At 70.9% G+C, this 42,502-nt stretch carries 47 protein-coding genes, 1 tRNA gene and 1 pseudogene; 13 read left to right on the top strand and 36 right to left on the bottom strand.

Translation table 11 applies throughout. The features are described from left to right. Positions 1-86 precede the first annotated feature (86 nt). The 3 genes from FFT21_RS24175 to FFT21_RS24165 all read right to left on the bottom strand — a co-directional run bounded on the left by FFT21_RS24175 (position 87) and on the right by FFT21_RS24165 (position 2,127). Positions 87-422, bottom strand: coding sequence for an amidase domain-containing protein (locus FFT21_RS24175; RefSeq protein ID WP_192909724.1), 336 nt, complete (start codon positions 420-422; stop codon positions 87-89). A 20-nt stretch (positions 423-442) separates the two neighbouring features. After that, positions 443-1,060, bottom strand: coding sequence for a hypothetical protein (locus FFT21_RS24170; RefSeq protein ID WP_137816225.1), 618 nt, complete (start codon positions 1,058-1,060; stop codon positions 443-445). Between the two features lie 146 nt (positions 1,061-1,206). Further along, on the bottom strand, positions 1,207-2,127 hold the full coding sequence (locus FFT21_RS24165; protein ID WP_137816224.1) for a carbon-nitrogen hydrolase family protein: 921 nt from the start codon (positions 2,125-2,127) through the stop codon (positions 1,207-1,209). Positions 2,128-2,411: 284 nt separating this feature from the next. Between FFT21_RS24165 and FFT21_RS24160 the strand changes: the two genes are divergently transcribed. Next, the gene (locus tag FFT21_RS24160; protein WP_137816223.1) at positions 2,412-4,397 is read left to right on the top strand and encodes an N-acetylmuramoyl-L-alanine amidase; all 1,986 of its coding nucleotides are present in this window, start codon (positions 2,412-2,414) and stop codon (positions 4,395-4,397) included. A gap of 91 nt (positions 4,398-4,488) precedes the next feature. Here the strand turns inward: FFT21_RS24160 and FFT21_RS24155 are convergent, their stop codons facing one another. Continuing rightward, positions 4,489-4,773 (bottom strand): DUF397 domain-containing protein, encoded by a 285-nt coding sequence (locus FFT21_RS24155; protein ID WP_137816222.1) that lies wholly within the window; start codon positions 4,771-4,773, stop codon positions 4,489-4,491. A gap of 21 nt (positions 4,774-4,794) precedes the next feature. Next, positions 4,795-5,640 (bottom strand): DUF5753 domain-containing protein, encoded by an 846-nt coding sequence (locus tag FFT21_RS24150; RefSeq protein WP_225978709.1) that lies wholly within the window; start codon positions 5,638-5,640, stop codon positions 4,795-4,797. An 18-nt stretch (positions 5,641-5,658) separates the two neighbouring features. Between FFT21_RS24150 and FFT21_RS24145 the strand changes: the two genes are divergently transcribed. Together FFT21_RS24145 and FFT21_RS24140 are read left to right on the top strand one after the other, a co-directional pair. Beyond that, positions 5,659-6,072, top strand: coding sequence for a hypothetical protein (locus tag FFT21_RS24145; protein WP_137816220.1), 414 nt, complete (start codon positions 5,659-5,661; stop codon positions 6,070-6,072). A gap of 135 nt (positions 6,073-6,207) precedes the next feature. Next, positions 6,208-6,825: a DedA family protein gene (locus FFT21_RS24140; RefSeq protein WP_137816234.1), complete on the top strand. Its 618-nt coding sequence runs from the start codon at positions 6,208-6,210 to the stop codon at positions 6,823-6,825. A 4-nt stretch (positions 6,826-6,829) separates the two neighbouring features. Here the strand turns inward: FFT21_RS24140 and FFT21_RS24135 are convergent, their stop codons facing one another. The 8 genes from FFT21_RS24135 to FFT21_RS24100 all read right to left on the bottom strand — a co-directional run bounded on the left by FFT21_RS24135 (position 6,830) and on the right by FFT21_RS24100 (position 12,888). Then, complete coding sequence (locus FFT21_RS24135) at positions 6,830-7,408, bottom strand: methyltransferase family protein (RefSeq protein ID WP_137816219.1); 579 nt, start codon at positions 7,406-7,408, stop codon at positions 6,830-6,832. Between the two features lie 112 nt (positions 7,409-7,520). Beyond that, the gene (locus FFT21_RS24130) at positions 7,521-7,916 is read right to left on the bottom strand and encodes a type II toxin-antitoxin system VapC family toxin (RefSeq protein WP_137816218.1); all 396 of its coding nucleotides are present in this window, start codon (positions 7,914-7,916) and stop codon (positions 7,521-7,523) included. After that, positions 7,913-8,149 (bottom strand): FitA-like ribbon-helix-helix domain-containing protein, encoded by a 237-nt coding sequence (locus FFT21_RS24125; protein ID WP_137816217.1) that lies wholly within the window; start codon positions 8,147-8,149, stop codon positions 7,913-7,915. Before FFT21_RS24125 ends, FFT21_RS24130 begins: the two co-directional genes overlap by 4 nt. Positions 8,150-8,426: 277 nt before the next feature. Next, a complete protein-coding gene (locus tag FFT21_RS24120; RefSeq protein ID WP_137816233.1) occupies positions 8,427-9,056 on the bottom strand; it encodes a nucleoside/nucleotide kinase family protein in 630 nt (209 codons plus the stop codon). A 29-nt stretch (positions 9,057-9,085) separates the two neighbouring features. Continuing rightward, positions 9,086-10,003: a PfkB family carbohydrate kinase gene (locus tag FFT21_RS24115; RefSeq protein ID WP_137816216.1), complete on the bottom strand. Its 918-nt coding sequence runs from the start codon at positions 10,001-10,003 to the stop codon at positions 9,086-9,088. After that, on the bottom strand, positions 10,000-10,815 hold the full coding sequence (locus FFT21_RS24110; protein WP_137816215.1) for an ATP-binding cassette domain-containing protein: 816 nt from the start codon (positions 10,813-10,815) through the stop codon (positions 10,000-10,002). The genes FFT21_RS24115 and FFT21_RS24110 overlap by 4 nt, the downstream gene beginning before the upstream one ends. Continuing rightward, positions 10,812-11,792, bottom strand: a complete 981-nt coding sequence (locus tag FFT21_RS24105; RefSeq protein ID WP_137816214.1) for an ABC transporter permease — start codon at positions 11,790-11,792, stop codon at positions 10,812-10,814. The genes FFT21_RS24110 and FFT21_RS24105 overlap by 4 nt, the downstream gene beginning before the upstream one ends. 64 nt (positions 11,793-11,856) lie before the next feature. Next, complete coding sequence (locus FFT21_RS24100) at positions 11,857-12,888, bottom strand: substrate-binding domain-containing protein (protein ID WP_137816213.1); 1,032 nt, start codon at positions 12,886-12,888, stop codon at positions 11,857-11,859. Between the two features lie 188 nt (positions 12,889-13,076). On the opposite strand from FFT21_RS24100, the gene FFT21_RS24095 reads away from it, so the two are divergent. Continuing rightward, on the top strand, positions 13,077-14,078 hold the full coding sequence (locus tag FFT21_RS24095; protein ID WP_137816232.1) for a LacI family DNA-binding transcriptional regulator: 1,002 nt from the start codon (positions 13,077-13,079) through the stop codon (positions 14,076-14,078). A 62-nt stretch (positions 14,079-14,140) separates the two neighbouring features. Here the strand turns inward: FFT21_RS24095 and FFT21_RS24090 are convergent, their stop codons facing one another. The 8 genes from FFT21_RS24090 to FFT21_RS24055 all read right to left on the bottom strand — a co-directional run bounded on the left by FFT21_RS24090 (position 14,141) and on the right by FFT21_RS24055 (position 22,241). Next, complete coding sequence (locus FFT21_RS24090) at positions 14,141-15,271, bottom strand: glycoside hydrolase family 76 protein (protein ID WP_137816212.1); 1,131 nt, start codon at positions 15,269-15,271, stop codon at positions 14,141-14,143. 61 nt (positions 15,272-15,332) lie between these two features. After that, positions 15,333-15,983 (bottom strand): TrmH family RNA methyltransferase, encoded by a 651-nt coding sequence (locus tag FFT21_RS24085; RefSeq protein ID WP_137816211.1) that lies wholly within the window; start codon positions 15,981-15,983, stop codon positions 15,333-15,335. Further along, the gene (locus FFT21_RS24080) at positions 15,940-16,413 is read right to left on the bottom strand and encodes a DUF2784 domain-containing protein (RefSeq protein WP_225978708.1); all 474 of its coding nucleotides are present in this window, start codon (positions 16,411-16,413) and stop codon (positions 15,940-15,942) included. Before FFT21_RS24080 ends, FFT21_RS24085 begins: the two co-directional genes overlap by 44 nt. Positions 16,414-16,485: 72 nt before the next feature. Then, the gene (gene pyrE, locus FFT21_RS24075; RefSeq protein WP_371856854.1) at positions 16,486-17,049 is read right to left on the bottom strand and encodes an orotate phosphoribosyltransferase; all 564 of its coding nucleotides are present in this window, start codon (positions 17,047-17,049) and stop codon (positions 16,486-16,488) included. 56 nt (positions 17,050-17,105) lie between these two features. Next, positions 17,106-17,855, bottom strand: coding sequence for a TtfA family protein (locus FFT21_RS24070; RefSeq protein ID WP_137816209.1), 750 nt, complete (start codon positions 17,853-17,855; stop codon positions 17,106-17,108). Between the two features lie 130 nt (positions 17,856-17,985). Next, on the bottom strand, positions 17,986-20,601 hold the full coding sequence (clpB, locus tag FFT21_RS24065) for an ATP-dependent chaperone ClpB (RefSeq protein ID WP_137816208.1): 2,616 nt from the start codon (positions 20,599-20,601) through the stop codon (positions 17,986-17,988). Between the two features lie 481 nt (positions 20,602-21,082). Beyond that, a complete protein-coding gene (locus tag FFT21_RS24060; RefSeq protein ID WP_192909723.1) occupies positions 21,083-21,607 on the bottom strand; it encodes a MarR family winged helix-turn-helix transcriptional regulator in 525 nt (174 codons plus the stop codon). Between the two features lie 148 nt (positions 21,608-21,755). After that, positions 21,756-22,241 carry a MarR family winged helix-turn-helix transcriptional regulator gene (locus FFT21_RS24055; protein ID WP_225978707.1) on the bottom strand — a complete coding sequence of 162 codons (486 nt, stop codon included), beginning with the start codon at positions 22,239-22,241 and terminating at the stop codon, positions 21,756-21,758. A 428-nt stretch (positions 22,242-22,669) separates the two neighbouring features. Between FFT21_RS24055 and FFT21_RS24050 the strand changes: the two genes are divergently transcribed. Further along, positions 22,670-23,773 (top strand): FAD-binding oxidoreductase, encoded by a 1,104-nt coding sequence (locus FFT21_RS24050; protein ID WP_137816206.1) that lies wholly within the window; start codon positions 22,670-22,672, stop codon positions 23,771-23,773. Between the two features lie 140 nt (positions 23,774-23,913). On the opposite strand, the gene FFT21_RS24045 is transcribed toward FFT21_RS24050, so the two are convergent. Genes FFT21_RS24045 through dnaK form a run of 4 tightly spaced genes read right to left on the bottom strand, consistent with a single transcriptional unit; the run spans position 23,914 to position 28,258 of the window. Then, positions 23,914-24,366: a heat shock protein transcriptional repressor HspR gene (locus tag FFT21_RS24045; RefSeq protein ID WP_137816229.1), complete on the bottom strand. Its 453-nt coding sequence runs from the start codon at positions 24,364-24,366 to the stop codon at positions 23,914-23,916. Between the two features lie 32 nt (positions 24,367-24,398). Then, complete coding sequence (dnaJ, locus tag FFT21_RS24040) at positions 24,399-25,592, bottom strand: molecular chaperone DnaJ (protein ID WP_137816205.1); 1,194 nt, start codon at positions 25,590-25,592, stop codon at positions 24,399-24,401. Between the two features lie 33 nt (positions 25,593-25,625). Further along, the gene (grpE, locus tag FFT21_RS24035) at positions 25,626-26,378 is read right to left on the bottom strand and encodes a nucleotide exchange factor GrpE (protein ID WP_225978706.1); all 753 of its coding nucleotides are present in this window, start codon (positions 26,376-26,378) and stop codon (positions 25,626-25,628) included. Between the two features lie 35 nt (positions 26,379-26,413). Then, positions 26,414-28,258: a molecular chaperone DnaK gene (gene dnaK / locus FFT21_RS24030; RefSeq protein WP_137816203.1), complete on the bottom strand. Its 1,845-nt coding sequence runs from the start codon at positions 28,256-28,258 to the stop codon at positions 26,414-26,416. 276 nt (positions 28,259-28,534) lie between these two features. Between dnaK and FFT21_RS24025 the strand changes: the two genes are divergently transcribed. After that, complete coding sequence (locus FFT21_RS24025; protein WP_137816228.1) at positions 28,535-30,787, top strand: (Fe-S)-binding protein; 2,253 nt, start codon at positions 28,535-28,537, stop codon at positions 30,785-30,787. Between the two features lie 89 nt (positions 30,788-30,876). Here FFT21_RS24025 and FFT21_RS24020 read toward each other — a convergent pair whose 3' ends face one another. Continuing rightward, on the bottom strand, positions 30,877-31,164 hold the full coding sequence (locus FFT21_RS24020; RefSeq protein WP_137816202.1) for a hypothetical protein: 288 nt from the start codon (positions 31,162-31,164) through the stop codon (positions 30,877-30,879). A 263-nt stretch (positions 31,165-31,427) separates the two neighbouring features. Between FFT21_RS24020 and FFT21_RS30405 the strand changes: the two genes are divergently transcribed. Together FFT21_RS30405 and FFT21_RS30780 are read left to right on the top strand one after the other, a co-directional pair. Beyond that, a complete protein-coding gene (locus tag FFT21_RS30405) occupies positions 31,428-31,562 on the top strand; it encodes a hypothetical protein (protein WP_264081674.1) in 135 nt (44 codons plus the stop codon). Continuing rightward, complete coding sequence (locus FFT21_RS30780; protein ID WP_137816201.1) at positions 31,525-31,920, top strand: recombinase family protein; 396 nt, start codon at positions 31,525-31,527, stop codon at positions 31,918-31,920. Before FFT21_RS30405 ends, FFT21_RS30780 begins: the two co-directional genes overlap by 38 nt. A 33-nt stretch (positions 31,921-31,953) precedes the next feature. On the opposite strand, the gene FFT21_RS24010 is transcribed toward FFT21_RS30780, so the two are convergent. From FFT21_RS24010 to FFT21_RS23990, 5 genes are all read right to left on the bottom strand, one after another. Then, entirely contained in the window at positions 31,954-32,568 is a 615-nt protein-coding gene (locus tag FFT21_RS24010) for a hypothetical protein (protein ID WP_137816200.1), read from the bottom strand. 27 nt (positions 32,569-32,595) lie between these two features. Further along, the gene (gene hisS, locus FFT21_RS24005; protein WP_137816199.1) at positions 32,596-33,897 is read right to left on the bottom strand and encodes a histidine--tRNA ligase; all 1,302 of its coding nucleotides are present in this window, start codon (positions 33,895-33,897) and stop codon (positions 32,596-32,598) included. Between the two features lie 198 nt (positions 33,898-34,095). Next, a complete protein-coding gene (locus FFT21_RS24000) occupies positions 34,096-34,341 on the bottom strand; it encodes a response regulator transcription factor (protein ID WP_192909721.1) in 246 nt (81 codons plus the stop codon). A gap of 82 nt (positions 34,342-34,423) precedes the next feature. After that, positions 34,424-34,603 carry a hypothetical protein gene (locus FFT21_RS23995; protein WP_137816197.1) on the bottom strand — a complete coding sequence of 60 codons (180 nt, stop codon included), beginning with the start codon at positions 34,601-34,603 and terminating at the stop codon, positions 34,424-34,426. Continuing rightward, a complete protein-coding gene (locus FFT21_RS23990) occupies positions 34,600-34,971 on the bottom strand; it encodes a hypothetical protein (RefSeq protein ID WP_225978705.1) in 372 nt (123 codons plus the stop codon). Before FFT21_RS23990 ends, FFT21_RS23995 begins: the two co-directional genes overlap by 4 nt. Positions 34,972-35,842: 871 nt before the next feature. Here FFT21_RS23990 and FFT21_RS29985 point away from each other — a divergent pair. The 3 genes and pseudogenes from FFT21_RS29985 to FFT21_RS23980 all read left to right on the top strand — a co-directional run bounded on the left by FFT21_RS29985 (position 35,843) and on the right by FFT21_RS23980 (position 36,921). After that, positions 35,843-36,214, top strand: a complete 372-nt coding sequence (locus tag FFT21_RS29985) for a helix-turn-helix domain-containing protein (RefSeq protein ID WP_225978704.1) — start codon at positions 35,843-35,845, stop codon at positions 36,212-36,214. Positions 36,215-36,226: 12 nt separating this feature from the next. Then, positions 36,227-36,685, top strand: a pseudogene (locus FFT21_RS29980) (DUF5753 domain-containing protein); the annotation flags it as partial. A gap of 23 nt (positions 36,686-36,708) precedes the next feature. Beyond that, a complete protein-coding gene (locus FFT21_RS23980) occupies positions 36,709-36,921 on the top strand; it encodes a DUF397 domain-containing protein (protein WP_137816196.1) in 213 nt (70 codons plus the stop codon). Positions 36,922-36,977: 56 nt separating this feature from the next. Here FFT21_RS23980 and FFT21_RS23975 read toward each other — a convergent pair whose 3' ends face one another. Beyond that, a complete protein-coding gene (locus FFT21_RS23975; RefSeq protein WP_137816195.1) occupies positions 36,978-37,721 on the bottom strand; it encodes a DUF2637 domain-containing protein in 744 nt (247 codons plus the stop codon). 28 nt (positions 37,722-37,749) lie between these two features. Next, the gene (locus FFT21_RS23970) at positions 37,750-38,277 is read right to left on the bottom strand and encodes a hypothetical protein (protein ID WP_137816194.1); all 528 of its coding nucleotides are present in this window, start codon (positions 38,275-38,277) and stop codon (positions 37,750-37,752) included. Positions 38,278-38,628: 351 nt separating this feature from the next. Between FFT21_RS23970 and FFT21_RS23965 the strand changes: the two genes are divergently transcribed. Next, entirely contained in the window at positions 38,629-39,591 is a 963-nt protein-coding gene (locus tag FFT21_RS23965; RefSeq protein ID WP_137816193.1) for a cation diffusion facilitator family transporter, read from the top strand. On the opposite strand, the gene FFT21_RS28965 is transcribed toward FFT21_RS23965, so the two are convergent. Both FFT21_RS28965 and dcd read right to left on the bottom strand, forming a co-directional pair. Further along, positions 39,588-40,379: a DUF7507 domain-containing protein gene (locus FFT21_RS28965; protein WP_153816580.1), complete on the bottom strand. Its 792-nt coding sequence runs from the start codon at positions 40,377-40,379 to the stop codon at positions 39,588-39,590. The genes FFT21_RS23965 and FFT21_RS28965 overlap by 4 nt on opposite strands. A gap of 597 nt (positions 40,380-40,976) precedes the next feature. After that, on the bottom strand, positions 40,977-41,561 hold the full coding sequence (dcd, locus tag FFT21_RS23955; RefSeq protein WP_192909720.1) for a dCTP deaminase: 585 nt from the start codon (positions 41,559-41,561) through the stop codon (positions 40,977-40,979). A gap of 60 nt (positions 41,562-41,621) precedes the next feature. On the opposite strand from dcd, the gene FFT21_RS23950 reads away from it, so the two are divergent. Continuing rightward, positions 41,622-41,695, top strand: a tRNA-Gly gene (locus FFT21_RS23950). A 16-nt stretch (positions 41,696-41,711) separates the two neighbouring features. Here FFT21_RS23950 and FFT21_RS23945 read toward each other — a convergent pair. Further along, positions 41,712-42,014: a hypothetical protein gene (locus tag FFT21_RS23945; RefSeq protein WP_137816190.1), complete on the bottom strand. Its 303-nt coding sequence runs from the start codon at positions 42,012-42,014 to the stop codon at positions 41,712-41,714. Between the last annotated feature and the right edge of the window lie 488 nt (positions 42,015-42,502).

Below are 42,502 nucleotides of genomic sequence, written 5' to 3'. Positions count from 1 at the left end.
TGGACGCCGTCGCCGACGAACTCAACGACCGGCCCCGGCAGACTCTCGGCTGGCTCAAACCCACCGAAGTCCTCAACAAACTGCTGCTAGAAGCTGGTGGTGCACCCACTACTTGACACCGCCGAGTGATCGTTGGCGTCAAGCAGGTCCCAGCCCGTCTGCAAACCGTGCCCCCAACCGTCGCTGTCGAACGTGCCGGTCCACATGCTCATCTTCTCTTGCAGGCCGGCATGTTCCAGAGCCGTGGAAACGAAGTTGGCGCAGTTGTTGCCGAAGATGTCGATGTCTTTGTTGTTCCAGTTCTGCTGCGCCCACCGCAGCAACTCGACCCGGTCATACCCGTAGTGACCCTTGAGTCGTTCTCGGACGTCTTCCGGGATGCCTTGGAGGTCATACAGATCGACAGGAACTGCTCTCTCCAAGCTGTCTCGCTGCTGCGGGGTCAGTGAATTCCACCAGGCAGAACCTCAGCAGCGCTCTTGCCCACTGGAAGGCTGTCGCGGATCAGCTTCACCTGATCCTCGGCAGCTTCCGCCTGAGTTGTGTTGAGCGCCTTGTTGACGTCGGTGTTGGTGAGCGCACCTACCAGTTTCGCCAGTTCCTCCGCGGCATCGTTGTCGACGCGAGCAGCCCGGGCAAGTGCATCATTGATCAGTTGCTGCGCCTGTTGACTGTTGTGGGTTGCCGTAGGGTCCGTGTTGGCTGCTGGCACATGGACCAAGCCCTGATCATCAACCTGCAGACCGCTTCGTTTGGCGAAATCCAAGGCTCCCAATAATGACTGCTGAGCAAGGTCGACTCCCTCACTCAGGCCGTCGAGCACAGAGACCCCCGCACGGACCGTGATCGCGGCTGCCTCGTAGTCGTCGACAAGCGCCTTGAGCTTCTCGGTGGCATGCTGTCCGACCTCGTCGGTCCAATGCTCGTCCACGGCGCCCTTGCCCTGGTGGTAGATGTCCGAAGCGGCTTGCTCCGCCTCCTTGGCCAGCCGCAGCAGATCGTCGGCTGCGCGCTGCCACAGGCGCGGCTTTGCGTCGCGCAGGTCGGTGAAACTCACCATGACCGGACCATCCCCCGAGTATCGACGTGAGCCCGTGAGGCACGCTACCAAGATTCATTGCCGCCGTGGTCTGGCCTTACGTAGGCGCTTAGGACGGCGAGGGGTGTGTCACGCTGTCGCGTCGACCGCCGTGTGCTCGACGGGCGTCAGAGCCGGGTGCGTTGGTCGGAGCGGGGGTCGCGGACCAGGGTGCCGCTGTGCAGGACGCCGGCCATGGCGCGGTCACGCCAGTGCACGGTCGAGTCGTAGAGGTCGGCGTCGGTGTCCACGGTGGAGATCAGCACGCCGGTGCGGTTGCGCGGCAGTCGTCCGGTGGTGACGCCGTCCGCGCGGACGAAGAACGCGCCCCAGCAACTCTCCCGCGCGGACGAGTTCGGGCAACTGATCCACACGTGGTTGGCAGCCGCCGCGGCGGTCATCGTCGCCGGCATGGTGATCCCCGGATAGGTGCCGCCGGGGCCTCGGGGGACCAGGTCTTCGCCGATCGCCGCGTGGATCTCGGCCAGCTTCGCGGCGGTCATGTGCGCCGCGTGGTACGAGTGGAAGACCAGTTGGACGCCGTGCCGCTTGTAGTCCCGGTACAGCTCCGGGTACCGGTAGTCGTGGCAGATCAGCGCGCCGCACCGGATGCCGTTGACGGTGAACACGCTGGCATGGTCGCCGGGCGTGTAGTGCGCCAGGTCGCCGGTGCGTTCCTCCGGGTCACCAGCGCAGAACCGCTTGTCATAGCGGTCCACGATGGCGCCGGTCGCATCGATGATGTAGAGGCTGTTGTGCGGCTTGTGGTCGCCGGTCAGCCGGTGCGTCGAGCCGAGCACCACCCATAGCCCGAAGTGACCGGCAAGCTCCAGGACGCGGCGGGTGTGCCGTTCCAGCGACTCCCAGTCGAAGCCGTCGTAGCTGGGAAAGTCGGCGCCGGCATAGCCGGACAGGGCGGCCTCCGGGAAGTGCGCGACGTCCGCGCCCCGCTCCCGGGCGTAACGCATCTGGCGCCGCACGTAACGGCTGTTGCGCGCGATGTCGGCGTCCACCGGAAACTGGCAGGTCGCCACCGTCAGCCTGGCCACGGCATCCCTCCGTGCCCGAAGTCGATCACTTGACACCTCAGCTTTCCACGGCCGGACTCCCTGGTCGACCGCGTTTTTTGGCGCGGCGGCGCGGACGAATGTTCTTGATCGGCTCGCCGTGCGCTCTTCGGCCGCGAGCTGCCCGGAAATGGCATTTACCGGCGGGCGAAGGCGCCATCAGTAGCCGTTGTGTCACGTTTCGGGAAACGCCAGCCGGTTTCTCCCGGGGATCTCGTTAAGATCCGCCGCGCGCGCTTTGCGTACTCGATCCCCGAGAGGTTCCCATGACACGTGGTGGTCTGCGCAGACCTCCCTTCTTCACCGCTGGCCTGGTCGCCGTGGCCGGCGCGCTGCTGGCCACCTCGGTGGCCGCCAACGTCACCAAGGATGCCCCGCGCACGGTCGAGGCGGGCCCGATCCGGGCGGCGGCGCTGCCGAACAGCGCACCGGTGAAGCCCCGGGCCGAAACGATCCCCCTGGCCACAGCCCAGCGGCCGGACGGAGCGGGCCCCGAGGTCCGTGAGGCGGTGCCGCGCAACGAGTTCTCCATGGTGGGCTTCACCTGGCCGGGCAAGCAGCCCGACTCCCTCGAGGTGCGGACCCGTTCCGCGCAGGGGGCCTGGTCGCCGTGGCGATCCGTGGGCGCGATCGACAGCGGACCGGACGGCCGGGCGGCACCGAAGCTCAGCGAGCCGGTGTGGGTCGGCCCGGCGACCCGACTGCAGGCCCGTGCGCTGCGCGGCGGCCGCCCCGCCGTGACGGAGTTGTCCGCGGTGACAATCGACCCGGGCAGGTCGGCGAATGACGCCAGGATCGGCCTCAAGGCGTTCAGCGGTGTGCCCACGATGCCGACCGTGATCACCAGGGCGCAGTGGGGCGCCGACGAGTCACTGATGACCTGGGACCCGGAATACGCCACGACGGTAAAGGCCGTCCCGATCCACCACACCGCGAACAGCAACGACTACACCTGCGACCAGTCCGCCAGCATCGTCCGCGGCATCTACTACTACCACGCGGTGACCAACGGCTGGGGCGACATCGGTTACAACGCCCTCGTCGACAAGTGCGGCAACATTTTCGAGGGCCGCTTCGGCGGCCTCAACCTGCCCATCATCGGCGCGCACACCGCCGGGTTCAACCGGTACACGTTCGGCATTTCCATGATCGGCGACTACAACGTGGTGGCGCCGAGCCCACAGACGCTCGACGCGGTGACGCAGATGGCCGCGTGGAAGCTGTCCAACAGCTACGACGACGCGGCCGGCACGGTCACCCTGACCAGCGCCGGAGGCAACACCTCCAAGTACGCGGTGGGCACCGCGGTCACGCTGCCCACCATTTTCGGTCACCGCGACACCAACAACACCGAATGCCCCGGCTCGTACGGCTACGCCGCGCTCGACCAGATCAGGAACCAGGCCGTGCAACTGGCCGGTGACTGGCGCACCGGTGACATCTACCAGAAATGGCAGTCCCTGGGCGGAGAAGCGGCGATGGGCCCGGCGTACTCGGTGGAGACCGACTGGCCGGGCGGCGGCCGAGCCACCGATTTCGGCAGCGGAGCGTCCACCATCGCGTGGCGCGGCGACCTGGGCGCCCACGCGATCGGCGGCGCCATTCATGCCGACTTCGTGCAGAACGGTGGGCAGCCCGCGCTGGGTTACCCGACCACCGACGAGCTTGGCACCCCGGACGGCGTCGGCCGGTACAACCACTTCACCAAGCCGGCGTCGATCTACTGGACACCCGACACCGGGGCACACGCCATCTACGGCGCCATCCGCGACCGATGGGCCGCCCTCGGCTGGGAAACCGGCCGCCTCGGCTACCCGACCACCGACGAATCCGGCACACCCGACGGCATCGGCCGCTACAACCACTTCACCAAGAACGCCTCCATCTACTGGACACCCGACACCGGAGCACACGCCATCTACGGCGCCATCCGCGACCGATGGGCCGCCCTCGGCTGGGAAACCGGCCCCCTGGGCTACCCGACCACCGACGAATCCGGCACACCCGACGGCATCGGCCGCTACAACCACTTCACCAAGAACGCCTCCATCTACTGGACACCCGACACCGGAGCGCACGGCGTCTACGGGGCGATCCGGGCGCGGTGGGCCTCGCTGGGCTGGGAGACCTCCTGGCTGGGCTACCCGACCAGTGACGAGTACGACGTGACCGGCGGCCGGCGCAGCGATTTCCAGGGCGGCTACATCACCTGGGACGCGTCCACCGGCGTCGCCACCGCCTACGGCTACTGACCCCGGCGCAACGGAGGGGGCGACCGGACCCGGTCGCCCCTTCCCTTCGGCTGAGATCGCCGCCGTGTCCCTGACCACGGGGCGATAGCGGTCAACGGAGGTTCAGGTCGCCCCGTTTCGTGCTGGTGAGGAAAGCGTGCCAGGCGGGGAGGGGCAGGACGAGCGGCGGGTTCGCCGGGGCCTTGGAGTCGCGGATCGCCGCCGCCGGACCGGAGAACGCCACCTCGACGTAGGCGGACTGGTTGGCGTCGCCGCTGCGAGTGCTCTTCCGCCACTCGACGGCGACGAGGGCGACCTCCACGCAGTTGGTGCTGCTGGCCTCGCCGCTGCGAGTGCTCTTCCGCCAGCGCGCACCGGAGACGTCCACAGTGGACACGTGGCCACCCCTTCCGCCGGCTCACCACTCCTCGGCCAGCCGCAGGGCGAACGCCGCGGAGTCGGCCGGGCTCAGCGCCTTGGCTCGCAGATCATCGAAGACGACCCTACAGGCGTTGACCGCCGGCTCCTTGTCCAGATACCGCGCGCCGGTCACGTCATCGAGGTAGGCAAGCTCGGGCTCGGCCGGGTCGGCGAAGCGCAGCAGGGTGAAGGCGCCGTTCATGCCGGTGTGCGCGCCGAGGGCGCTGGGCAGGACGTGCAGCGTGACGGTCGGTATCTCGGCCGCCGCCGCGATATGCCGGAGTTGCTCACGCATCACCTGGGGGCCGCCGACCGGCCGGCGCAGCACGGCCTCGTCCACCACGGCGACCAGCCGTAGCGGGTCCTCCTCGCTGGTCAGCCGGCGCTGGCGGATCATTCGCACGGCCACGTCGGCGGCCAGCCGCTCCTGGCTGCGCGGGAACGTGGAACCGCGAAAGATCGCCCAGGCGTACTGCTCGGTTTGCAGCAGTCCGGGGACATGCGCGAGGGCGAACTCGCGGACCTCACAGGCGCCTTCCTCCAGCGGCACGTACGCCCGGTCGGAGATGCCGTAGGCACGCCACCAGCCCTGCTTGCGGGCCTGGCGGGTGAGTTCGAGCAGCGGGTCCCAGCGGTCGGCGGTGACGCCGTAGAGGTCGAGCATCGACTTGACGGCGTGCACGTCGACGCGGACAGCGCCGGTCTCCACCCTGCTGAGGGTGGGCGTGGACCACTCCAGCGCCCTGGCCGCCTCGGAAAGATCAATTCGCGCGCGCTCGCGGAGACGGCGTAACTGCCGGCCGAGTTGGCGTCGCAGCAGCGGTGGACTGGCGTCGGCGCTCACCCGGTTACCCCCTTGCTGATGCTCCGCCATGATCGACCTGAAACGCGCCGCCTGAAATTGCGGTTCGGCGTCCGTTCGGCCCAGCGTTGCGCGCGGACCGTTCGCCGCGTGATCGTTTGGAACTACCGTCACCGGATCGAGTACCACCGGGTCGGCCAGGGCGGGAAACGCACGCTGGAGCACACCGAGGTGGTGGACGACCACGGCTGGTACTTCGCCCGCGCCGGGCTGACCAGCGAGGAGTGGCGCGTCCGGTACACCCACGTCTGCGCGGACGACTTCCTGGAGCGGGTCGGCGCGAAGCCCGGCCAGTGGGTGGTGATCGTCTGGCGGCAGCCGGAAGGCGCGGATCAGAAACTGTTGTGTTCAGTAAGAATATGGTGGCGATGTGTGGCGCCCCGTGGACGAACTGACCACAGTGCGCAACGGTAGAGGCACTTCACGGAGGAGTTCCCGCCATATCACCACGTCCGGGTGACACCACCACGTAGGCTGCCACACGTGCATCCCCTGCCCACCCCGTCCGACCTGCTGTCGATCGTCTCGCTGCACGACGCGGGTCCGCTGATGGTGTGGGTGATCGTGCTGACATTCGTGTTCGCCGAGTGCGCGTTCATCATCGGCCTGTTCCTGCCCGGTGACTCCCTGCTGTTCACCGCCGGCCTGGTGCTCGCCCAGCAGCACGAGCCGGAGCACGCGTGGAGCCTGTGTGTGGTCGCCACCGTGGTCGCCACCGTCGGCAACCAACTCGGCTACTACATCGGCCGGCACACCGGCGACCGGATGCTCGCCGCCCGCCGGGGCGGCCGCGTGCTCAACCGGCGCAACCTGGAGCGGGCCCGGCGGTTCCTGAACCGCAAGGGGTTCCTGGCCGTGGTGCTGGCCCGGTGGATTCCCTGGGTGCGCACGCTCGCCCCGATGATCGCCGGGGCGGCCGGCATGCACCCGCGCCGCTACCTGGCGGCCACCTCGGTCGGCGCTGTCGTGTGGGTGCCCTCGCTGGTGCTGATCGGCTACTACGGGGCCGGGCTGCTCAGCCGGCTGCCCTGGCTGGAGACCGCGACGCTGGTCATCAGCGTCACGTTCTTCGTGGTGGGTACGACGGTCGGCGTGCTGCGGTACCGGCAGGAGATGCGCCGGCCGGTGGAGCAGGACGAACCCCAGCCGGCCGGCGTCCCCGACTGACGGTTCACCAGATCCCGGGCACCAGCCGCCTGGTGTGCGCGGCGTAGTCCGCGTACTCGGCGCCGAGGCCGTCGTGCAGCACGCGCTCCTCGACCCGGATCCGGTACAGCACTCCGGCCAGCGCGCAGCCGACGAACAGCGCCCAGGACGCCACGTTCGCCCAGATCAGCCCGATGCCGACCACGGCGAGCAGCGCCCCCGCGTAGGACGGGTGCCGCAGGTGCCGGTACGGGCCGGAGCGGACCACCTCATGGCCCTCCTGCACGTGTACCACGCCGCGGAAGAACCGGCCCAGGGTGTGGATCGCCCACAGCCGGTAGCCGGCCCCGAGCCACAGCAGCAGGATCGCGGGCACGAGCAGCGCCGCGTACGGCACGGCGATGTGCAGCGCATGGACGCGCCGCACGGCCTGCCCGGCCAGCAGGTTACCGACCACAATGGACAGTACGATCACCCCGAAGCTGCGCCACTCCGTGGTCTTCGCTTTCCCGCCCTGGCGCCACTGCCGTACCTGCAGTATCACCTCGGCGGCGATCCAGGCCAGCACCGAAGCCTGGAACACCCAGAACAGAATCCGCAGCACCCCGACCCCCTCGCGTCGTCCGGCGTCACCGAAACGCTAGGCGCGGTGGACGGAGGCGCACATCGGCGCACGGATGGAACAGCGAGGTCAACCCCAGGGTGGAGCGGTCTGGTCAGTCCCGTAGGTTCCGGACGGCGCAGAAGAGGCCCGGGATCCGAGTCAGCTTGCCGTCGATGGTTATCAGGTCAACGCCGAGGGATTCGGCGAGTGCGACGTATGCCGCGTCGTAGGGCCACATGTTGTGCCGCAACTGCCAGATGCGCGACATGAGCGGCACGTGGTCATACCGCTGCAGCTTCATGACGCCCAGCAACTGCAGTGCACGTCGCGCCTCGTCAGCAGGAAGTTTGCCGCCGCGAACCAAGCCCCACAGTGTCGAAGCACATTCGAGATCCACCGCATATGGCGCGGCGAGCCGCTCACCGGCTGACGCTGCGCGTACCTTCTCGCCCAGTGCGTCCGCACCGACAAGGAACGCAACCAGAGCGGACGTGTCCAGGACGATCAACGACGAGCCTCGCGCATCTCCGCGACCGCGTCCACGACATCGTCAGCCGTGACCGTCGAACGGCTCGCGATGTCACGCGCCCGTTCTGCCGCCTCTTCCGGGGTCAGCGTCTCGGCTTCGAGTTCGAGCAACTCGCGGAGATACGACTGCAGGGACTGCCCGGACCTGGCCGCCCGCACCTTGAGCGTGGTCAGCGTGTGATCCGAGACGTCGCGAACATGAACCGTAGCCATGTGGCCATTATGTTCCCATCGCAAGCGTTTTGCTAGCGCGAGCTGCGGATTGGTTCAGCGGGTGCGTAGCCGTTCCGCCGTGCCACGAAGCTGGTTCAGGCTCTCAGTAGGGCGCTGGCGGGCCGCGTTGGACATGCCATCGGTAAGCCGGCCCACGGTTTCGGGGTGCGTACCGAAGTCGACCTGTGACGCCGTCACCGCGGCGACCATCCGAAGGATCGTCGCCGGTCGGCGGGACCGCCGGCTCGGCGGCGGTCGGCTGGGTCGCGGTCGCGGCTCAGCGGAGCACGAGGTCGGCGCGGTCGGCGGTGGCGGCGATCAGGTCGGCGTTGGCCTGGTCGAAGCGCAGGGCGCGGAGGCGGGCCTCCTCCAGGGTGCGGCCGTAGCGGCGGTGCCGGTCCACCAGCCGGCGCACCCGTTGGTCCTCGTCCGGGGCGAGGAACCACACCTCGTCCAACGCGGCGCGGGCCTTCGGCCACGGAGGGTCCGGCAGCAGCAGGTAGTTGCCCTCGGTGACGACCAGCGGCACCTCCGGCGGCACCGGCACCGCGCAGGCCACCGGTTCCTCGATCTCCCGGCGGAACTCCGGCGCGTACACCGTTTCCGCGTCCGGCGCGCCCGGGCCGTTGCGGCGCAACCGGTGCAGCAGGTCGACGTAGCCGGCGGCGTCGAAGGTGTCCGGCGCGCCCTTGCGCTCCGCCCGGCCCAGCCGCACCAGCTCCCGCTGGGCCAGGTGAAAGCCGTCCATGGCGACCAGTACGGCGCGGTCGCCGAGGGCCGCGACCAGCCGCTCGGCCAGGGTGGACTTGCCCGCGCCCGGCGGGCCGCAGATGCCCAGCAGCCGCCGGGTTCCCGGCACGGCCAGCGCGGCCGCCCGCTCGACCAGCGCCTCGAACGGCACCGTCAGCCCGGCCACACCGTCCGCCCGCTCGACGCTCACTCCGCCCTCCCTCGCATCGGCCCGATCCACGCCCGCGGGCCGGCATGCCGCACCCGCAGCGCGGCCACGTCGTTGGCGGACCGGATCAGCGAGGGCAACTCGGCGGCCGCGGGCACCCGACCGAGGCAGGCCACCCCGTAGGCCAGCACCCCGTGCCAGACGTCCCCCGCGCCCAGTGTGTCCCGCGCCGCCACCGCGGGCACGGCGACCTCCCCGCACTCCGCGCGCAGCGCGTGCGACCAGCGCACCGGGCGGGGGCCGCCGGTCCTGGTCACCACGGGGACGCCGAGGTCATGCAGGGCACGCTCGGTGGCCTCGGCGCCCGGATGGCCGGGCAGCCGGAACGACGCCGCGCATGCGCACACGTCGACCAGCGGCAACAGGTTCTCCAGCACCGGTTTCCAGCTCCCGGCGTCCAGCACCACCGGGACGCCGGTGCCGCGGGCGGCCCTGACCACGGCCAGCGCGAGCGCCGGGTGGTGGCCGTCCACCAGGACCGCGCCCACCGAGGCGACGGCCTGCGCCCAGTAGGCGTCGCCGAAGGTCACGTCCACCGGCATGCCGGCGGCGTTGTGCGACACGACGGTGCGCTCGCCATCCCGCTCCCGCACCACGGCGGCGCTCACCGTGGGCGGTTCCGCCCGCTCCGGCAGCACGTCGACCACGACCACCCCGAACGCCTCCAACTCGGCGCGGGCGAGCGCGGCCAGCGGGTGCCCCCCGAGCGCGGTGACCAGGGTGGGCCGGCCGCCGACCGCGGCCACCGCGACCGCGGCGTTGGCGGCGGGCCCACCGGCGACCAGCGAGACGGCGCGGGACTGCACCTTCTCGCCGGCCGCCGGCAGTTCATCCACCCGCTGGATCAGGTCGACGGTGCACAGCCCGGCCAGCAGGACGGCGGGCGCGGCGGTCATTCCGGGGTCCCCGCGGGCACCGTGGGCCGCGCCTCCTCGACCGTGCCGTCCTCGGCCATCCGCAGCGCGCCGGTGAGCAGCCCGACCACCTCGTTCATGGTGTGCGTGCGCGGCGACGCCACGGCCACCCGCCGGCCCAGCCGGTGCACGTGGATGCGGTCCGCGATGTCGAACACCTGCGGCATGTTGTGACTGATCAGCACGACCGGCAGGCCGCGGTCTCGGATCCGCCGGATCAGGTCCAGCACCTTGGCCGACTCGGCGACACCGAGCGCGGCGGTCGGCTCATCCATGATCACCACACGGGTACCGAAGGCCGCCGCCCTGGCCACCGCCACCGCCTGCCGCTGCCCGCCGGAGAGCGTCTCCACCGGCTGCTGCATCGACCTGATGCCGATGCCCAGCTCGTCGAGCACCCGCTCGGCCTCGGCCCGCATACCCCTGCTGTCCAGCAGCCGGAACACCCGGCCGAGCAGCCCGCCGCGCCGGCGTTCCCGGCCCAGGAACAGGTTCGCGGCGATGTCCTGCGCGTCGGCCAGGGCGAGGGTCTGGTAGACGGTCTCGATGCCGTGCCGCCGGGCGTCCAGCGGGCCGTGGAACCGCACCGGCTCGCCGTCCACGAGGATCTGGCCCCCGTCCGGGATCACCGCGCCGGACAGCGCCTTGATCAGCGTGGACTTGCCGGCCCCGTTGTCGCCGACCACGGCGAGGATCTCGCCGGGCAGCAACTCGAAGTCCGCCCCGTCCATCGCCGTCACCCGGCCGTACCGCTTGACCAACCCCCTGGCCGCCAGCACCGGCGTCTCGGTCATGCCTGCCTCCCGCGGGCGAAGCGGTCCACCGCGACCGCAACGATCACCAGAATGCCGGTGGCCACGTCCTGGTAGAGGCTGTCGATACCGGCCTGGGTGAGCCCGGACCGGAGCACCGCGACGATCAGCGCGCCGACCAGGGTGCCCAGCACGCTGCCCCGGCCGCCGAACAGGCTGGTACCGCCGAGTACCACCGCGGTGATCGAGTCCAGGTTGCCGAGCTGGTAAGCGTTCGGGTCGGCGTTGGGTACCCGGCCGAGCGCCTGCCACGCCGCCACCCCGTACACCAGGCCGGCCACCACGTAGACGCTGAGCACGGTGCGCCGCACGTGGATGCCGGACAGCCGGGCCGCCTCCGGGTCGTTGCCGACCGCGTAGACGTGCCGGCCCCACGCCGTCTTGGTCAGCGCGTACCAGGCCACCAGGAACATGGCCAGCGCCAGGCCCATGCCGTAGGTGACCTCGATCCGGCCGAACAGGTACTGCCGGTTGCCCAGCCAGCCCAGCAGCGGATCGCTCACCGGGTAGCTCTGCCCGGAGGCGTAGATCCGGGCCGCCGCGGTGACGATGGTGAACATGCCCAGCGTGACGATGAACGGCGGCAGCCGCAGCCCGGTCACCACGCCGCCGCTGATCGCCCCGATGGCGACCGCCACGACGATGCCGAACACCAGGGCGACCGGCGCGGAGCCGCCCCCGAGCGCCATCTTCGCCATGATCAGCGTGGCCAGCACGGCGATCGACGCGTTCGCCAGGTCGATGCCGTTGGTGAGGATCACCAGCGTCTGACCGAGCGCCAGCGTGCCGACCACCAGCGACTGCTGCACCACCAGGGACAGGTTGTCCGCGTTGAGGAACGTTCTGGTGGTCAGCGAGAACAGCGCCACCGCGACGACCAGCGCCAGCGCCGGGCCCACCGCGCGGGTGCGCAGGATGAACTCGCCGACGCTCGGCTTGCGCTCCGCGGCCGTGGTCATCGCCACCTCCGATCACCCCGTCCGGGCGCCGGCCGGCGGTTCTCCCGGCGCCCGAGCGGTGTGGTCAGCCCCAGCAGTTCTGCAGTCCCCATGCCGTGTCCTTGCTGTCGATACCCGGCATCGGCCGGTCCGTGATCACCATGGCGCCGGTGTTGGTGAACCCGCTGGGCTTCTTGCCCGTCTTGGCGAACTCGACCGCGTCGTCGACGCCGGTGGCGGCCATCTTCTTGGGGAACTGCATGACGGTGACCGCCGTCTTGCCATCCTTGACGTCCTGCACACCCTGGCAGCCGCCGTCGATCGCGCCGATCACCACCTGACCGGCGAGCCCCTTGCCCTGCAACGCGGCGTAGGCGCCCCGGGCCGCCGGCTCGTTGAGGTTGTAGACGGCGTTGACCTCGCTGTTGCGCTGCAACAGGTTCTCGGTGGCCTGCTGCGCCTTGTTCTGCTCGCCGTTGGTGGGCTCGGCGCCGAGAATGCGCGGGTCGCCCGCGGGCAGGCCGATGCCCTGCAGGAAGCCGTTGTGCCGCTGCTCGGACACGGTGGAGCCGGGTGTGCCGTCCAGCATGATCAGGTGCGGATCCTTGCCGGCGAGCGCGGCCCTGACGTACTGGCCCTGCAGCCGGCCGGCCTCCACGTTGTCGGTGGCGATGGTCGCGTCGACGGCGTTCTCCGGGTCCGTCGCGGTGTCCAGCGCGATGACCAGGATGCCCCGGTCCCTGGCCTGCTTGATGGCGTTGATCACGCCGGTGGAGTTGCTCGGCGTCACCATGATCGCCTTCGCGCCCTGCTGGATCAGGTTCTCCAGCGCGGTCACCTGACCGTCGTTGTCGCCGTCGAACTTGCCGGCCAGCGCGATCAGTTCGGCGCCCTGCTTGTCCGCCTCGGCCTTGGCGGACTCGCGCAGCGCGACGAAGTACGGGTTGCTGTCGGTCTTGGTCACCAGCCCGATCTTGATCTTCCCGCCACCGCCTCCGGCGGTGTCCGACCCGCCAACCTTCTGGCTGGTGCATCCGGCCGCGGCAAGCGCCAGCGCTCCCGCCGCGGCGACGGCGAGCCCGCGAGCGGCCAGCCCGACATGACCGCGTCGTCCCATTGCTCCTCCTTGTTTCCCGACTTCCGCCCGACGGCCCCCGGCCGGGTCGTGAACGGTGCGGGGACGTTAGATCGGTGTATGGTGGCGCCGCAAGCGTTTGCGCAAACGATTGCGGCTTGTTCGATCAAGGTGGCGGTCATGCGGCACACTGTCGGTCCGGACGCGTCGAGGAGGTCGCCGTGGTCACGATGCGGGACGTCGCCAGGCTGGCGGGCGTCTCCATCACCACGGTCTCGCACGTCATCAACGGCACGCGGCCGGTCGCGCCGGAGACCAAGGCACGGGTGCTCGCCGCGATCGAGCAGACCGGCTACACCGGGGACGCGATCGCCCGCTCGCTGGTCACCGGCGGCACCCGATCCCTGGGGGTGGCCATCTCGCTGGTCGCCAACCCGTACTTCGCCGAACTGATCCAGGCCATCGAGCGGGAGGCCACCCACGCCGGGTACACGCTGCTGCTGGTGGACACCCGCGACGAGGCGGACAGCGAGCAGGCCGCGGTGCGCGCGCTCCGCTCCCGGCGGGTGGACGGGCTGCTGCTCACCCCGTCTTCCGGCGCGGCCGGGGCGGTGCTGCCCGAACTGCGCCAGCTCGGCATGCCCACGGTGCTGGTGGACCGGATGGTCGAGGCGGGCGGGATCGACCAGGTCGGCCCGGAGAACGTGCAGGCCACCGCGACCCTGGTGGGCCACCTCGCGCAGCTCGGGCACCGCAGGATCGGGCTGGTCAGCGGCGCCTCCGGGCTGTCCACCTCGGCCGAGCGGGTGCAGGGCTACCGGCTGGCGCTGCGCCAGGCCGGGTTGCCGTGGGACCCCGCGCTGGTTGTCCCCGGCGAGTCGGCGGTGCAGCCGGCGGTGCGCGCCCTGCACCGGCTGCTGGACCTGCCGGAGGCGCCGACCGCCGTGGTCGCCGCGAACAACAACATGATGGTCGGCGTGCTGCACGGGGCACGGGAGCGCGGCCTGCGGGTGGGCCGCGACCTGGCGGTGGTCGGCTACGACGAGGTGGAGTGGGCCGAGCTGACCGAGCCGCCGCTGACCACCGCCGCGCAGCCGATCGGCGACATCGGCCGCACGGCGGTGCGGATGCTGCTCACCCGGATCGCCAACCCGGCCCACCCGCCGCGCACCGTCCGGCTGCCGGCCACGTTCGTGCACCGCAGCTCGTGCGGCTGCGCCGCGGATTCCTGAGTGTTCGCCCCAAACGCATTCAGCGGGCTGAACGGAGGTTTGAGCGTCCCAGAAACCCCCGTTCAGCCCGCTGAATGCCGAATAGGGGACAGCGTGGCCGCGGCTTCCAGGGTCATCCAGGCGCCGAGCTGCACGGAGAGGTCGCGTTCCGGGGTGCGCCGGCGGGGTTCCGTGGCCGGCCGGGACCAGTCCGAACCGAACAGCGGCCCGCCGGGCGCGACGGTGCGGTTGCGCCACGCGGCGGTGGCCGATGCGCGCACCAGGTCGGCGGCCAGTTCCGCGGTGGCCGCGGTGTCCCGGTCCCGGCGCAGCCGGGGCAGCAGCACCGCGGCGCGGGCCAGATACCTGGCCAGGATGCCGGTGAACAGCCCGCCGTCCCCGCCGCCGTGGCCGCGGAGCACGCCGTTGGTGGCCAGGTGCGTGGCGACCGCGCGGATGGTCCGCTCCGCGCGGCCCAGCCACCGGTCGGCGTCCCCGGCGTGCGCGAGTTCCAGGCAGGCGCCGACGTGCACGCCCTGGCAGTAGGTGTAGTGCGCCCGCTCCAGCGCGCGCACGCTGCCGTCCGGGTTGGCGTGCACGCCGTCCCAGAGCAGCCCGGTGTCCGGGTCGACCAGCCGCTGCTCGATCCAGTCCACTGTGGACGCGGCGCGACGGAGGTCGCCGGGGTCGCCCGAGTCCAGGGCCAACCTGGCGAGCAGGATCGCGGCCGGGCCGTTGGCCGGGACGTTCTTGAAGTCGTCACCGCGGCGCCACCAGATGCCGCCGCCGGTGTGCTCGGTCCAGCCCGAGCGCAGCCGCGCGGCGATCGCGTCGATGGCCTCTGGACGGCGCACGCCGACCTCCTTGGCGGCGCGCAGCAGTGCCAGGCCCAGCCATGCCACGTCGTCGTAGTAGTCGTTGAGCCAGCCGGCGACGTTGCGCAGCCGGATGCCCCGGATCAGCGCGGCGATCGCCCGCCGCCGCGCCGCGGTCGGCTCGCGTACCTGCGCGTCGACCAGGCAGTCCAGCAGGTGCGCCTGCCACCAGTAGTTCCACGGCAGGTGCAGCCGGTGCACGGGCGTCGCGGGCCACGCGGACACGCCGAGCAGCGTGGCCGGGATGCCCCACAGCCGCCGCAGGTGCCGGGCCTCCACGGCCCGCTCGGCCACCCCGGCCATGGACGCGAAGGACGCGGCGTCGCGATGCGCCTCCATGTCCCCAGCATGGACCCCTCGCGGTACGTCGTTTCCGCGAGTTCGCGCCGTTCGGCGGCGCTCACCAGGCCCTGGACAGGTCGGCGTGCTGCCGGATCCAGGCGTGCATGGCGATCCCGGCGGCCACCCCGGCGTTGATCGACCGGGTGGAGCCGAACTGCGCGATCGAGACGACCAGCGTGGCGGCCTCCCGGGCGGCCTCGGTCAGCCCCGGACCCTCCTGGCCGAACAGGAACAGGCACTGCCGGGGCAGTGCGGCGGTCTCCAGCCGCACCGACCCGGGGGTGTTGTCCACGGCGACCACGGTCAGCCCCTCGGCCGCCGCGAACGCGGCCAGCGACGCGACGTCCGGATGGTGGCAGACGTGCTGGTAGCGGTCGGTAACCATGGCGCCCCGCCGGTTCCACCGCCGGCGGCCGACGATGTGCACGGCGCGCGCGGCGAACGCGTTCGCGGTGCGCACCACGGTGCCGATGTTGTGGTCGTGCTGGAGGTTCTCGATCGCGACGTGGAACGGGTGCCGCCGAGTGTCCAGATCGGCGACCACCGCCTCGCGGCGCCAGTACCGGTAGCGGTCGACCACGTTGCGCCGGTCGCCGTGGGCCAGCAGTTCCGGGTCGTAGCGCGGGTCGTCGGGCCAGTCACCGGGCCACGGCCCGACGCCGACCTCACCCGCCAAAGCCCACTCGGTGGGACCCAGTTCCGCGGTCATGGTGCCTTACCTTGAGCGAGTAGGCGCACGGTAGCCACCTCGGGTGCCGCACCTCGCCCGAGGCGTGTAGCCACCTGACGAACGCGCCGACCCACGAGATGATCACCACCAGCGCGACCAGCCAGCGGACCAGCGCCACGTCCTGGGTCGGATACAGCACCCCGGTGACGTAGGTGTCGATGAACCCGCCCTCCAGCGGCGACTCCCCGGCCCTGGCGCGGAGGAAGTTCTCCAGCGCGGTCAGCGGGCAGGTGACGGGCGCGGTCACGATCAGCGCGGCCCAGCCAGCCATCAGCACGTGCGGAATGATGACCCATCCCCACCGCCAGGCGAGGAAACCACCGAGCAGCAGGAACACGAGCACCGCGAAGTGCACGAGAACCGTGGCCCCGATGAGCACCTGGATCGCCATGGCGACCTCCCCGCTCAAGGGTAGAACGGTCCACTGACAGTTGGCCGGCCAATTTCCCGCACCCCGGAGGAAGGGCCGCCGCCGCGGCGCTCACAGACCCAGGTCGGCCTTGCCCAGCAGGTACCGGTAGGGCAGGCCACGCTCCTGGATGGCCTCCCGCGCACCGGTGTCGCGGTCGACGACGGTGGCCACCCCGACGACGCTGGCACCCGCCTCGGTGAGCGCGTCCACCGCGGTGAGCACGCTCCCTCCGGTGGTGGAGGTGTCCTCCACCACGAGTACCCGCTGCCCGCCGACCTCGATGCCCTCGATACGGCGCTGCAGGCCGTGCTCCTTGGCCGCCTTGCGCACCACGAACGCGTCGAGCACCTCGCCGTTCGCCGCGGCGGCGTGCATCATCGCGCAGGCGACCGGGTCGGCGCCGAGGGTGAGCCCGCCGACCGCGGCGTAGTCCCAGTCGGCGGTGAGCTGCCGCAGCAGCCGGCCGATCAGCGGCGCCGCGGCGTGGTGCAGCGTGGCCCTGCGCAGGTCGACGTAGTAGTCGGCCTCGCGGCCGGAGGACAGCACCACGCGGCCGCGCACCACGCACAGCTCGGTGACCAGCCGGGCGAGTTCGGCCTTGGCGGCCTGGTCGGAGACGAGTCCACTTCGCACGAGCATCCAGCCTCTCACATGCGGGCGCGGCCGCTCGCGGAAGCCGATGCCGGCGGTCAGGTGTTGTTCCGGCTCACCGACGAGCTGGACTCCTGCTCCTCGCCGGAACCCGATCCGGACGGCTCGGCACCGGGCGCGCCGGACCCGGACTCCGCGTTCGGGTCCGGCTCGGGATCGAACGGGTCGACCACGTCGGCCACCTCGCCGAGGTCACGCAGCAGCCGCTCCAGCCGGGACGGGGTGGCGTTCGGCGGCGCGGTGGCCAGCACCCAGTCGCCCTCCAGCCACACCACGTTGACGTCCCCGCCGATCTCCTCCACCGCCTCGACCAGGTCGGGAGTGATCAGGCTGCGGGCGGCGGTCATGTCCGAGACGAACGCGTACCGCTGACCCACCGGGCCGAGCAGGTCGGGCATCTGGTCGCGCTGGAACGGCACGCTGGGCAGCCACAGCTCGACCACCACCGGGATCGTCTTCCGGCAGCGCACCGCGACCAGCACCGAGGTGACCTTGCCGCCGTTCTCGTGGTCGAGCACGTAGACCTGGCGGCGGCCGTCCGCGGTGAAGGTGGAGCCGGCGACCACGTCCTTGGCCACGCCGGTGCCGTAGTAGGCGATCGCGCCGCTCTGCCATCGGGTGGGCAGCACCTGGTCGGTCTCGGCGAACTGCCAGCCACGCAACGATGCCCACCGCCGCCGCTCGCGGTTGCGGGCGGTGCGCTGCGCCCGGTCGGTGGCCAGCAACGCCAACCCGCCGACCGCGGCGACCACGCCCACGGTGAACCAGACCCACGCCGGTATACCCACCCTGACGAGGGTAGCGGTGTGCGGCTCCGCAGCGAAGATCACTGGTGATCCACGTCGCACGAATGGCCCAACGACGCCGACCGATCGCACGTTCGGTAACGCCGAAGATCACGCTCGGCGTTCACCGCGGTCAGCCGTGGCTGACCGCGGGTTGCTCGGCGCGGCCGACGATCAGCCCGGAGTTGTCGTCGCTGACGTCCACCCGGACGGTGTCGCCGTCCCGGATCTCCCCGGCCAGCAGTTCCTTGGCCAGCGGGTCGCCGATCGCGGTCTGCACCAGGCGGCGCAGCGGCCGCGCCCCGTACACCGGGTCGAAGCCGTTGATCGCCAGCCAGTCGCGCGCGGCCGGGGTGACGTCCAGGGACAGCCGGCGCTGCGCCAGCCGCGTGCCCAGCTCGTGGACCTGGATGTCCACGATCGCGGTCAGCTCCTCGGTGGCCAGCGCGTGGAACACCACGACGTCGTCCAGCCGGTTGAGGAACTCCGGCTTGAAGTGCTGGCGCACCACCGCCATCACCGCGTCGGTGCGCTGCCGGTCGTCCAGGTTCGGGTCGGCGATCGCCTGCGAGCCGAGGTTGGAGGTGAGCACCAGGATGGTGTTGCGAAAGTCGACGGTGCGGCCCTGACCGTCGGTCAGCCGGCCGTCGTCGAGCACCTGCAGCAGCACGTCGAAGACGTCCGGGTGGGCCTTCTCCACCTCGTCCAGCAGCACCACCGAGTACGGGCGGCGCCGCACCGACTCGGTGAGCTGGCCGCCCTGCTCGTAGCCGACGTACCCGGGCGGGGCGCCGACCAGCCGGGCCACCGAGTGCTTCTCGCCGTACTCGCTCATGTCGATGCGGATCATCGCCCGCTCGTCGTCGAAGAGAAACTCGGCGAGCGCCTTGGCCAGCTCCGTCTTGCCGACCCCGGTGGGGCCAAGGAACAGAAACGACCCGCTCGGCCGGTTCGGGTCGGCAACGCCGGCGCGGGCCCGGCGCACCGCGTCGGACACCGAGCGCACCGCCTCGGCCTGGCCGACGACGCGCTGGGACAGCGCCTCCTCCATGCGCAGCAGCTTGGCGGTCTCGCCCTCGAGCAGCCGGCCGGCCGGGATGCCGGTCCACGCGCTGACCACATCGGCGACGTCGTCCGGGCCGACCTCCTCCTTGAGCATCACCGGGTGTTCCGGGGAGTTCTCGGTGGCCGCGGTGGCCGCTTCGAGTTCCTTCTCCAGCGCGGGAATGCGGCCGTAGCGCAGCTCCGCGGCCTTGCCCAGGTCGCCGTCCCGCTCGGCGCGCTCCGACTCGCCGCGCAACGACTCGAGCTGCTCCTTCAGCTCGCGGACCCGCTCGATGCCGTCCTTCTCCCGCTGCCACCGCGCGGTCAGCTCGGAAAGCTGCTCGCGCCGGTCGGCCAGTTCGGCGCGCAGCGCGGCCAGCCGCTCCCGGGAGGCCGGATCGTCCTCCTTGGACAGTGCCATCTCCTCGATCTCCAGCCGCCGCACCGCGCGCTCCACCTCGTCGATCTCCACGGGCCGGGAGTCGATCTCCATGCGCAGCCGGGAGGCGGCCTCGTCCACCAGGTCGATGGCCTTGTCCGGGAGGAACCGGGCGGTGATGTAGCGGTCGGAGAGCGCGGCCGCGGCGACCAGCGCGGCGTCGGTGATCCGCACGCCGTGGTGCACCTCGTAGCGTTCCTTGAGGCCGCGCAGGATGCCGATGGTGTCGGCCACGCTTGGCTCGCCGACCAGCACCTGCTGGAACCGCCGCTCCAGGGCGGCGTCCTTCTCGATGTGCTCGCGGTACTCGTCCAGGGTGGTCGCGCCGACCATGCGCAGCTCGCCGCGGGCCAGCATCGGCTTGATCATGTTGCCGGCGTCCATCGCGCTCTCGCCGGTGGCTCCGGCGCCGACGATGGTGTGCAGCTCGTCGATGAAGGTGATGATCTGGCCGGCGGCGTCGGTGATCTCCTTGAGCACCGCCTTGAGCCGCTCCTCGAACTCGCCGCGGTACTTGGCGCCGGCGACCATCGCGCCCAGGTCGAGCGCGACGACCCGCTTGCCGCGCAGCGACTCGGGCACGTCGCCGGCCACGATCCGCTGGGCCAGGCCCTCGACGATCGCGGTCTTGCCCACGCCCGGCTCGCCGATCAGCACTGGGTTGTTCTTGGTGCGCCGGGACAGCACCTGCACCACGCGGCGGATCTCGGCGTCCCGCCCGATCACCGGGTCGAGCTTGCCGTCCCGCGCGCGCTGGGTGAGGTCGACGCCGTACTTCTCCAGCGCCTGGTAGGTGCTCTCCGGATCCGGGCTGGTCACCCGGGCCGAGCCGCGCACCTTGGTGAAGGCCTCACGCAGCGCGTCCGGGGTGGCGCCGTGCCGGCGCAGCAGGTCGGCCACCCGGCCGCCCTCCTCGGCGAGACCGACCAGCAGGTGCTCGGTGGACACGTACTCGTCGCCCATCTCGGTGGCCAGCTGCTGGGCGTGGCTGAGGACCCGGCCGGAATCCCGGGAGAGCTGCGGGGCGGAGACGGTCGCTCCGGTCGCCGAAGGGAGGGTGTGGGCGAGCCGCTCCAACTCGGTGCGCACCTGCGCCGGATCGGCGCCGACCGCGGCGAGCAGCGGCGTGGTGATGCCGTCGCTCTGGGCGAGCAGCGCGGACAGCAGGTGCACCGGGGTGACCTCGGGGTTGCCGCCCACGGACGCGGCCTGCACCGCGGCGGAGATCGCCTGCTGGGTCTTCGTCGTCGGGTTGAAAGCGTCCATCCCTCACCTCGTCGGCACGTCCCACGACCACGGCCCCGGTCACGAGCATGACCAGAGCCATCATCAAGCACAACGTTAGGAAAGTTGAGCGTGTTCCGCTCAAGTCGGCGGGGCGACGGGGTGTGGTCGGCGACACAGCGGCCGCTCCGAACCATGGCTCGACGCCGGGGCACCCGCGGTGGCCGTGACGCCCGTCACCCGGGGTTGTGCCGCAGGTCAACGCGGGTTGGGCCGCCAGTCACCCACATGTCGCCGGAAGATGTCCACAGGCTCGGGGCAGTTCTCCACAATCCCCAGTTCGCTATCCACAGGCTTGTCGACAGAAGGGTCCACAGGGCCTCGGGCTACCGCCGTCCGAGTGATTCGGCAGGTGAACGAGCGGTGACCCGGGCGGCCAGCGTGTCAGGGCCACCAGGAGCCGTCGTTGCCGACCGGAATACGGGGTTCGCGGTACTCGCCGATGACGACGCGGCGGCCAGCGTCAGCGCGGCAGGGCGGCATCGACCCCGGAGGAGGCGGAGGTGTCGGAGGCTTGTGGGGCGTCGCCGGAGGGTTCGGCCGGCCGCAGCGCGGCCCACAGGTCGGTGGCCGCCGCCTCGACGCGCTTGGAAAGCTCCATCACCTCGGAGTCGTCCCAGCCGGCCATGGCCTGCTGCACGAACTCGGCCTGGGCCTGCTGCCAGCGGCGCAACGCCTCGGCGCCCTTGGCGGTGGCGGACAGCAGGGTGACCCGGCCGTCGGTGGGCGCCGGGCGGCGGCTCACCAGGCCGGCCCTGACCAGCTGCGCGACCTGCCGGCTGATCACCGACGGATCGACCGCCCGGTGCAGGGCCAGGTCGGAGGTGCGTACCTCGCCGCGCTGCGCGATCTCACCGAGCAGCCCGCCGGCGGCGGGGTGCAGGCCGTAGTCGTCCTGCCAGATCCGCATCACCAGCGCGTGCTTGAGCTGGAACAGCGAGCGGAGGGTGCGCAGCAGCTCCAGGCAGGCTTCGGGCGTGGGGCCCATCCGCGACCTCCCCGACATAGTTGCTCAACGCAACCATTTTACCTCTCGCCGCACCGCCGGGCTAAGCGGTCATCCGGGCCATCCCGGTCGGCCGGGCGCGTGATCTCGAGAACGGCGGTCGCGCGGACCCGGACCCGGCGGCCGCGGCCTACAGCGCCTCGTTGAGCCGGGCCAGCAGGCCGGACAGGGTCCGCATGTCGTCGGCGGACCACGACTCGAGGCGCTCCCGCAGCCGCCGCCGGCGGTGCTCGCGTACCTGGTCCAGCCGGTCCCGGCCGGTCGCGGTGAGCTGGACGATCCTGGCCCGGCCGTCCGAGGGGTCGGCCACCCGCTCGACCAGGTCGAGTTCGATCAGCCGGGCGATCTGCCGGCTGACCGTCGACTTGTCCAGCCCGGTGCGCTCGACCAGTTCGGCGGCGCGGACCGGGCCGGTGTCGACCAGGTGCAGCAGCAGCGCGTAGGACGCCGCGTCCAGCCCGGGATGCACCTCGGCGGCGAACAGCAGGGACAGGCTGCGCGCCCGGCCGAAGAGCACGGAAAGCTCCCGTTCCACGGCCTGCGCCGCGGCCCTCCGGTCCTCCCGCTGGGTGCTGGTTCGCTGCACCGGCGCCTCCCGCCCGACCACGTCGACCACGGTGGCACGCTATCCCGCCGGCCAGCCGGCTGATCGCGGTCGCCGGGCACCCGTCCGGGCGTCCATGCCTCGCGCCGAGTTGCTGCGGACACCGCGCGGGCGTCCCCGCGGCGGTGACCGCTGAGTTACAGCGTGGTACCGCCGAAGGGGCGAATCGCCCGCGGTACCCCCATTCGCGGCACAGGAACACGACGATCGGTGAGCTCTTCTCAGCCGAACGTACTCGAAGGTGGCATCAAGGGGTCAGTAGCCGGGTCGAGGGGTTAGGGTCCACACGGTCGGGGGACGCACGCTCGTTGGCAGGTGGGGCGCCTTGATCGACGCCCGGACAACGTGGAGACTTCGCGCTGACCATGACAGCAAACGCCGTGCTTAGCCCCATACCTCCCACGCCGCCACGTCGTGAGCCGCCACCTGCCGTCACCGCGATGGTGCGGCTGATCCGGCAGAGCTGGGCGGTCGCCGAACCGCAGGCGGACGAGATCGCACGCTACTTCTACAGCATGCTGTTCGCCATCGCGCCCGCCACCCGGGAGATGTTCCCGATCAACATGGACGTGCAGCGTAGCCGGTTAATGCGGGCGATCGTCCACTTTGTGCAGATGGTGGACCGGCCGGATGACCTGATCCCGTTCCTCCGCCAGCTCGGCAGGGACCACCGCAAGTTCGGCGTGGTGGCCAGCCACTTCGAGGCGCTGGGCACGGCGCTGCTGGCGGCGCTGAAGAAGTACCTCGGCGACATGTGGACGCCGCAGGTGGAGATGGCCTGGGCCGAGGCGTACACGATCATGGCCAGGTCGATGCAGGAGGCCGCCGCGGCGGACGACGGCCCGGCGTACTGGCCCGCGCACGTGGTGCACCACGAGCGGCTGAGCTGGGACCTGGCGATCGTCCGGGTGCAGCCCGAGTACCCGCTGCCCTACCAGGGCGGCCAGTACGTCAGCGTGGAGACGCCGCAGCGGCCCCGGCTGTGGCGGTACTTCACCCCGGCCAACGCGCCACGCGAGGACGGCGTGATCGAGTTCCATGTGCGCGGTGTGGAGGGTGGCTGGGTGAGCCGGGCGGTGGTCAGCCAGACCAGGCCGGGCGACGTGTGGAAGCTGGGCTCACCGATGGGCCGGCTGGGCATCGACCGGACGGCCGGCCGGGACGTGCTGATGGTCGCCGGCGGCACCGGGGTCGCGCCGATGCGGGCGATGGTCGAGGAACTGGCCCAGTGGGGCGACAACCCACACGTTCACCTGTTCTTCGGCGGCCGCACCCGCGACGACCTCTACGATCTGGAGACCCTGCGGAACCTGGCGGTGACCAACCCGTGGCTCACCGTGGTGCCGGTGGTGGAGTCCGATCCGGGCGCGCGCGGCATGGAGCACGGCACCCTCGCCGACGCTGTCACCCGGTACGGCGCCTGGGCCGAGCACGACGTCTTCGTCAGCGGCTCACCCGCGATGATCCGGGCCACGGTGTCCCGGATGCTGGTCGCCGGCACCCCGCTGGACCGCGTCCGCTACGACCCGTTCACTGTGGACTGACTGGTTTCCGCGCGCACGACGATCAGGTTCGCCGGGGTTCCCCACCTGCGGTCGAAACCCCGCCGGGAGCCACAGGTCGCCTTCGCGCGCTGCCGGCCGCCGCGCGACGGCGCCGTCCGCGGCGGCCGTGATATCTCTCCTCAGCGGCGCCAGCGGCGGCGACGCTCGGGGCGCCAGACGACCAGGGCGGTCTCCGGCCGGCGGAACGGCACCAGGTCGCGCCGGTAGGACGCGTGCACCATGGCGGCGGCCTGCTCCGCGGCCGCGTGCGCGGCGGCAAGCTGCTCGTGGAGCTCGGCGACCTGGGCGCGGAGCTGGGCGACCTGCTGCTCCAGCTCGATGATCCGCTTGATCCCGGCGAGGTTGACGCCCTCCTCCTGGGACAGCCGCTGCACCTCGCGCAGCAGCGAGATGTCCCGCAGCGAGTAACGGCGCCCGCCGCCCGGGGTGCGGCCCGGGGAGACCAGGCCCATCCGGTCGTAGGTGCGCAGGGTCTGCGCGTGCAGGCCGGACAGCTCGGCGGCCACCGAGATCACGAACATCGGCGTGTCCTCGGTGGCGCCGGGCGGGAAGGACACCGCGCGCGGCGCCATGTCGTCGAATCCACCACCGAAGAACGAGGTGCTCAAGGCGACTCACTCCTCCTCAGCAGCTCGGTGAGGTCGGCCCGCGGGTCCTGACCGGCGGTGGCCTCGGCGTAGGCTCGCAGCGCGTCCTCGGCCGCACCGTCCAACTTGGACGGGACCGCCACCTGGACGGTGACCAGCAGGTCGCCCTGCCGGCCGTCGCGCCGCCGGATGCCCCGGCCGCGCACGCGCTGTACCTGGCCGCTGGAGGTGCCCGGGCGGATCTTCAGTGACACCTTCCCGTCCAGGGTGGGCACCGTGATCGTGGTGCCGAGCACCGCCTCCGGGAAGGTCACCGGCACGGTGATGGTCAGGTCGTCGCCGGACCGGCCGAACACCGGGTGCGGGTTGACGTGTACCCGCACGTAGAGGTCGCCGGACGGTCCGCCGTTGCGGCCGGGCTCGCCCTGGCCGGCCAGCCGGATGCGCTGGCCGTCGTCCACCCCGGCCGGGATGCGCACGTTGAGCGTCCTGGTCCGGGTGCTCACCCCGTTGCCCCGACACTCCGGGCACGGCTGGTCGACGATCCGACCGGTGCCCCGGCAGTCCCGGCACGGCTCGGAGAACGCGAACGCGCCCTGGCTGCGGGTGACCAGGCCGGCCCCGGCGCAGGTCGGGCACGTCCTCGGGGTGGTGCCCGGCCGGGCACCGGAGCCCCTGCAGGTGCCGCAGGCGCCCGGGCTGGACAGCCGGAGCGGGACGGTCGCGCCGCGCACCGCCTCGGTGAAGTCGATCCGGACGTCGGTCTCCACGTCCTCGCCGCGGCGCGGCCGGGTGGCCGAGGTGGTACCGCCCCGGCGACCGCCGAACAGGCCGCCGAGCAGGTCGCCGAGGCCGCCGGTGCCGCCCGCCTCGCCCATCGGGCCGCCGAACAGGTCGCCCAGGTCGAAGCCGCCGGCGCCCGGGCCGGTGCCGAACCCGCCGAAGCCACCGCCGCCCGGGCGGAACGTTCCCGCCCCGAACAGCTTCCTGGCCTCGTCGTACTGCTTACGCTTGGCCGGGTCGGCGAGCACCCCGTACGCCTCGGAAACGGTCTTGAACCGCCGCTCCGCCTCGGCGTTGCCGGGGTTGGCGTCCGGGTGCAGCTCCCTGGCGAGCTTCCGGTACGCCTTCTTGATCTCGTCCTGGGACGCGTCGGGGGAGACGCCCAGCTCGCGGTAGAAGTCCTTCTCCAGCCAGTCCCTCTCGCTCACCGGACGCCCCCTCCCTTCTCGTCCCGTCGCCGGTCAGTCGCGTTCTTCTGCGGGCTTGTCACCGGGTGCCTCCGCTGTGGGCGGCTCCGGGATGCCCGGGGCCACCGGAACCTCCGGAGTGGCCGGCTCCGGTTCGTGGTCGGTCACCCCGACCAGAGCCGCCCGGATCACCCGGTCGCCGAAGCGGTACCCGCGGCGCAGCACCGCCGTGACCGTCGGCTCGTTCACCTCTGGCGAGGTGCTGTGCTGTACCGCCTCGTGCACCGAGGGGTCGAACGGTTCGCCCTCGTGGCCGAACGCCTCCAGGCCGGCCTTGTTCAGCGTTGCGATGATCTTGTCCGCGACCGCCTTGAACGCGCCGGTGAGGTCGCCGTGCGTCTCGGCCCGCTCCAGGTCGTCCAGCACCGGGAGCAGGTCGTTCGCCAGCTGCCCCTTGGCGGTGGACGCGACCAGCTCGCGGTCCCGGTCCACCCGCTTGCGGTAGTTGGCGTACTCGGCGGACAGCCGCTTGAGGTCGGCGGTGCGCTCGTCGAGTTGCTTGCGCAGCTCCTCCACCTCCCCGGCGTCGACCGTGACGGTGGCCCCGCCGGCCTCGCCGGCGGGTTCCGGAGCTGCATGCCGGCCGGACGGCTTGGCCTCCTGGGGCGCGCTGGCCTCCTTGGCCTCCGCCGCGCCCGCCGCCGGCTGCTGGCCGGCGGCGGGGGCACGAACCTGCCCGGTCTGTGGGTCAATGCGACGACGGTCCCGGACCACGACTCTCGGCTCCTCGGTCCCCTGGTCGTTCACCTGTGCACCACTACGCGCTGGTTCGTGGTTGGCACTCACTTCTTCTCGTCCTCGTCGACGATCTCGGCGTCCACCACGTCGTCGGCCTTACCGGAGGACGAGGACGCGCCACCGTCGCCGGCGCCCGCGGCGGAGGCGTCGGTCTGCGCGTACATCGCCTGGCCCATGGCCTGCGACTCGGTGGTCAGCTTCTCCATCGCGGCCCGGATGGCGGCGACGTCGGTGCCCTTCAGTGCCTCCTTGGCCTCGTCGGCCGCCTTGGTCACCTTCTCCTTGACGTCGGAGGGGAGCTTCTCGTCGTTGTCCTTGACGAACTTCTCCGTGGTGTAGACGAGCGTCTCGGCCTGGTTGCGCACCTCGGCCTCCTCGCGGCGGCGGCGGTCCTCCTCCGCGTGGGCCTCGGCGTCCTTGATCATCCGGTCGATCTCGTCCTTGGGCAGAGCCGAGCCACCGGTGATGGTCATGCCCTGCTCCTTGCCGGTCGCCATGTCCTTCGCGGTGACATGCACGATGCCGTTGGCGTCGATGTCGAAGGACACCTCGATCTGCGGGACGCCGCGCGGGGCCGGCGGGATGCCGGTCAGCTCGAACATGCCGAGCTTCTTGTTCTGCGCCGCGATCTCCCGCTCCCCCTGGTAGACCTGGATCTGCACGGACGGCTGGTTGTCGTCGGCCGTGGTGAAGATCTCCGAGCGCTTGGTCGGGATCGTCGTGTTGCGCTCGATGAGCTTGGTCATGATCCCGCCCTTGGTCTCGATGCCGAGGGACAGCGGGGTCACGTCGAGCAGCAGGACGTCCTTGACCTCGCCCTTGAGCACGCCGGCCTGCAGCGAGGCGCCGACGGCGACGACCTCGTCCGGGTTGACGCCCTTGTTCGGCTCCTTGCCGCCGGTCAGCTCCTTGACCAGCTCGGTCACCGCCGGCATGCGGGTCGAGCCGCCGACCAGCACCACGTGGTCGATGTCGGCCACCTTGATCCCGGCGTCCTTGATCACGTTGTGGAACGGGGACCGGCAGCGGTCCAGCAGGTCGGAGGTGATCCGCTGGAACTCGGCCCGGGACAGGCTCTCGTCCAGGAACAGCGGGTTCTTGTCCGCGTCGACGGTGATGTAGGGCAGGTTGATGTTGGTGGTCGAGGAGCTGGACAGCTCGATCTTGGCCTTCTCCGCGGCCTCCCGGATGCGCTGCATGGCCATCCGGTCCTTGGTCAGGTCGATGCCGTGCGATGCCTTGAACTTGTCCACCAACCAGTCGACGATCCGCTGGTCCCAGTCGTCGCCGCCGAGGTGGTTGTCACCGCTGGTGGCGCGGACCTCGACGACGCCCTCGCCGACCTCCAGCAGGGACACGTCGAACGTGCCGCCACCGAGGTCGAAGACCAGGATGGTCTGCTCCTTCTCGCCCTTCTCCAGGCCGTAGGCCAGCGCGGCGGCCGTCGGCTCGTTGACGATCCGCAGCACGTTCATGCCGGCGATCTGGCCGGCCTCCTTGGTGGCCTGCCGCTGGGCGTCCTCGAAGTACGCAGGCACGGTGATCACCGCGTCGGTGATCTCCTCGCCCAGGTACGCCTCGGCGTCCCGCTTCAGCTTCATCAGCACCCGCGCGCTGATCTCCTGCGGGGTGTACTTCTTGCCGTCGATCTCGGTCTTCCAGTCGGTGCCCATGTGCCGCTTGACCGACCGGATGGTCCGGTCGACGTTGGTCACGGCCTGGTTCTTCGCCGGCTGGCCGACCAGGATCTCGCCGTTCTTCGCGAACGCCACGATGGACGGCGTGGTCCGGGAGCCCTCGGAGTTGGCGATCACCGTCGGTTCACCGCCCTCGAGGACGGCGACGACGGAGTTGGTCGTCCCCAGGTCGATGCCGACCGCTCGCGCCATTGATCCCTCCTGGTATGCCGTGGTCCTGCCGCTCTCTTGAGCGGCCTCAGCTCAAGTCTGCGTGAGCACCGGACCGACCGTCAAACAAGACTTGAGCCGGTCGCGCTCAACCTTTCTGCCAGCCTCAACGCGGCACCACGTCACGGTGTTCCCGACCAGCCGACCAAGATTCGGCCGAACGGTGCGATGCCGGACACGTCCGGGGGTTACTGACCGGTATTCGGGCGTAGTCTCCGCGAACGGACCCGGTATCCGACCAGGAGAGGCATGTCGAGCATGGGCGCTCTGCCGATCGTGCTGGGGTTGATCTGCGCCGTCGTGACCGTGGTCGCGGTGGCCATGGTGGCGGTGACCGTGACTCGGATGATCCGCACGATCCGCCTCGGCCAACCCGACCCCACCCGCAACGGCCCGTTCGGCGCGCGGCTGGGCACGCTGCTGCGGGAGTTCCTCGGGCACACCAGGATGCTCAAGTGGAGCCACGTGGGCGTGGCCCACTGGTTCGTGATGATGGGCTTCCTGTGCCTGTCGCTGTCCGTGCTGGAGGCGTACGGCGAGGTGCTGTGGCCCCGGTTCGAGCTGCCGGTGCTCGGTGGCTGGCCGGTGTGGAACCTGGTCGTGGAGATCCTCGGCGTGGGCACCGTGCTCGGCGGGCTGTGGCTCGCCGGCGTGCGGCAGGCGGCCCACCCGCGGCGGGCGGACCGGCAGTCCCGGTTCGCCGGCTCGAACATGGGCCAGGCCTACTTCGTCGAGGCCGTCGTGGTGCTGGAGGGTGTCGGCATCCTCGGCCTGCGCGCGTTCAAGGCCGCCACCGGGATGCTGGACCAGCCGGTGTGGGCGGCGCCGGTGAGCCACGCGCTCGGCGCGGTGCTGCCAGCCAGCATCGCCGCGATCAGCGTGTTCGCCGCGTTCAAGATTCTCTCGGCGATGGTGTGGCTGATCGTGGTCGCGGCCAACGCGACCATGGGCGTGGCCTGGCACCGGTTCACCGCGTTCTTCAACATCTACTTCAAGCGCGAGACCGACGGCAGCGTGGCGCTGGGCGCGCTGAAGCCGATGATGAGCGGTGGCAAGCCGCTGGACTTCGAGGAAGCCGACCCGGAGAACGACGTCTTCGGCGCCGGCAGGGTCGAGGACTTCTCCTGGAAGGGCTGGCTGGACTTCACCACCTGCACCGAGTGCGGCCGCTGCCAGTCGCAGTGCCCGGCGTGGAACACCGGCAAGCCGCTGTCGCCGAAGCTGGTGATCACCCAGCTCCGCGAGCACGCCTACGCCAAGGCCCCGTACCTGCTCGCCGGCGGCCGCAAGGACATGGCCGGCGAGGAGATCGGCCTGGTCGGCGACAACTCGCACGCCAAGGTCGACGCGCTGGCCCTGGCCGAGGCGGAGCGCCCGCTGATCGGCCGCCCGGACGAGCTGGGCGTGATCGACCCCGAGGTGCTGTGGTCCTGCACCACCTGCGGCGCCTGCGTGGAGCAGTGCCCGGTGGACATCGAACACGTGGACCACATCGTGGACATGCGCCGCTACCAGGTGCTGATCGAGTCGAACTTCCCCACCGAGCTGGGCGGGATGTTCAAGAACCTGGAGAACAAGGGCAACCCCTGGGGCCAGAACGCCAAGGACCGGCTGGCCTGGACCGAGGACCTGGACTTCGAGGTGCCGGTGTTCGACGGTGAGCTGGCCGACGACGTGGAGTACCTGTTCTGGGTGGGCTGCGCCGGCGCGTTCGAGGACCGGGCGAAGAAGACCACCCGCGCGGTCGCCGAGCTGCTGCATATCGCCGGGGTGAAGTACGTGGTGCTCGGCCCGGAGGAGACCTGCACCGGCGACCCGGCGCGGCGGGCCGGCAACGAGTTCCTGTTCCAGATGCTCGCCCAGCAGAACGTCGAGGTGCTCAACTCGGTGTTCGAGGACCGGGAGGCGAAGCAGCGCAAGATCGTGGTCACCTGCGCGCACTGCTTCAACACGCTGGCCAACGAGTACCCGCAGCTCGGCGGCGACTACCAGGTCGTCCACCACACCCAGTTGCTCAACCGGCTGGTGCGGGAGCGGCGGCTGGTGCCCGTCGCCCCGGTCACCGAGGACGTCACCTACCACGACCCCTGCTACCTGGGCCGGCACAACAAGGTCTACGAGGCGCCGCGCGAGCTGGTCGGGGCCTCCGGGGCCACGCTGCGCGAGATGCCCCGCCACGCCGACCGGGCGATGTGCTGCGGCGCTGGCGGCGCCCGGATGTGGATGGAGGAGCGGATCGGCAAGCGGATCAACCTGGAGCGGGTGGACGAGGCCACCGGCACCGCCCCGTCGAAGATCGCCACCGGCTGCCCGTTCTGCCGGGTGATGCTCACCGACGGGCTCACCGCGCGGCAGAACGAGCAGAAGGTGCCGGAGAGCGTCGAGGTCGTCGACGTGGCGCAACTGCTGCTCAGCGCGGTTCGGCGGGGCCAGGACAGCGACCAGGACACCGCCACCGACGCGGTGCCCACCGGTACCCCGCTGCCCGCCGGCGACGACCGGTCCCACTGAGCCAGGACAGCCGAAGGGCGCCCCGGTCGATCGACCGGGGCGCCCTTCGTATCACCGGTTCATCGGGCTGCCGGGCCGGCGCGGAGAGATCAGCGGTCGTCGGCGCGGGCGGACGCGCGGGCCCGGCGGGCGATGCCGAAGGCGAACCCGCCGATGCCGAGGACCAGCGCGGAGACGCCGACGGCGGTGGAGCGCACCGGGGTGTCGGACTGCGCCACGTCGGGCCGGCTGCCTTCTGGCGCCGCGGTGGTCGGCGCGACCGGGGTGGCGTTGACCTCGGCCGCGGCGGCGTTCGGGGCGCCGGCCAGGCCGAAGGCGAGGGCACACGCTCCGGCCGCGACAGCTCTTCGCCAGCTACGGCGGCGGGGCCGCTTCATCGACGTTGCCTCCCGAGATCACGGGGTACCACCCAGAGAGACGCGCGGGCGGCGGCTCCGGTTGCGTCAGGGGTGCGGCGCCGGCCGGACCGCCGCCCACACGCCCGGTCGGCCGGGGATATTCTCCACTCGGCGACCGCCGGCCGCCCTGCCGAATGACCCGGCAAGGTCACCCCCAATAGGGTTGACGCGGATCTCGGGACCGGGCCGGGACCCTGGCGCCCGCCGAGGTGACCGCGGCGCGGACTCGCGGAGGAGGGTGCATGGCGGAGGGCTCCGACGAGGGCGGGCAGAGCACGCTCACCGTACGTTCGGCGTCGCGGTACGCCCGGAAGGCGCGCGACGACTTCGGCAAGCTCATTGCGGATCTGGAGCGGGACCGGTTCGCATCCCGATGAGGCGCCGATCATTCGGGAGTTGTTCGAGCGGCTACGCCAGGGCCACAGCCTGCGCACGATCCAGCGGGACTTTGCCGCGCGCGGCATCCAGAACCGCTCCGGTCGTCCGTTCAGTTCGCAGCATTTGCGGGGGCTGGCGTGTAACGCCGCGTATGCGGGGTTGCGGGTGCACTACGCGACGCCGACAGTCGGCCCACGCAGGCGCCCCACGGGGATTACTAACGAGGCCGACGTGACCAAGGCGGTATGGCCGGGGCTTGTCGAGCCGGAGACCTTCTACGCGGTTCAGCGGCGGCTGGTAAGTCCTGCGTCCGGATCTCCAAAGCAGAACTGGACGCCTACGCCGAGAAAGCCATGATCGCGTATCTCTCGCGAGACTGCCAGATTTTGGTCAGTTGTCGAGGTAGAGCAGGGGGGCGATCGTTTTCCGGCACACGCCACAGTGCATGGGTGCTTCCAGGGCGACCAGTTCGCAGTCAAGCATGACCAGGTGGTCGCGGGTGCCGGTGGTTTGCTCGGTCTCCCAGGCCCGTTGCCAGACGTCGAGGTTGGCGTGCAGGTCATCGAGGTACCGGAGCGTCATCTCGTAGAAGGCGCGGACGCCGTGCTGCTTCATGTAGGTCCAGTTGAACCGCAGTGATTCTTGGATCACCCGGTATGGATGGTTGAACCGGGGTAGACCCCACTCGGGTCCGCAGACGTCGTCGATGTCCAGGCGTGCTGCTCGCGCATCGAGTGCGGCCCATCCGCCGTCGGCGTCGAGGTCGGTGAGTGCCGTGCGGACCAGTCCGGTAGCACGGTCGAGTTTCGCGCGAGCTGCGACGAACTCGGCGGTCACGGCCGCGCGGTGGGTGTCAGTGGGGTCCTTGCGGCAGGTTTCGATGGCGGCACGGATGCGGTTGACGTGGCCGGCGTTGGCATCCATGCAGGCCCCGAAGCTGTCCCAGGGGTCGGGGATGCCCCGCTCGGCGACAATGGCGGCGATCTTGGCGCCCTGTAAGCCCATCCGAACTGCTCCCTGTCCTCGGCTTCTCTAGTCACCGCGCACGCGAGCTGCGAGGTACGCGGCTGCCTGGGTGAAGGCGATGCGTTCCTGATCGCCGGAGTGCATGTCGCGGATCGTGACCGCGCCGTCGGCTTGTTCGTCGCGGCCATACAGCACCGCGAACCGGGCGCGCTGGTCGTTGGCCCACTTCAGTTGCTTGGCGAGCTTGCCGGAGGAGCCCAGGTATACACCGACGCGCAACCCAGCGGAGCGCAGCGCGGCGGCCAGCGCGGTCAGGTCGGCCTCGGCGCCCAGGACGGTGATCGCCACGTCGAGCCCGCGTGCTTCGGTTTCGCTGGGTTGCTGGCTGGCCAGGATGCGTTCGATGCCGATGGAGCCACCGCAGGCAGGTACGTCCGGGCCGCCGAGCGCGGCGACCAATCCGTCATACCGACCGCCCGAGGCGATCGATCCGGGATAACCCGTTGCCGAGACCTCGAAAATCGGGCCGGTGTAGTAGTCAAGTCCGCGCACCATGCGCGGCGTGAAGGCCACCCGGCCCGCGGGCAGCCCGGCGGTCAGCTCCACCAAACGATCCACCTCGGCCAACCCGGCGCGTCCCTGCTCGGTGCCGTCGAGCTGCTTGCGGACACGGTCAGGATCATCGGAGGCGAGATCGGCAACCAGCGCGGAGGCCGTCGCAGTCGCCAAGCCACGCTCGACCAGCTCGGCGCTCACGGCATCCGGGTCCAACTTGTCGAGCTTGTCGAGCGTGATCAGCACCCGGCCGCCGAGATCGGCCGGCACGCCGTAGGCATCCAGCAGCCCGAACAACGCCTGACGCGAATTGATCTCAAAGCGGAACTGCTCAATGCCCAATGCCTCTAGTGCGTCGTGGATCGCCCACAGGATCTCTGCATCCGCCAGCGGCGATGTCGACCCGACGGTGTCCACGTCGCATTGGGTGAACTCCCGGAAACGTCCCCGCCCGGGGCGATCAGCGCGCCACACCGAGCCGAGCGCATAGCGCTTGTACGGGGTCGGAAGCCGGTTGCCGTAGGTGGCCACCACGCGGGCCAGGGGGACGGTGAGGTCATAGCGCAGCGCTAGATCGGCTTCACCGCTGGCCTCGTGCTCGCCGCGACGCAGGATCTTGAAGATCAGCTTGTCACCCTCGTCGCCGTACTTGCCGGTGAGCACGTCAAGCCGCTCGAAGGCGGGCGTCACCAGAGGGTCGAAGCCGTATCGCTCGAAGACCTCCCGCACTGTGGTGAACGCACGCTCACGGCGCCGGACGTCGTCTGCGAGGAAGTCACGAGTACCCGAGGCTGGTTCGGCGGCCTGCGCCATGAGAAAGATCCTCCTGCAGAGCTACGGAGCGAAGCAAGTAACTTACTCTGCGTTGCTCCATCGGTGCGACACAACGCCCGCCCCGCACAACCAGTCAGGGCTTGGCGCCCGCCAAACGTAGCCCGAACCGCGCACTCGACCCTCCCGTGGGCGGCTCGTAGCCATTGACCAGGGCCAATAGCGCGGCTTTTAAGCGAGTCAAGGTCGCTCAACCGGGTCTCTCCGAGTCCCGGTCATCGCCGAGTCGCTGACCTGCGTGGACAGGTAGCCCCGACGGTAGGCGATGGTGACCACGTGTGTGCGGCTCCGGGCGTGCAGCTTGCGCATGATGCGGCGCACATGGGATTTCACGGTGTGCTCGGAAAGGTGCAGCTCTAGGCCGATCTTCACATTTGGGTGCCCCTCGGCGATCAACGCGAGCACCTGTCGCTCACGGTCGGTCAACGCCGGGTTGGGTTGCCGCGGACGTGCGCCACGCGCGTACGCGGTCGAGTTGGTGACAGACCTCAACGAAACGGGTGCCTCTCTAGTCGTCGGGTAGGTTCTGCAACCCGGTCAGCACGCGTTCCATGACGTGCCGACCGGGTGATACGTGCGGGTCGTCGGGTCGTGGCGGCACCGGTCCGGGGACGCGCACCGGCAACGTTCCGGACAGGTGCTCCGGCAAGTCGTCTACGGCGGACCAGCCGCCTGGTTCTGCGGTCACCGTGGCCACCACAGCCGGGCGGTCGACGCCGGATCGGGCGCGCGGCCGAGTGCGAGCCGCGGCGCCAACGGGTGACCGGGCGGCAGCAGTGCGGTCAGCTTGTCGACCACGTCGGCCGCCGTGCCGTCGGCTTTCCACACGATGTAGCCGTCCGGGTCGACCCGCAGTGACTCGGCGTCGGTCTCACCGCGCAGTCGCAGGATGTCCGCCGTGCCGTCCGGCCACGTGCGCAGCGCCGTCCACTCGGCCACGCCGTCCTGCTCGGCGTAGGCGAAGGTCCACCCTGCCGTCAGGTCGGCCAACCGCCGCAGCACCGGCCACCGCGTCAGCGCCTCGGGTAGCGGCAACAGGTCCTCGGGCCGGATCACGCGCCACCCTCCCGGCCGCCGGGGTGTGGTGACGCTGCCGGCCCGGCGGCGCGGTCAGCCGGGCCGGCAGCGGGCAGGAACCGCCGGCCGTGCCCGTCGGGGGCAGGCACGGACGGCGGAGACGGGAGAGCCGACAGAGTCTCGGCGACCCGCGCGCGTATCGCCTCGATCCGGCGGCGCTGCGCCGAGCGGCGCCGCAGTCTGCGCCACCACCGGCCCGCGGACGATTCGGGCAGGGTCACACGCGTCGTCACTGGACACCTCCGGCGAAAGTCGGGGGGACCGCCGCGGGACGGTGGGGGATGCCCGTCCCGCGGCGGCCGAAGCGGCCGGCGTGGGGAACGGTGGGCGGACCGCCGGCCGCCGGCTGTGGGGACCGGCGCCCCGGGAAGCTCGGGAAACCCGGGGCGCCGGCCGAGGGGCGCGGGCACTCCGGCCGCGCCATGCGTGCCCGCCGCCCACGCTGGGTGGTCAGCCCGGCGTGTGTCCCGGTGCGGCGGGCACGGGGCTGGGTGGGGACCGGCGGCGGCCGGTCGAGGGCAGGCCACCGGTCCCCGATCCCGCGCGCCTGCGCCGCCGGGCGTGCCCGGCCCGGTCCACCGGCAGAGTGCGCGGGAGATCATCACGCCACCGACCGCGGCAAGATCACGACCGTGTCGGCAAGTCGGCGGGCGGCACGGACACGCTCGGCCCGCTGCTGTTCCGCCCGTTCACGGGCGAACAGGCCCCACACTGTCAGCGCCGACCCATCGCGGCGAACGTGCGCCCCATGCGAGCGCACGCGGCAAGCCAGCAGCGTGCGTCCGATCAGGTGAAGACTTCATGCCGGGCTGGTAGTGCACACTTGGCCGCAAGCGAGGAGGTACGGACGATGGCGGAGCCGAGTCCTACGCCGTACAAGCGGCAACTTGGCATGGCGCTGGAGCGACTGCGCACGGCCGCGGGCAAGTCACCCGAGGACGCCGCTGAGCTGCTGGAATGTTCGGTGTCGAAGGTGTACCGGATCGAGCGCGGCCACGTGTCCGTGCGGCCCGCGGAGCTGCGTGACCTCCTTGACTTCTACGGCGCTCCACAGCAAGAACGCGACGAGATCGAGCAGCTCGGCCGCGAGGCTCGGCGACGCCGGCCGCGCACGCCGTACGGCTCGGTGATCCCAGACTGGTTCCGGCAGTTTGTGCACTTGGAGGAGGCGGCGAGTGAGATCCTTGTCTACGAGTGCGAGTTGATCCCCGGCGCGCTCTAGACCGAGGGGTACGCGCGAGCCATCATCGAGGCGACGCCGACCCATCGACCCGGAGACATTGGCCGGCTGATCCAAGCTCGCATGGTTCGACAGCAACGGGTGATCGGAGATGATCTACGACTGCACGTCGTGATCAGTGAGGCGGCGCTCAGGCGCGTCGTTGGCGGTCGGGACGTGATGCGCGACCAGTTGCGTCACCTGCGTAAGGTTGCCGAGCGACCGAACGTCGTGCTACAGGTCATCCCGTTCAGCGCGGGAGCCCATGCGGGAACGGGTGTGCCGTTCATCCTGCTCCGCTTCCCTGACAACGCCGGCAACATCGTGTATCTGGAAGACCTCACGACCGCGTCATACGTGGATGACCCCGGCCACCTGGCGAACTACGAGCTGGTGTTTCGTCACTTGCTGGCCGCGGCACTCAGCCCGTCCGAGTCGGCCAACCTGCTGGATACTGTGGCGCGGGAACTGTGAGAGCAAGTGAAAGGGGTACGGAGATGAACGCTCCGGACCTGTCTCGCGCGACGTGGCGCAAGTCCAGCCGTAGCGCTGGGAACGGCGGCGCATGCGTCGAGATCGCGCATGTGGCGCCCAGCATGGCCGCCGTGCGCGACTCGAAGAACCCCACCGGGCCGGCGCTGGTGCTTCCGGCCGCTGCGTGGGACGCGTTCCGAGAGGCCACCAAGGGCGGGACGTTCGACCTCGCCTGATCGAACATAAGACAGCGCCGGTGCCAGCCATGGGGGCACCAGCGCTGTCGCATTTTCTACCGCGTGTGACCGCCACTTGCCGCGTGCGAGGGTTCGCGCACCTGTGCGCCCGCGGTAGGTGCCCCCGGCTCATTGGGGCGCCGCTCCGGTCTGCGGGGCGGGTCCAGCGTCCCGCTTGTTGCTGTCCTCCGGCCTTCAGTGGTCTCCGTGGTGGACTCGGTGGTGAGAGTGGCGAGGAGTTGGCGGGCCTGGTGTTCGCTGATACCGAGTTCCCGGGCCAGCCGTCCGCGGCCGACCGGTTGGCCGGTCCGCTGCCCCTCGGCCACCAGGGCGGCGGCGCGTTCCTCCAGAGTGGCCGGCGCCGGTTGGTGGTCCTCGCCAGCCTCCGCCCACGTGACTGGCGCCGAGTCTGGTGCGGGCCGGTCACCAGCGGGAACCCCGGTGATGACCAGCGACCGCACCAGCTCGAAGGAGACGGCCAACGCCAGCGGAGGGACGAGCGCGATGGCTCGGCCCACCAGGGTGGGCTGCGCGGCGGCGGCGTTGGCCGCCAGGCTCGCCAGCACCCCGCCGAGCAACGCCAGCCACGCCAGCACCCCGCCGGGGCGAGCGGCGCGGCGGCGCACCAGCAGTACGGTGGACGCGGCCACCACCATCCCGTCAATGGCCAGCGGGATCAGCCATGCTTTCCAGCCCTCGCCGGCCCGCTCGCCGAGGGTGCGCATGTGGTCGTAGCTCACCATCGCCGCGACCACCGCAACCACGGTGGTCGCGGCGATGGCCACAGTCCGGCTGCTCACGCCGTACCCCGTTAACCGCGTGACCGGGTTAGCGGGACTGGCCCGGCGCCGCGTCGTCGGCCTGGGCCGCCGCCCAGGCCGCGAACGACATCAGCGCGTCATGCCAACCCTGGTCATAGGCGGTGGCGCGGGCGGCGGTGAGGTCATAGCCGGCACCGCCGGTGATGTATGCCTGCACCTTGCGGGCCACGGCTTTCCACTGCGCCGGGGTCAACGTCACCTCGTCGATCACGACGGACAGCGGTTGCGTCGCCGGCTCCGGCAGCGCGCGCTGGAACGCCTGCCGGACCCGCTGCGCTTCCTCGGGAGCCACGCCGAGCCGGGTGCCGTTGGGCAGGGGTGCGCTGGTGTGGAACAGGCGGACCTGTCCGGCCACCCAATGTGACCACCGTTCGTAGACCTCGGCCACGGTCGTGCCGGCCGCCTCGGCGACCTGTTCCGCGGTGGCACCGCGCAGGATCGCGGCGTGCATGGTGCCCGGCTGCCACCGCAGCAACCAGCCGGCCAGTACCGCCATGACGGCCAACTCGTGCAGGTAGTCCGCAGCGCTGGTCAAGCCGCGCGGGAGGAACCATTGCGCGGGGTCGGCCCAGTAGTCGGCCAAAGCATAGGCGGAGACGTCCAGACCGGTAACCGCTCGGTGGGTAGTCGGCCGCTCGGTGGGTAGTCGGCCGCTCGGTGCGCAGCCGCTCGGCCCGGGTGGCTTCGAGTTCGGCCGTCGCGCTGTGCGCGTCATCAACCAGTGCCGGGTGTTGCGTTCCGCCGTTGGCGGGTGCGTCGTTCATGATCAACCTCTTCCGATCCCTTGTGCCCGGGGGATCGGTGCGTGGACACCGTCACCGGGGGCTGCCTACAGTGATCGGGAAGGCTCCGTTTCAGCAGGTCACCGGCTAGGTACGGTTAGCGAATGACCACTGTGCTCGTGGCGCTCGGAGTCAACCTGGGCATCGCGGTGCTGAAGGCGCTCGCCGGGGTGGTCACCGGATCGGCGGCGCTGCTCGCCGAGGCGGGGCACTCGGTGGCCGACACCACCACCGAGGCGCTGCTGCTCACCGCCCTGCGCCGGTCCGGCCGACCGGCCGACCGCCGGCACCCTTTCGGCTACGGCAAGGAGCGGTACTTCTGGTCCCTCCTCGCGGCTGTGTCGATCTTCGCGTCGGGCGCGCTGTTCGCCTTCGTCGAGGGTGTCCGGGCGCTGCTGGGCGGGCCCGTGGACGAACCCGATTCCTGGGTGGGGTACGCCGTGCTCGGCCTCGCGTTCGTGCTGGAGGCCACCTCGTGGGCCCAAGCCATGCGGCAGGTGCGCGCCGAGGCGGCGGCGGAGCGGCGGCCGATCCTGCGGCACCTGCGCCTGGTCGACGACCCCACCGCGAAGACCGTGCTGCTGGAGGACAGCGCCGCCCTGCTCGGCCTGCTGCTGGCGTTCGCCGGCATCGGCCTGCACCAGCTCACCGGCATCTGGGCATTCGACGGCATCGCGTCGCTGGCCATCGGGGTGCTGCTGGCCGTCGTCGCCTACATCATGGGACGGACCAACAAGGGGCTGCTGATCGGCCGGCAGGCCGACCCGACCCTGGTGCGGGCGATCCAGCGGCGGCTCGCCCAGACCCCCGAAGTGGAGTCGGTCGTCGACCTGCTGACCATGCTGACCGGCACGGACCGCATCCTGCTGTGCGCCAAGCTGGACTTCACCGACTCGCTCACCGCCGCCGAGCTGGAACGCGCCTGCATGCGCATCGACGGCGAGCTACGCGATGCGTTCCCCGACCTGGACGAGATCTTCCTAGAGCCGGTGCCGCGCAACGACCCGGAACTGCGGGCCCGGGTGCTCGCTCGCTACGGCGGCGCCCTGGACGGCTTGCGCGGCTAGTCGCGCCGGTACGCCCCGCGCACGGGGTAACGGCGCCGGCGCAGCCCGGCGAGCATCATCAGGGCGCCGGCCAGCAGCATGCCGAGCCCGAAGGCGGAGACCGGGTCGACGCGCACCGCGGTGGTGGCCAGCCGTGGCCGCTCCGGTTCCGAGTCGGAAGCCGGCGGCACCAACACCCCGGGCGGCAGCGCGGCCAGCACCTGTACCCAGGCGGTGGTCCGGGCGGCGATCGGCGTCGCGTCCTCCACGTCGGGCATGCCGGTGGCGCTCACCGTGTTGGTCACCTCGCCGCGCGCCGGCGCGGTGGTGACGCAGGTCCAGTCCTGGCGGCTGCCCGCGGCGAGGCGGTCCAGCACGCGTTCGCACGCGGGCAGCGCCGGGTCGGTGACGACGACGTTGACCAGGTCGACGTTGCCGGTGTTGTGCATGGTCACCGTCGTGGTGATCAGGCTGCCGGCGTCGGCTCGCAGCGTGTCGGGGACCGCGGTCACCCCGATGCCGGTCCGCGCCCACCGCGCGGTGGCACTGCCGGTGCCGGTCACCGGACGCCCGGCCGGGTCGGTGCCGGTCGCGGTCACCGCGTTGACCAGGTCGTCGGACTCCATGGCCCGCTCGCAGTGCAGCGGCCGGCCGACCTGGCCGGGTGCGAGGTCGCCCAGCAGGCCGGAACAGCCCGGTACGGTCGCGCCGAGCGTGACGGCACGCAACGGCACGGTGCCGGTGTTGGTCACCGCCACGGTGAACCGGGCCGGCCGGCCGGTGAGCACCGCGCGGACGGGCCCGGTCACGTCGACGCGCAGCACGGACGGCGGTGGCCCGGCGGGAGGCGGCGGGGGTTCGCCCGCGGGAGGCCCCGCGGGGCGCGGCCCTGGCGGCTGGTTGCCGCCCGGTGGCGGCGCCTGCGGCGGTGCTGGCGCAGGCGCCGGCGGCGGTGCCGGCCGATGGGGCGCGGCGGGTGCCCCGGGCGGTTGTGCCGCCGGCGGCGGTGCGGCCGGCGCGGGAGCCGCCGCCAACGGCGGTCCGGGCAGGTGCACGGCGGGTGGCAACCCCGGCGGCCAGCCGCCCGGCAGGGGCGGAACCACCGGATTCGCGGGCGCCGGATCGATGTCGTTCCGTGGCGGGTCCAGGCAGGTCAGTACGGCACAGATCGGGTTGGACGCCGCCTCGGCCGGGGAACCCTGAGGGAGTAGCCACCAGATCATGAGGGCCGCCAGCAGCCATGCCGATCTGGCCAATGCCGTCCCCCCAGACGAGCCCATCTGCCCCCCTCGATGCGGTTCCCCATTGGGATGAAGCAGCGGGTGGGCGGATGGTCGACAGGGGCGTCACACCAGCGGGCTACCGACGCGCACGAGAAATTCCCCAAGTTGGGGGATCAAGTTCGATCAGCGGCGGGTGTCGATCCGGCTGAAGTTCAGATACGCCCGGGAGGGGGTAGGGCCGCGCTGGTGCTGGTACCGCGAACCGGCCCGCGCCGACCCGTACGGGTGCTCGGCCGCACTGGTCAACCGGAACAGGCACAGCTGGCCGATCTTCATGCCCGGCCACAACGTGATCGGCAGGTTGGCCACGTTCGACAGTTCCAGCGTGATGTGCCCGGAGAAGCCCGGGTCGATGAAGCCGGCGGTCGAGTGCGTGAGCAGGCCGAGCCGGCCCAGCGAGGACTTCCCCTCCAGCCGGCCGGCCAGGTCGTCGGGCAGCGTGACCATCTCGTAGGTCGAGCCGAGTACGAACTCCCCGGGATGCAGCACGAACGGCTCGTCGCCGTCGCCGACCTCGACCAGCGAGGTCAGCTCGTCCTGCTGGATGGACGGGTCGATGTGCGTGTACTTGGTGTTGTCGAACACCCGGAAGAAGCGGTCCAGCCGCACGTCGATGCTGGACGGCTGGAGCATGGCCGGGTCGAACGGGTCGAGCTCGAGCCGCCCGGACTCCAACTCCTTGCGCAGGTCCCGGTCGCTCAACAACACGCGGTCAGCGTAGCCCCCACCCAACCGCGCGCCCGCGCCGTGTATGCTCAACACCGCCTCGCGGGCGTAGTTCAATGGTAGAACGACAGCTTCCCAAGCTGTAGACGCGGGTTCGATTCCCGTCGCCCGCTCCACGCTTGTTCATACAGGTCAGAAGGGTGCGAGCCGATCATGGTTCGCGCCCTTTCGCTGTCTTGGGGCGGCGTCTGTGCCACACACGTGCCACTTGGCGGACCTCCACCAGCGCGCGGCCGTGCCGTCACCGTCGTCCTCGTCATCATCATCCCGCTCGTCCGCCTGGCGGCTGTGTTTCGCTTTGCTGCCACCGGTCCCGGCGTCGCGGTGCTGATCGACCGGCGCGCTCAGGCCGGCAGGGATCCGCCGATCTGCCTCACTCATCGCGCGTTGGTAGATCAGCACCGCGTGGACGCCGTCGTGGCCCACACGCACCATCAGATCCCTTGGTGCTCGCTCCAGTCGCCGCGGCCGGGACGCGGTGGCCGTATCGCGGACACGTCCGCCGCGCGGCTGAATAACCGATCCCAACGGGTGGTGTGCGATCACTGCGGCTGCGATCGATCGAAGGCACACAGAGCATCACAGATGGCACGAACAGCGTTCGTGTTCTGGTCCACGCGAGCTCACTCGCGCGCCGGAAGCGGCCGAGGGTTGGCGTGTACTCCAATGCCGACCCATACCGGAAATCCGGCCGGTGGCTCACCGCCGAGCATTGGGTGCCCCACCGGCGGACCACACCAATGATTTCGGACTCACTCGTCAACAGGGCGAGGGAGTGCAACGAGAACCCACGGGGGTTTGAGGCTTATTCAGGCGGTTGCGTAGAAGTGTAGGGCGATTACCGCTGAGATGGTTTCCGAGAAGGTCTCGATGGGCCGCCGGTAGTCGGTGTGCATGATCCTCCAAGTTTTAAAGTTGGCGAT

It is taken from the genome of Gandjariella thermophila (assembly GCF_005405885.1).
GTDB lineage: Bacteria > Actinomycetota > Actinomycetes > Mycobacteriales > Pseudonocardiaceae > Gandjariella > Gandjariella thermophila.
Note: the sequence above shows the minus strand (reverse complement) of the source record. Positions and strands in the feature narration are given on the sequence as shown.

Excerpts from the sequence above, each read along its gene's own strand:
- FFT21_RS24170 (WP_137816225.1), bottom strand. The coding sequence starts at position 1,060 with ATGGTGAGTTTCACCGACCTGCGCGACGCAAAGCCGCGCCTGTGGCAG.
- FFT21_RS24160 (WP_137816223.1), top strand. The coding sequence starts at position 2,412 with ATGACACGTGGTGGTCTGCGCAGACCTCCCTTCTTCACCGCTGGCCTG.
- FFT21_RS24145 (WP_137816220.1), top strand. The coding sequence starts at position 5,659 with ATGCTCCGCCATGATCGACCTGAAACGCGCCGCCTGAAATTGCGGTTC.
- FFT21_RS24140 (WP_137816234.1), top strand. The coding sequence starts at position 6,208 with ATGGTGTGGGTGATCGTGCTGACATTCGTGTTCGCCGAGTGCGCGTTC.
- FFT21_RS24125 (WP_137816217.1), bottom strand. The coding sequence starts at position 8,149 with ATGGCTACGGTTCATGTTCGCGACGTCTCGGATCACACGCTGACCACG.
- FFT21_RS24115 (WP_137816216.1), bottom strand. The coding sequence starts at position 10,003 with ATGACCGCCGCGCCCGCCGTCCTGCTGGCCGGGCTGTGCACCGTCGAC.
- FFT21_RS24110 (WP_137816215.1), bottom strand. The coding sequence starts at position 10,815 with ATGACCGAGACGCCGGTGCTGGCGGCCAGGGGGTTGGTCAAGCGGTAC.
- FFT21_RS24105 (WP_137816214.1), bottom strand. The coding sequence starts at position 11,792 with ATGACCACGGCCGCGGAGCGCAAGCCGAGCGTCGGCGAGTTCATCCTG.
- FFT21_RS24100 (WP_137816213.1), bottom strand. The coding sequence starts at position 12,888 with ATGGGACGACGCGGTCATGTCGGGCTGGCCGCTCGCGGGCTCGCCGTC.
- FFT21_RS24095 (WP_137816232.1), top strand. The coding sequence starts at position 13,077 with ATGCGGGACGTCGCCAGGCTGGCGGGCGTCTCCATCACCACGGTCTCG.
- FFT21_RS24090 (WP_137816212.1), bottom strand. The coding sequence starts at position 15,271 with ATGGAGGCGCATCGCGACGCCGCGTCCTTCGCGTCCATGGCCGGGGTG.
- FFT21_RS24085 (WP_137816211.1), bottom strand. The coding sequence starts at position 15,983 with ATGACCGCGGAACTGGGTCCCACCGAGTGGGCTTTGGCGGGTGAGGTC.
- clpB (WP_137816208.1), bottom strand. The coding sequence starts at position 20,601 with ATGGACGCTTTCAACCCGACGACGAAGACCCAGCAGGCGATCTCCGCC.
- FFT21_RS24060 (WP_192909723.1), bottom strand. The coding sequence starts at position 21,607 with ATGGGCCCCACGCCCGAAGCCTGCCTGGAGCTGCTGCGCACCCTCCGC.
- FFT21_RS24050 (WP_137816206.1), top strand. The coding sequence starts at position 22,670 with ATGGTGCGGCTGATCCGGCAGAGCTGGGCGGTCGCCGAACCGCAGGCG.
- FFT21_RS24045 (WP_137816229.1), bottom strand. The coding sequence starts at position 24,366 with ATGGCGCCGCGCGCGGTGTCCTTCCCGCCCGGCGCCACCGAGGACACG.
- dnaK (WP_137816203.1), bottom strand. The coding sequence starts at position 28,258 with ATGGCGCGAGCGGTCGGCATCGACCTGGGGACGACCAACTCCGTCGTC.
- FFT21_RS24025 (WP_137816228.1), top strand. The coding sequence starts at position 28,535 with ATGGGCGCTCTGCCGATCGTGCTGGGGTTGATCTGCGCCGTCGTGACC.
- FFT21_RS24020 (WP_137816202.1), bottom strand. The coding sequence starts at position 31,164 with ATGAAGCGGCCCCGCCGCCGTAGCTGGCGAAGAGCTGTCGCGGCCGGA.
- FFT21_RS30405 (WP_264081674.1), top strand. The coding sequence starts at position 31,428 with ATGGCGGAGGGCTCCGACGAGGGCGGGCAGAGCACGCTCACCGTACGT.
- FFT21_RS24010 (WP_137816200.1), bottom strand. The coding sequence starts at position 32,568 with ATGGGCTTACAGGGCGCCAAGATCGCCGCCATTGTCGCCGAGCGGGGC.
- hisS (WP_137816199.1), bottom strand. The coding sequence starts at position 33,897 with ATGGCGCAGGCCGCCGAACCAGCCTCGGGTACTCGTGACTTCCTCGCA.
- FFT21_RS29985 (WP_225978704.1), top strand. The coding sequence starts at position 35,843 with ATGGCGGAGCCGAGTCCTACGCCGTACAAGCGGCAACTTGGCATGGCG.
- FFT21_RS23980 (WP_137816196.1), top strand. The coding sequence starts at position 36,709 with ATGAACGCTCCGGACCTGTCTCGCGCGACGTGGCGCAAGTCCAGCCGT.
- FFT21_RS23965 (WP_137816193.1), top strand. The coding sequence starts at position 38,629 with ATGACCACTGTGCTCGTGGCGCTCGGAGTCAACCTGGGCATCGCGGTG.
- FFT21_RS23945 (WP_137816190.1), bottom strand. The coding sequence starts at position 42,014 with ATGGTGCGTGTGGGCCACGACGGCGTCCACGCGGTGCTGATCTACCAA.